31 protein-coding genes and 19 pseudogenes (2 of these 50 running past the window's edge) are annotated in these 57,671 nt (G+C 48.8%); 10 read left to right on the forward strand and 40 right to left on the reverse strand.

The annotated features are described in order from the left end of the window. The 20 genes and pseudogenes from spoVAD to D368_RS18215 all read right to left on the reverse strand — a co-directional run. Positions 1-516, reverse strand: a pseudogene (spoVAD, locus tag D368_RS18120) (stage V sporulation protein AD); it reaches 500 nt to the left of the window's first position. 11 nt (positions 517-527) lie between these two features. Beyond that, a pseudogene (gene spoVAC / locus D368_RS18125) lies at positions 528-880 on the reverse strand (stage V sporulation protein AC). 111 nt (positions 881-991) lie between these two features. Beyond that, positions 992-1,415 (reverse strand): annotated as a pseudogene (locus D368_RS18130) (stage V sporulation protein AB). Next, a complete protein-coding gene (locus D368_RS18135; protein ID WP_070082055.1) occupies positions 1,405-2,025 on the reverse strand; it encodes a stage V sporulation protein AA in 621 nt (206 codons plus the stop codon). The pseudogene D368_RS18130 and the gene D368_RS18135 overlap by 11 nt, the downstream one beginning before the upstream one ends. A 126-nt stretch (positions 2,026-2,151) precedes the next feature. Next, positions 2,152-2,918, reverse strand: a pseudogene (gene sigF, locus D368_RS18140) (RNA polymerase sporulation sigma factor SigF). Positions 2,919-2,929: 11 nt separating this feature from the next. Beyond that, positions 2,930-3,370 carry an anti-sigma F factor gene (spoIIAB, locus tag D368_RS18145; protein ID WP_003153347.1) on the reverse strand — a complete coding sequence of 147 codons (441 nt, stop codon included), beginning with the start codon at positions 3,368-3,370 and terminating at the stop codon, positions 2,930-2,932. Then, positions 3,367-3,720, reverse strand: coding sequence for an anti-sigma F factor antagonist (gene spoIIAA, locus D368_RS18150; RefSeq protein WP_007409411.1), 354 nt, complete (start codon positions 3,718-3,720; stop codon positions 3,367-3,369). Before spoIIAA ends, spoIIAB begins: the two co-directional genes overlap by 4 nt. Before the next feature lie 95 nt (positions 3,721-3,815). Continuing rightward, a pseudogene (locus D368_RS18155) lies at positions 3,816-4,984 on the reverse strand (D-alanyl-D-alanine carboxypeptidase family protein). Positions 4,985-5,119: 135 nt separating this feature from the next. Then, positions 5,120-5,938, reverse strand: coding sequence for a purine-nucleoside phosphorylase (locus D368_RS18160; RefSeq protein WP_003153340.1), 819 nt, complete (start codon positions 5,936-5,938; stop codon positions 5,120-5,122). 11 nt (positions 5,939-5,949) lie between these two features. Continuing rightward, positions 5,950-7,134: a phosphopentomutase gene (gene deoB, locus D368_RS18165; protein ID WP_071391665.1), complete on the reverse strand. Its 1,185-nt coding sequence runs from the start codon at positions 7,132-7,134 to the stop codon at positions 5,950-5,952. Between the two features lie 168 nt (positions 7,135-7,302). Then, complete coding sequence (xerD, locus tag D368_RS18170) at positions 7,303-8,193, reverse strand: site-specific tyrosine recombinase XerD (RefSeq protein ID WP_012117897.1); 891 nt, start codon at positions 8,191-8,193, stop codon at positions 7,303-7,305. Between the two features lie 7 nt (positions 8,194-8,200). Continuing rightward, positions 8,201-8,428 carry a YqzK family protein gene (locus D368_RS18175; protein WP_003153331.1) on the reverse strand — a complete coding sequence of 76 codons (228 nt, stop codon included), beginning with the start codon at positions 8,426-8,428 and terminating at the stop codon, positions 8,201-8,203. Between the two features lie 114 nt (positions 8,429-8,542). Beyond that, positions 8,543-8,992: a ferric iron uptake transcriptional regulator gene (gene fur, locus D368_RS18180; RefSeq protein WP_003153330.1), complete on the reverse strand. Its 450-nt coding sequence runs from the start codon at positions 8,990-8,992 to the stop codon at positions 8,543-8,545. Positions 8,993-9,104: 112 nt separating this feature from the next. Next, positions 9,105-9,749: a stage II sporulation protein M gene (spoIIM, locus tag D368_RS18185; RefSeq protein ID WP_007409404.1), complete on the reverse strand. Its 645-nt coding sequence runs from the start codon at positions 9,747-9,749 to the stop codon at positions 9,105-9,107. A gap of 158 nt (positions 9,750-9,907) precedes the next feature. Next, complete coding sequence (locus tag D368_RS20350) at positions 9,908-10,057, reverse strand: hypothetical protein (protein WP_486129296.1); 150 nt, start codon at positions 10,055-10,057, stop codon at positions 9,908-9,910. A 49-nt stretch (positions 10,058-10,106) separates the two neighbouring features. Further along, positions 10,107-10,397, reverse strand: coding sequence for a hypothetical protein (locus tag D368_RS18195; RefSeq protein ID WP_003153325.1), 291 nt, complete (start codon positions 10,395-10,397; stop codon positions 10,107-10,109). A gap of 112 nt (positions 10,398-10,509) precedes the next feature. After that, the gene (locus D368_RS18200; RefSeq protein ID WP_070082058.1) at positions 10,510-11,823 is read right to left on the reverse strand and encodes an NAD-dependent malic enzyme; all 1,314 of its coding nucleotides are present in this window, start codon (positions 11,821-11,823) and stop codon (positions 10,510-10,512) included. 12 nt (positions 11,824-11,835) lie between these two features. Next, positions 11,836-13,241: pseudogene (gene nhaC / locus D368_RS18205) on the reverse strand (Na+/H+ antiporter NhaC). 141 nt (positions 13,242-13,382) lie between these two features. Then, positions 13,383-14,810 carry an aspartate ammonia-lyase gene (aspA, locus tag D368_RS18210; RefSeq protein ID WP_003153322.1) on the reverse strand — a complete coding sequence of 476 codons (1,428 nt, stop codon included), beginning with the start codon at positions 14,808-14,810 and terminating at the stop codon, positions 13,383-13,385. A 37-nt stretch (positions 14,811-14,847) separates the two neighbouring features. Beyond that, positions 14,848-15,836, reverse strand: a pseudogene (locus D368_RS18215) (type I asparaginase). Positions 15,837-16,012: 176 nt separating this feature from the next. Between D368_RS18215 and D368_RS18220 the strand changes: the two are divergent. Beyond that, positions 16,013-16,365: pseudogene (locus tag D368_RS18220) on the forward strand (helix-turn-helix domain-containing protein). Between the two features lie 10 nt (positions 16,366-16,375). Here D368_RS18220 and D368_RS18225 read toward each other — a convergent pair. Beyond that, positions 16,376-17,539: a TIGR00375 family protein gene (locus D368_RS18225; protein WP_062623513.1), complete on the reverse strand. Its 1,164-nt coding sequence runs from the start codon at positions 17,537-17,539 to the stop codon at positions 16,376-16,378. Next, positions 17,539-18,093, reverse strand: coding sequence for an NUDIX hydrolase (locus D368_RS18230; RefSeq protein ID WP_003153317.1), 555 nt, complete (start codon positions 18,091-18,093; stop codon positions 17,539-17,541). The genes D368_RS18225 and D368_RS18230 overlap by 1 nt, the downstream gene beginning before the upstream one ends. Before the next feature lie 78 nt (positions 18,094-18,171). Here D368_RS18230 and mciZ point away from each other — a divergent pair, with 78 nt between their 5' ends. Further along, positions 18,172-18,294 carry a Z-ring formation inhibitor MciZ gene (gene mciZ / locus D368_RS18235; protein ID WP_003153315.1) on the forward strand — a complete coding sequence of 41 codons (123 nt, stop codon included), beginning with the start codon at positions 18,172-18,174 and terminating at the stop codon, positions 18,292-18,294. 62 nt (positions 18,295-18,356) lie between these two features. Further along, a complete protein-coding gene (locus D368_RS18240; protein ID WP_071391661.1) occupies positions 18,357-19,277 on the forward strand; it encodes an aldo/keto reductase in 921 nt (306 codons plus the stop codon). Between the two features lie 32 nt (positions 19,278-19,309). Here D368_RS18240 and D368_RS18245 read toward each other — a convergent pair. Continuing rightward, a pseudogene (locus tag D368_RS18245) lies at positions 19,310-19,533 on the reverse strand (YqkE family protein). Between the two features lie 122 nt (positions 19,534-19,655). Between D368_RS18245 and D368_RS18250 the strand changes: the two are divergent. After that, positions 19,656-20,569, forward strand: a pseudogene (locus D368_RS18250) (alpha/beta hydrolase). Between the two features lie 39 nt (positions 20,570-20,608). Here D368_RS18250 and D368_RS18255 read toward each other — a convergent pair. The 5 genes and pseudogenes from D368_RS18255 to D368_RS18275 form a co-directional block, all read right to left on the reverse strand. Further along, entirely contained in the window at positions 20,609-20,848 is a 240-nt protein-coding gene (locus D368_RS18255; RefSeq protein WP_003153307.1) for a DUF2552 family protein, read from the reverse strand. Further along, entirely contained in the window at positions 20,823-21,185 is a 363-nt protein-coding gene (locus D368_RS18260) for an iron-sulfur cluster biosynthesis family protein (RefSeq protein WP_014305346.1), read from the reverse strand. The genes D368_RS18255 and D368_RS18260 overlap by 26 nt, the downstream gene beginning before the upstream one ends. A 72-nt stretch (positions 21,186-21,257) precedes the next feature. Then, the gene (locus D368_RS18265; RefSeq protein WP_071391658.1) at positions 21,258-22,226 is read right to left on the reverse strand and encodes a bifunctional GNAT family N-acetyltransferase/GrpB family protein; all 969 of its coding nucleotides are present in this window, start codon (positions 22,224-22,226) and stop codon (positions 21,258-21,260) included. Further along, positions 22,223-22,566 (reverse strand): annotated as a pseudogene (locus tag D368_RS18270) (antibiotic biosynthesis monooxygenase family protein). The gene D368_RS18265 and the pseudogene D368_RS18270 overlap by 4 nt, the downstream one beginning before the upstream one ends. A gap of 12 nt (positions 22,567-22,578) precedes the next feature. Beyond that, on the reverse strand, positions 22,579-23,049 hold the full coding sequence (locus D368_RS18275; RefSeq protein WP_003153297.1) for a GNAT family N-acetyltransferase: 471 nt from the start codon (positions 23,047-23,049) through the stop codon (positions 22,579-22,581). A 216-nt stretch (positions 23,050-23,265) separates the two neighbouring features. Here D368_RS18275 and D368_RS18280 point away from each other — a divergent pair. From D368_RS18280 to D368_RS18300, 5 genes and pseudogenes are all read left to right on the forward strand, one after another. Further along, a pseudogene (locus D368_RS18280) lies at positions 23,266-24,491 on the forward strand (DNA polymerase IV). A 14-nt stretch (positions 24,492-24,505) separates the two neighbouring features. Then, complete coding sequence (locus D368_RS18285) at positions 24,506-24,850, forward strand: YolD-like family protein (protein ID WP_071391657.1); 345 nt, start codon at positions 24,506-24,508, stop codon at positions 24,848-24,850. Between the two features lie 99 nt (positions 24,851-24,949). Beyond that, positions 24,950-25,156: a YqzH family protein gene (locus tag D368_RS18290; protein ID WP_003153294.1), complete on the forward strand. Its 207-nt coding sequence runs from the start codon at positions 24,950-24,952 to the stop codon at positions 25,154-25,156. A gap of 73 nt (positions 25,157-25,229) precedes the next feature. Further along, positions 25,230-26,300, forward strand: coding sequence for an AI-2E family transporter (locus D368_RS18295; RefSeq protein ID WP_128575029.1), 1,071 nt, complete (start codon positions 25,230-25,232; stop codon positions 26,298-26,300). Between the two features lie 90 nt (positions 26,301-26,390). Then, positions 26,391-26,549 (forward strand): annotated as a pseudogene (locus tag D368_RS18300) (DUF4083 family protein); the annotation flags it as partial. A 9-nt stretch (positions 26,550-26,558) separates the two neighbouring features. On the opposite strand, the gene D368_RS18305 reads toward D368_RS18300, so the two are convergent. The 5 genes and pseudogenes from D368_RS18305 to D368_RS18325 all read right to left on the reverse strand — a co-directional run bounded on the left by D368_RS18305 (position 26,559) and on the right by D368_RS18325 (position 31,117). Then, positions 26,559-26,954 carry a VOC family protein gene (locus tag D368_RS18305; protein WP_128575032.1) on the reverse strand — a complete coding sequence of 132 codons (396 nt, stop codon included), beginning with the start codon at positions 26,952-26,954 and terminating at the stop codon, positions 26,559-26,561. Positions 26,955-26,978: 24 nt separating this feature from the next. Next, positions 26,979-27,936 (reverse strand): annotated as a pseudogene (coaA, locus tag D368_RS18310) (type I pantothenate kinase). A gap of 88 nt (positions 27,937-28,024) precedes the next feature. After that, a pseudogene (gene dsdA, locus D368_RS18315) lies at positions 28,025-29,359 on the reverse strand (D-serine ammonia-lyase); the annotation flags it as partial. A gap of 16 nt (positions 29,360-29,375) precedes the next feature. Continuing rightward, positions 29,376-30,151: pseudogene (locus D368_RS18320) on the reverse strand (SDR family NAD(P)-dependent oxidoreductase). 5 nt (positions 30,152-30,156) lie between these two features. Beyond that, positions 30,157-31,117: pseudogene (locus D368_RS18325) on the reverse strand (MBL fold metallo-hydrolase). A gap of 395 nt (positions 31,118-31,512) precedes the next feature. Between D368_RS18325 and proC the strand changes: the two are divergent. Continuing rightward, positions 31,513-32,355 (forward strand): pyrroline-5-carboxylate reductase, encoded by an 843-nt coding sequence (gene proC / locus D368_RS18330; protein ID WP_128575030.1) that lies wholly within the window; start codon positions 31,513-31,515, stop codon positions 32,353-32,355. Positions 32,356-32,389: 34 nt separating this feature from the next. Here proC and D368_RS18335 read toward each other — a convergent pair whose 3' ends face one another. From D368_RS18335 to D368_RS18365, 7 genes and pseudogenes are all read right to left on the reverse strand, one after another. Beyond that, positions 32,390-33,136: a polyketide synthase gene (locus tag D368_RS18335; protein ID WP_101562247.1), complete on the reverse strand. Its 747-nt coding sequence runs from the start codon at positions 33,134-33,136 to the stop codon at positions 32,390-32,392. 49 nt (positions 33,137-33,185) lie between these two features. Next, positions 33,186-34,433 (reverse strand): hydroxymethylglutaryl-CoA synthase family protein, encoded by a 1,248-nt coding sequence (locus D368_RS18340; RefSeq protein WP_069473474.1) that lies wholly within the window; start codon positions 34,431-34,433, stop codon positions 33,186-33,188. 56 nt (positions 34,434-34,489) lie between these two features. Then, positions 34,490-35,644, reverse strand: coding sequence for a cytochrome P450 (locus D368_RS18345; RefSeq protein ID WP_101562248.1), 1,155 nt, complete (start codon positions 35,642-35,644; stop codon positions 34,490-34,492). Between the two features lie 81 nt (positions 35,645-35,725). After that, entirely contained in the window at positions 35,726-41,941 is a 6,216-nt protein-coding gene (locus D368_RS18350; protein WP_128575031.1) for a beta-ketoacyl synthase N-terminal-like domain-containing protein, read from the reverse strand. Next, positions 41,938-48,093 (reverse strand): annotated as a pseudogene (locus D368_RS18355) (SDR family NAD(P)-dependent oxidoreductase). The gene D368_RS18350 and the pseudogene D368_RS18355 overlap by 4 nt, the downstream one beginning before the upstream one ends. 22 nt (positions 48,094-48,115) lie before the next feature. After that, a pseudogene (locus D368_RS18360) lies at positions 48,116-55,835 on the reverse strand (SDR family NAD(P)-dependent oxidoreductase). A gap of 44 nt (positions 55,836-55,879) precedes the next feature. After that, positions 55,880-57,671, reverse strand: partial view of a beta-ketoacyl synthase N-terminal-like domain-containing protein gene (locus tag D368_RS18365; protein WP_486129297.1) — the final stretch only. The gene runs 3,896 nt beyond the window's last position; 1,792 of the gene's 5,688 nt are visible here — the last part of the coding sequence; its start codon lies off the right edge, out of view — the gene reads right to left on this strand; its stop codon occupies positions 55,880-55,882.

The following is a 57,671-nucleotide window of genomic DNA, read 5'->3' on the forward strand; positions in this document are numbered from 1 at the left end:
TGATGACCGCCCCGCCCCCCGTGACCGTTGAAGTGGCGGTATCCGGTTTTTGCCCGCCATATTCCGTCGGATTGCGGAATTGCCGTTCTGCCGTCGCGTTATGGCTGCTCGTGGCTGCGATCGCCCGGTTCGCAAAACCGCCGTCAATGAGCGCGGATGCGACGGCAATCGTTTCCATTGATGTCGAACAGGCGCCGAACAGACAGAGGAACGGAATTTTCAGATGTCTGGCGACGTAGTTGGCGGTCACATTTTGATTTAAAAGATCCCCCGCGAGTAACAAATCAATATCGCTCTTTTTCAAATTCTGTTTTGCAAAGCTGAGTTGATGGCATCTTCCATTAACTGACGTTCCGCCATTTCCCAGTTTTTCTGATTGCAATGCATTTCATCGTATGTCTTATCAAACAGCGAACCGAGCGGGCCGTCTTTTTCTTTCGGTCCGGCTGCCGTCCCCGCCGCATTTACAAATAACGGGTTTTCAAACACCCAGGTTTGCTTTCCGGTTAATTTCATTTTTTCTCCTCCTACGAAAACAGTTTTTCACAAGCAAACCGTATCAGGCCTACGATATAGGCTGCCACGACGCCGAATACAATGACGTTTCCCGCCAATTTAAACATGTTTGTCGCTACTCCGAGCACGAGTCCTTCACTTCTGTGTTCCAGAGCCGCGCTTGTCATACTGTTTGCAAAACCCGTCACCGGCACGGCTGAACCCGCTCCGGCAAACTGCCCGAGTCTGTCATAAATGCCGAATCCGGTCAAAAGAGCGGAAATTAAAATAAGAGTGGCGGCCGTCGGGTTGCCCGCTGTTTTTTCATTAAAATTAAAAAGTGGATGTAAAAGTCTTGAAGAGCCTGCCCGATCAGACAGATCAAACCGCCGATCAGAAAGGCTTTGACGCAATTCCAAACATATGGCGGTTTCGGCTGATAGTCTTTCACTTTTGTTTTGTAATTTTCTTTTAAGTTTGTCACGTCGGTTCCTCCTTATGAATGATGGATAAAATACAGCCAATGAAATAAAGAGCCGGCTATTTTGCCGAACACAATGGCCATCAGCAATATGATGATTTTGCTGCCGAAGCCGATCCGTTTGGCAAGAATGGGAAGCACATTCAGCACTTCTGTAAGCGCTGCGGCCAGCATGCCGATAAACATGCCGGCCAAAAGCCCGACCGGAACGGCCAGCCATTCAGATAAAAAAATGATTCATATTTAAGGTTTCCCAGCCGCCGAACACAGCTCCTGAAATAACAGCTCCTTCGTAGGCCTGTACAAAGCGCATTGTTTTTGTCAGCTGCATAAGGCGGGGGACGATTCCCATAACGGTTAAAAAAGCCACAAAGCCCGCGCCCACGGTCAGCCCTCCGCCAAGCCCGACAAATATAACGAAAAGAATGCTAACGATCATGCAGATCTTTCATCGTCTCTTCATTTTCGTGCATTGCGACATAATGATCGAGATCAATCTGATAATTAAACATCTCGACTTCCAGCGGGCTTGGCTCTTCATTCAGGCGTTTTTTGAAGATGTGATTAAAAAAGACGATCATACCGAGACCGAGGCCGATGCTGTATGGAATCTGAAGCAGATACGGGTATTCATTCCGTTCGCCCGTTATGATTTCATATAAGGCGATATGAACTTCTCTCATACTGACATCTTCATGAAAATTCATAATGGCAAGACATGAACCGATAAAAAGCAGGAGCCAGACACCGACGAATAAAACGGCTGACAGCTGCTTTTTCTGGTAATGGATTTCCACTATCGTTTCAGCGCCGCCGACGGTCTGTACATCAAGCGCGGGAAAAGCGGTATGAATGGTTTTCAGCACTTTTATGATGTCCAGCACGACGATATTTTTGTCTTTTTTCGTGACCTTATACAGCGGCAGTGCCGACAGTTTTTTTTTCAGCTTTTGCTGTCCCGCAATCTGCGCGGCGTCGCCGACTGTGATGATATCTCCGGTATGAGCCTTCACGCGGTGGCGAAGTCTGAGAAATATTCGTCTTTCCATCTTGCATCACCATCTTTCGGGTGGTTATATATGTAGTATGCGGTTCACTTTTGTTCTCATTCATCAGCGGCAAAAGACCATAAATTACCACCGATGCACAAATAAAAAAAGCCGGCCCGTAAAAGGTCAGCTTTCCGTATGATCCATCTGCACTTTAATCTGCTTTAATATTTTTTTCTCCAGCCTCGATACCTGAACTTGGGAAATCCCGAGCCGTTCGGCTACTTCCGACTGTGTCTGATCTTTATAATATCTCAGATAGACAATGAGTTTTTCCCGTTCTTCCAAATCACTGATCGCTTCCTTGAGGGCGATTTTGTCAAACCACTTCTCTTCTGAATGATCGGCGATCTGATCAAGCAGGGTGATCGGGTCTCCGTCATTTTCATACACGGTCTCATGAATGGATGAAGGCGCCCGCACCGCTTCCTGCGCAAGCACCACATCCTCCGCATCAATTTCTAAATGATCCGCAATTTCCTGAACGGTCGGCACTCTTCCGTATGTTTTTGACAGTTCATCTTTCGCCCGGCGTATTTTATTGCCGAGCTCTTTTAAAGATCTTGATACTTTGACGGTTCCGTCATCGCGGATGAAGCGCTGGATTTCTCCGATAATCATCGGCACGGCATAAGTTGAAAAACGGACATCATAGGACAAATCGAATTTATCAACGGATTTTAATAATCCGATACAGCCGATCTGAAACAGATCGTCCGGCTCATAGCCTCTGTTTAAAAACCTTTGAACGACGGACCACACAAGACGCATGTTTTTTCTATGAGGAGGTCTCTTGCCTGCTGGTCGCCCTCTTGGCTCTTTTTGATTAATTCTTTGACTTCATGGTCCTTGAGCTGCGCGTTTTTGCTGTTTTTCTTAACCTCCACATCCATAACAAATCTCCTTAATTACAAAGCGCTTTGCTTTTTGATAGGTGTTTTGTTAAGCGTATCGTCGTTCCCATCTCCGGCGAAGAATCAATCGTGACATCATCCATGAAGTTTTCCATAATGGTAAAGCCCATACCGGAGCGCTCAAGCTCGGGTTTTGTCGTAAAGAGCGGCTGGCGAGCTTCCTCAAGATCCGTGATCCCGAGGCCTTCATCACGTATGGTCAGATAGACGACATGATCCTCCAGCGTAACGGAGATGTACACCTTTCCGTCGCAGTTTTCTTCATAGCCGTGGATGATTGCGTTTGTTACCGCTTCTGATACGACGGTCTTGATTTCCGTCAGCTCATCCATCGTCGGGTCGAGCTGCGCGATAAAAGAAGCAACTGTTACGCGCGCAAACGATTCGTTCTGACTGAGGGCTGAAAATTCAAGATGCATTTCGTTTTTCATGATGCCACCCCCAACGTTAAAAGCGCTTTTTGTTCCGATTGTTCGAACCTGATGATTTTAAACAGGCCGGACATGTCAAACAGGCGTCTCACCGCGGGCGAAATCGCGCACACGACCATTTCTCCACCGAGCTGTTTAATTTGTTTATAACGCCCTAAAATCACGCCGAGGCCGGAGCTGTCCATGAAGGTAAGATCTTCAAGGTTCAGCACAATGTGACGGATGCCGTCAGCCTCCAGCGATTCAGTAACCTTTTGTTTTAATGATTCTGCCGTATGATGGTCGAGTTCACCTGTTAATCGAATACAAAGCACGGATTCTTTGACATGAAAGTCAATTCCAAGGCTCATGCTCATTCCTCCTTGATATGATCGGATAATGAGTGTTTCGATTTTTGGGAAAGCAATTCCTTCACTATGACAAAACTAGTGCCCGTTCGCCACGATTATTTAAATTTTGTCCAATCTCCCATCGTCCGCTTCAGAAAAGTGAGAAAACCCGCTTTTTCCATGTCGTCTTTTGCCGTGACCGGGCTTTCAACGAGCACCTTTCCGTCTTTTTTCAGAACGAGGCTGCCGAGCACCTCTCCTTTTTTAACCGGAGCCGTTACATTGCCGTTGATTTTCACTTCTTTTTTACTTTGTCCATGTTCTCTCCCTTTTTGGCCAGAAGAGAGATCGGCTCAGATGTGGTCAGCTTGATCAGTTTCTGTTTTCCTTTTTTCACTTTTACCGTTCCGACGATTTGATTCCGTTTGTACAGCGGGTGTGTTTTGAACTGGCTGAAGGCGTAATCAAGCATTTTGGTCACTTGGGCATTTCTTTCTTTCGGGGTGCTGGCTCCGAAAACGACAGCGATGACCCTCATATTTCCTTTTTTTGCGGTGGCGGTTAAACAATACTTCGCTTCGCCTGTAAAGCCCGTCTTCACGCCGTCTACACCCGGATAAAATTTGATCAGCCGGTTTGTATTGACAAGCCAGAACTTTTTGTCTGTATTTTCTCTTAAATAATCCTCATACGTTCCCGTAAATTGAGTGATTTTATCGTACTTTAATAATTCCTTCGCCATTTTCGCCATGTCATAAGCAGAGCTGTAATGGTCTTTTTCAGGCAGTCCCGTCGGGTTTTTGAAGGAGGTATCTTTCAATCCCAATTCTTTTGCTTTTTTGTTCATCCGGCTGACGAAATCCTCTTCTGAACCGGCGATATACTCCGCCATTGCGACAGATGCGTCATTTCCGGAAGCTATCGCAATTCCTTTGAGCATTTCTTTTACCGTCATTTCTTCTCCGGGTTCAAGGAAAATCTGTGATCCGCCCATGGACGCGGCGTGTTCACTCGTCCTGACTTTATCGCTCATCTTTATTTTCCCTTTGTCAAGCGCTTCCATGATTAAAAGCATGGTCATGATTTTTGTCATGCTTGCCGGCGCCAGACGCTCCCGGCTGTTCTTGTTATAAAGAATGCTTCCCGTATCGCGTTCAATCAGCACGGCGCTTTTGGCTTCATGAGCGAGCTCCGATGTATGTTTTCCGTCCGGCTTTGCAAAAGCAGACGGTGCTGATGCTGTTAATAAAATGCCAATCAACAAAGTGGATATAAGACGTTTCATCTCCAAAGCCCTCCATTTCATAATCCTTTTTATTTTTCCAAATTCGGTGGTTTTATACGCCTCATCTGGAAAATGTTTCGTGTTGAGGGCACAAAAAAACAGCTGCTTCCGAAGAAACAGCTGACTTATGCTGACTTATTTTTGAGATCGTGCGACTACGGCTTTTACAAGCTTCAAAAAGCCGCCTTTTACTTTTTCCGTCATTTCCATTACTTCTTCATGGGATAACGGCTGGTCAAGAATACCTGCCGCCGCGTTGGAAATGCATGAGATGCCGAGCACGCGCATCCCTGCGTGGTTGGCGACGATGACTTCCGGCACGGTCGACATGCCGACAGCGTCAGACCCCATCGTTCTTAAAAACCGAACCTCAGCAGGTGTTTCGTAAGACGGCCCCGTAACAGCTGTATACACACCTTTTTGAACAGGAATGCCCAGCTCATCGGCCGTTTTTTCAGCCAAGCTTGACAGCTCTTTGTCATAGGCTTCTGACATGTCCGGGAATCTCGCTCCGAATTCAGCTTCGTTCGGCCCGATTAACGGGTTGGTGCCTGTAAAGTTGATATGGTCTGTAATAATCATCAGATCGCCGGCGCGGAATTCAGTGTTGATACCGCCGGCTGCATTCGTCACGACGAGAGATTCAACGCCGAGCGCTTTCATCACGCGGACGGGAAATGTGACCTGATCCATCGAGTAGCCTTCATAGTAATGAAAGCGGCCCTGCATCGCGATGACCTGCACGCCTTCAAGCGTTCCCATCACAAGCTGGCCGGCATGGCCTTCTACCGTTGAGACCGGAAAATCAGGGATCGTTTCATATGTAAGCTTGACGGCTCCTTCAATTTCATCGGCCAATACGCCGAGCCCTGATCCTAAAATCAGACCGATCTTTGGTGTTTCTTTCACGTGTTCTTTAATAAATGCAGCAGCACGTTCGATCTTTTGTTTCAAAAAAAGTCCCCCTACTGTAATCTTGATAAAAAGCTTTTTCCGTATTCCGGCTTTTCCGTTTTGAAATTATCCGCAATGGTTGCGCCGATATCGGCAAATGTTTCCGCAAGCGGCAGCTGTTCAGTGTGTTTGTGCTTTTTGCTGTAAACAAGAAGCGGCACATACTCCCGCGTGTGATCCGTGCCGTGATGGACAGGATCATTGCCGTGATCCGCAGTGATGATCAGCAGATCGTCTTCTTTCATTTTTTCAAACACTTCCGGAAGCCTCGCGTCGAATTCCTCAAGCGCTTTTCCGTACCCTTCCGGATCGCGGCGGTGTCCGTACAGCGCGTCAAAATCAACGAGGTTGGCAAAGCTCAGGCCCGTAAATTCTTCACCGAGCGTTTCAATCACTTTGTCCATGCCATCCATATTAGATACCGTGCGGCGGGAAGATGTAATGCCTTCTCCGTCATAAATATCAGAAATTTTGCCGATGGAAATGACGTCTAATCCGCTGTCTTTCATTCCGTTCATTACCGTGCGGCCGAACGGTTTGAGCGCATAATCATGACGGTTCGGCGTGCGTTTGAAGCTGCCCGGTTCTCCGACGAACGGTCTTGCGATAATCCGGCCGACCATGTACTTCGGATCAAGCGTCAGTTCTCTGGCCGTTTCACAGATGCTGTACAGCTCTTCCAGCGGAACGACATCTTCGTGAGCCGCAATCTGCAGCACGGAATCTGCTGATGTATAAACGATCAGCGCACCCGTTTCCATATGTTCTTTTCCGAGCTCGTCCAGAATCGCCGTGCCTGAAGCCGGCTTATTTCCGATGATTTTCCGTCCTGAACGCCGCTCAAGTTCCCGAAGAAGTTCATCCGGAAATCCTTCCGGGAACACTTTAAACGGTTTTTCAATGTAGAGGCCCATAATCTCCCAGTGCCCCGTCATCGTATCTTTCCCGTTTGACGCCTCCTGCATTTTTCCGTAGTACGCAAGAGGGTGCTCCGTTTTTTCCACGCCCTTAATGTCTCCGATCAGTCCGAGACCGAGCTGCGCCATATGGGGCATATGTAAGCCGTTCATGTGCTCTGCGATGTGTCCGAGCGTATTTGCGCCTATATCATTAAAATCGGCGGCGTCCGGCGCTTCACCGATTCCGACAGAATCCATTACGATCAAAAATACCCGGTTATATTTGTATTCAGACATCATAAAAGCCTCCTTTTCTTCCATCTGTCCATTGTAGCTTACAGAGGTCAGACAACTCAAGTATAAACCGTTTACATTCTTGTTGACAATGCCGATTCAAATAATTAGAACCTTCTCTGTATTCCGCCAATCCGGCAAAAAAAGCCGCGGCCCCTCCGGCAGCGGCTCCTAAGCGCGCGGATGATACTGTTTGTACACGTCCTTCAGCCTTGTTTTCGTCACATGCGTATAAATTTGCGTCGTGGAAATATCGGCATGTCCGAGCATCTCCTGCACGGCGCGCAGATCCGCGCCGTTTTCAAGCAGGTGCGTTGCAAAAGAGTGCCGGAGCGTGTGCGGTGTCAGCTCTTTTTTAATCCCCGCTTCAAGGGCGATTTTTTTCAGGTTTTTCCAGAATCCCTGACGGCTGATCTGCCTGCCGTGATGATTCAGAAAAAGCGCTTCGGTTACGTTTTTCTTTAATAATTTCCCTCTGGCTTTTTCAATGTATGCTTCTATCGCATGGGAAGCGGCTTCACCAATCGGCACAATCCGCTCTTTCCGCCCTTTTCCGAAGCAGCGGACGAATCCCATCGTCAAATGGACGTCGGATAATTTCAGCTCGATCATCTCGCTGACCCTGATGCCGGTTGCGTACAGCAGTTCAAGCATGGCTTTATCCCTGAGACCGAACGGGCTGTCAAGCTTAGGCGTGTCCAATAACCGCTCAACTTCGTGAAGCGCCAATACTTTCGGAAGCGTCCGCTCTGTTTTTTGTGTTTCAATATGTACCGAAGGATCTTTATCCGCGGCTTTTTCCCTTAACAGAAATTGATGAAAAGACCGGATCGACGCCAAATGCCTGGCAGACGTCTTGCCGGATTTCCCGGAGTCCTTTATATGCTTTAAATATTGAATAATATGAAGACGGGTCACATCATTCCATGAAGTGATCTGAAGGGTTTCAGTTAAGAAGAGAGAATAACTTTTCAGATCACGCTCATAGGACATCATCGTATTTTGGGACAGCCCTCTTTCAACCCTCACATAATGGATGAAATCCTTAATTTGATCCTTCACTCTTGATCTACTCCCCGTTTTGGTAAAAAAAGATCAATCGGCCGAACCAGCCGTCTTTCTCCTCATGTTCCGTTTTGGCCACTTTGACGGCGGAGCCTTCCGGTTTATCGTACCGATGATAGTTTTCATACTCTGAATTCACCCATATCATAGCATAATAGAACAGCGCGGTAAAACCTGTGAACAGAATAAACACTTTGATCGTATCCGCGGCTGTTTTCAGGAATCTGCCCATCTTTCGATCGACCCTTTCTTTGGCGGCTGTTAGTACACCTTATGCCAATTTCAAGGGCTTTTATACATAAAAACAGCAAAAAACCCTTTCCTGGCAGAAAAGGTTCATAGGCTTTTACTCTGTTTCATCCCCGCGGCAGCGGTGGCAGATTCCGTGAAAAGTCAATCTATGATCTTTAATTTTAAATTTCCAATCACGTTCAATCACTTCTTCAACGTCTTCAAGCAGATCTTCTTCAATTTCATCGACGGCTCCGCACTCCATGCACACCAAATGGTGATGAAAGTGAGCCGCGCCTTCTTTGCGAAGGTCGTAGCGGGATACGCCGTCCCCGAAGTTAATTTTATCAACGACTTTTAATTCTGTTAATAATTCTAATGTACGGTATACTGTAGCGAGACCAATTTCAGGAGATTTCTCTTTTACGAGGAGGTATACATCTTCTGCGCTTAAATGGTCTTCTTCGTTTTCAAGCAGCACTCTTACCGTTGCTTCCCGCTGTGGCGTAAGCTTGTAGCTTGACGAGTGCAGCTGCTTTTTAATTCGATCAATACGGTTTTCCATGTCTTTCCCTCCTACGCCGCATTCCATGACTCATTATAACAAAATACGCGCAGAGTTCCAACTATAATTATTATAAACTGATAAATAAAAGCATTATTTTGTGATAATTATTCTAAAATATGCGTGAAGACAGCTTTTCCATAAACAGCGGAGACACGTACGCTTCGAGCAGTGAAGCGATGACCGAGAAGAAAACGATGAGAATCAGTACGAAGGCGTAGCGTCCGAACCATTGGATCGGCGCGTCATGAAGGCTGCGTTTGACAAACAGCTGCCGGATCAGCTTCAGTGAAAAAGCGATGGAGCATGTCCCCATGATAAGATATGCCGGAATGAGAACGATGTTTTGCGGCAGAACCGAAATAAATGACAGGAAAAACCCGTTCATCCCCATTTGATTCACTAAAAAACCGACCGTGAAGCCGACGACGATTCCTTTTAAAAACACCATAATGAAAATAACCGGAAGACCGATCACAGAAATACCGAGGATCCACATCAGCCCCAAATATTTTACATCATGAAAGACGGCCTGCCAAAACATTTCTGAAGCGCCGGCATGTTTCCCGTCAGACAGCTGTCCGAAAAACTTGCTTAAATAGTAATACAAATCTTCTTTCTGCGTGATGGTCATGCTGTTGACGATGATCGCCCCGAAAATGACCCCCATCAAAAACAAGACGAACACAAATATATAAAGTGACAGATGATCCTTTACATGGCGAAAAAACAGTTCTTTGTACGATTGTTTTCTCATACCGCTTTCCTCCCGCTAATCTATTGACTTGATTTAGTAGATTGTATGAAAGAAAAGAGAAAACATGACAGAGAAATCATAGAAAGGCGCGAGATTCGGGCATAAAAAAAGAACCCCCGTCATCACTCCGGTGATCATAGGGGTTCCTTTTTTATGCTTTATTCTTTCAAGCCTGTCTTTTTGGTTTTCGTCACTCTTTCATGGGTGCTGAAAGACGGCGCCTTCCCCCTTGACAAGACTGCGTCACGCATCCCGTTTCTTCTGAGATGCTCCCGCATTTTTTCGTTTTGCTTTTCGCCATGTGCCAATCGCTCCTTTTTGCCTTTTCTTTATCATAACAAAAAAATCCCGATGTGTTCATGAATACGGCTCATGTTTCGACCGGTAAGCGCGCAGAGACGTTTTGGCAGATGAATAGCTCCCCATGGCGGCGTATCCGTAAAAAAATCCCATAAAAATCCCCGCATACACGTGTTCATGGTGACCGAAAACGATAGACACAACATTTCCGGCAGCAAGGGCAATCGTGGGAACGAATATGCCCGGAACCCGGCAGAACACTTTGATCAGCTGTGTAACGCATAAGACGACCGGCACGCCGATCACAGCATCCCAAATATTTGTATGGATCAGCGGAAAATAATCCACATTGACACCTCTTTATTCCGTCTTTTGCTATCTGTTAGCCTGCCTAAGAATTCCGCTTCCTATTCATGATAAAAAAACAGCACCGGCACATGTCCGGTACTGTAAGAGTTGTTTATTTTCCTGCCGCGGCCCGTTCTACGGCTGCTGATACGGCCTGATGCACGTCCGCATCCAAAGGCTGAGGCACGAGATCGCCGTGTTTTGTGCAAGAGGCGATGGCTTCTGCGGCCGCCACAAGCATTTCATGGTCGATTTTCTTGCTTTTGGCGTTCAGCGCGCCGCGGAAAATACCCGGGAAGCCGAGAACATTATTGACCGAACGGCCGTCGGCTGCATAAGCGGCCCCGGCTTGTAATGCCTCTTCCGGTTCAATCTCCGGCTTCGGATTAGATAAGGCCAGAATGACATGTCCTTTTCTGACATCCTCTTTTTTAATGAGACCCGGAACTCCGGTGGTGCTGATCACAATGTCACACGTGTCCATTAAATCTTTGATGCTTCCAAGCGGCTGACCTCCGTACTGAGCGAGGCGGTTCATTGCGTCTTCTGACTTGTCCGTTCCGCAGACCGCTTTGACTCCGTATGCCATAAACATGCGGCAGATGGCGACGCCTGCCGCGCCTAGACCGATCTGACCGACCTTCGCTTCTTTTAAATCAAGACCGGCGCTTTTACAAGCGGAAATGGCGGCGGCGAGCGTGACGACCGCCGTGCCGTGCTGGTCATCGTGCATAACCGGAATATCCAGTTCTTCTTTCAGGCGGTCTTCAATGTCAAAGCAGTGAGGCGAACCGATATCTTCAAGCAGAATTCCGCTGAACCCCGGAGAAATATGTTTTACCGTGCGAATGATTTCTTCCGGATCAGAGGTATCAAGCAAAATCGGAATTCCGCTGATACCCGCCAGCTGGTCAAAAAGCGCGGCTTTCCCTTCCATTACAGGCATTCCCGCGACAGAACCGATATTGCCGAGGCCGAGAATCGCCGTGCCGTCGGTGACAATGGCGACAGAATTGCTGATTGTCGTATAGATGGACGCTTTTTCAGGCTCGTTTTCAATCAGTCGGCACACATCGGCGACGCCCGGCGTATAAACACGGCCAAGCTCAGCCAATGTCCGGATCGGCATTTTGCTTTTCATTTGAATTTTGCCGCCTTCATGAGCAGAGAGCACTTCATCTGAGACTGTATGAAGCCGGATGCCTTCACCGAGAGCTTCAATGGCTTGAATGATTTCCTGCAGCTGCTCTTCATTTTCGGCCTGCACCGTGATGTTGCGCATTGTGTAGTTCGGGCCGACTTTAACGGTTTCAACTTCCCCAATATCTCCGCCCATTACTCCGATGGCGGTTGCCACTTTTCCGAGATTTCCGGGAACAGTCGGCGTTTCAATCATTAACGTCCGAATCATATGCTTTGTAATCATGAAATGAACCTCCTAACCCAATTTTTGAGATTGCAAGGATTTTTCTTTCGTGTACCAAATGAATTTCCCCGTGTATCCGTACAATATTGCCAGTCCGATAGATACAAAACTGAGCCACATGAACGGCAGATAAGAAAATGTGGATACGCCGAGAATACCGGCCATATAGATGCCGTTATCAGACCACGGCACCATCCCTGAAGTAAGCGTGCCGCCCACCTCTGCGTTCCGGGATAAAACTCTTCTGTCAAGTTTCAGTTTATCATAACTGTTCTCCATGATTTTCGGCGTCAGAATCAATGACACGTACATCGCACAGCCGAAAATGTTTCCTAAAAGGGCGACGATCAATGTCGAAAGCGTCACATTTCCCGGTGTGGTCAGCTTTTTCTCAAAAGTTGAGACAATCACTTTTAATACGCCGAGCTTCTCAAGAATTCCCCCAAAACCGAGACCGAACAGGATAACGACTAACGTATCCAGCATACCGGTAATGCCTCCGCGGTTTAACAGGCCGTTTAAAAATTCGACGTCCGTTTTAATGGAAAAACCATGATAAGCAGTCGCAATGGCATCGGCAAAATTCATTCCCTGAAAGACGGAAGCCCAGATTGCGCCAAGCAAAGCACCGATGACGATAACGGGCATAGACGGCTTTTTCAAAATCAGAAGGACAACGACGACAACAGCCGGAATGAGCATCCATATATGAATGTCAAACGTTTTCTGCAATGAAGATTTTAAAAATTCCACTTTGTCGAGATCAATATTTTTCCGCCGTATATAAATCCCGTTACGGTAAATAGAATGGCCGTAATAATATAGGACGGAATTGACAGATACATCATCGCTCTGACGTGTGACAGCACATCCACCTTAGAAAGCGTGGAGGCAAGCACCGTACTGTCAGACAGCGGTGAAAGCTTGTCTCCGAAGTAAGCGCCGGACAAAACGGCTCCCGCTACGATCGGAAGCGGTATACCCATTCCCTCTCCGATGGCAATCATGGCGATTCCCGCGGTTCCCACGGTTCCCCACGATGTTCCGGTCGCAACGGACATAACGGAACAGATAACCAGTGTAGCCAGAAGGAAAATATGAGGATTAATAAACTCTAAACCATAATAAATTAACGTCGGCACAACGCCGCCGGCAATCCATGTCCCGATGAGCGCACCGACCGAAACGAGAATCAACACCGCTTCAAGACCGTTTGATATCCCGGTGACAATGGCGGACTGCAAGTCTTTATATGAATATCCCAGCCTGACTCCGAGAATAATAGCGAAAAACCAAGATATTAATAGAGCTAGCTGGATCGGCAGGTCTAAAAACACTGTGAACGATAAGACAAGTGCTAAAAACCCGAATAATAAGATAATAATTTCCAATAAATTTGGCAATCTGACCTCTTTCACAAGAAAATCCCCCTAGAAGAAAAAAGCTAAAACGCTTTCATCAAATGATATAACAAATTATACTATACTGCCTCATCCCTTTGTATGGCAACCGCCTATTCACTGAAAAACGTGAAAAGGCGGTTGTTGTTGCTTTAAAATTTATTTTTCTAATAGATCTTTTCCGGCAATCCCCGGTTTTGTCATTTCATACGGATTCAAAATGATATCCAATTCTTCTTCTGTCAGTACATCATTTTGAAGGCAGAGATCTCTTACAGATTGCCCCGTCATGATGGCTTCACGGGCAATTCGCGCAGCCGCTTCATAGCCGAGGTGCGGATTGACCGCTGTAATGACGCCGACGCTTTTTTCCACGTATTGCTTCAGACGTTTTTCGTTGGCTTCAATTCCCGCCAGACAATGATCGGTAAATGAACGGAACCCGTTATTCATGATGCTGATGGATTGAAGCAGGTTAAATACGAGTACCGGCTCCATTACGTTAAGCTCCAGCTGGCCCGCTTCTGAAGCGAGGCAGATCGTATTGTCATTCCCGATGACCTGGAAGGCGATTTGGTTGATCAGCTCTGCCATTACAGGGTTGACTTTCCCTGGCATAATGGATGATCCCGGCTGACGGGCGGGCAGTGAAATTTCCGCAAGTCCCGCGCGCGGGCCTGAAGCCATTAAGCGCAGATCGTTGGCGATTTTAGACATGTTCATCATGCATACTTTCAACGCGGCTGAAACTTCCGTATACGCATCAGTGTTTTGTGTGGCGTCAACCAAATGGCCGGCACCGACAAGCGGCAGTCCGCTGATGTCAGCCAGGTGCTTTACAACCTGTTCTATGTAGCGCGGATCGGCGTTAAGCCCCGTCCCTACGGCCGTTGCCCCCATGTTGACTTCATACAGATGCTGGCGGGATTGTTTAATTCGCTTTATGTCACGCTCGAGCACGCGGCTGTATGCTTCAAATTCCTGTCCGAGACGGATCGGCACAGCGTCCTGAAGGTGTGTGCGCCCCATTTTAATGACAGAATCAAATTGTTTCGCTTTATCCTTAAAGACACTCAGCATATGCGCCATCGTATCAAGGAGCTTATCCAAAAGTTTTAAGGTGGAAATATGGATTGCCGTCGGGAACACGTCGTTCGTCGATTGTGACATGTTGACGTGTGTGTTCGGGCTGAGGTGAATGTATTCACCTTTTTTATGCCCCATGATTTCAAGCGCTCTGTTGCCGATTACTTCGTTGGCATTCATGTTCATGGACGTTCCGGCTCCCCCTTGGATCGGATCGACGATGAATTGGTCATGCCATTTCCCCTCAAGAATCTCGTCTGCGGCCTGGACAATCGCATTTCCGATTCCTTCATACAGCCGTTTTACATCCATATTGGCAAGCGCCGCCGCTTTTTTGACGATGGCGAGCGCATTAATCATTTCTTCGTGGATGCGGTATCCGGTAATCGGAAAGTTTTCTTTCGCGCGCAGCGTTTGTATTCCGTAATACACATCAGCTTCAATTTGTTTTTCTCCGAGGAAATCTTTTTCCTGACGATATTCTTTTTGCGCGTTTGTCATGCTAAAACCCTACTTTCTCTTTGTGGTAGTCATGTTTTTACAGTACAACGTCGTCTGCGATCGGTGTCTCCATAATGTTTTTGACTTCAGCCAAGTTGTGAGACTGGCCGAGCGCCCACATTAATTTCGGCACGATGGCTTCCGTGTTCATATTTCTGGAGCGGATAATGAGATCTTGATTGACTCTTCGGCCGACTTCATAGACGCTCATGTCCTCTCCTTCTTCAAGACATTGTGTCGTAATGACGACGACAATGCCGCTTTCAATCATTTCATTGACTTTGGCGAGAATGTCTCTTCCTTCAAACGGCACGCCGCCGCTGCCGTAGCTTTCAATGACGATCCCTTTGTACATGCCCTTTAATGCGTCAAACATTTCCGGTTTCAGCCCCGGGTGGAGCTTGAGCAGGCACACGTCCGTGCAAAGTGAGGTATTGACCGTAAAGGCATCGTCTTTTGACATGTGCACTTGTTTGTTGTATTCAATTCCGTTTTCGGTAATAAACGCGATATACGGATAGTTAATGCTCTCAAATGCATCATAGCTTTTCGTTCTTAATTTAATGGCGCGTGTGCCTTGAATGACTCTGCCGTCAAATACGACGTATACGCCGCCCACCCCTTCACATGCGAAGCGGATCGCGTCCGTGATATTTTTTTGGCATCGGTTTTTTGAAATGTAATCGGGATTTGCGAACCCGTAATGACGATCGGTTTATCAGCATGCTGAAGCATATAAGACAGTGCCGCTGATGTATAAGCCATTGTGTCTGTCCCGTGCGTAATGACGAACCCGTCATATGCGTCATATTTTTCTTTGACAGCATTTGCGATTTCGGCCCAGTATTCAGGCTGCATATTTGTGCTGTCGATGTTCATTAACGAATGGGTTTCCATCGTGTAATCGTTATCAAGTTTTGATACGTAGGTTAACAATTCGTCTGCTTTCACCCCGGGTGCAAGCCCGTTTTCTCCTTCGACTGAGGCGATTGTTCCTCCGGTTGTTAACAGCAATAATTTTTTCATACCCTGCACCTCTTCATCCATTTCTCAAGATGTGTTAAGCATTCGCTTTTCGCATACTTTTAATCAAATTATAGACAGACGATTGAAATTAATCAAGTGATTATTATTCAATTCGCGTACACTTTTGCATATCGATATGATATAATTTGCTCAAGTGAAAAGGAGCGGTTTTGAATATGAATTTAGATCGTTTAACTGAACTGAGAAAAAGAAAAATTGGTCTCTTCAATATACGGCTGACCGTCTCGGCATCGCCAAAAGCACGTACGCCGGGTATGAATCAGGATACCGGCGTCCGTCATTCGAGGCGCTGGGCACGCTTGCCGATCTGTTTGACACGACGTGCGACGATTTACTGGGGCGCACTGAAAAAAAGGCGGAGCCGTTTACCCAGACCATCGAATTAACAAACGCCGCACAAGGCCGCGGCACACTGACCGTTGACGGACAGCCGCTGAATCAGGATGAAATCATCGAATTGATTGCGTTTGTCCGCACGAAAAAGAAGGTGCAGGAGGAGCTCCGCTAAAATCCGGCTTTTACGGCTTGATTCTGCCGTACGTCCCTCCGCCCCCGGCCTCAAGGACGAGCTGCCCGGTGCGCGCTTTATGAATGACAGCCGCTATTTTAGGCTGGACGACACGCGCCAATTCCTCTTCTTGCGCCTGATGAAGAATCGCCATCTCCGTCCCGAAAGCCCGCTTCAGTTTGTCTAACGTTTTCGGCCCGACCCCCGGAATGAACTGCAGCGGGATTTGATGAATATACGGCGGCCGCGGCACGCGGCTTTTTTTCGGGCCGCTCAGTTCCTCCAGCCGTTCACTGACCCCTTTTGTCATTGTTTTCCCCCCGCACTCCGGACAGGCGGAAGCTCCTTTTTCAACCGGGCTGCCGCAGCGGTCGCAAGCCGTCCGGTAATACTTCCCGAGCTTCGGGTTCAGCCCGTAATTCGCCGTGATTTTTCTTCCGTCCTTCCCTTTTAAAGCCAGCGAAAATTCCGTGAAATTCGCTTCTTTAAGAAGCATTTCATTATATTCTCTGCCGATTTTTCCTAAGGAATGCGCATCAGAATTTGTTAAAAATGTATACGGATCAAGTTCCATTACCCGCGAAGCCATGTCGGTGTCGCAGCTTAACCCGAGTTCCGCCGCGTCAATGAGCGCCGGGTCGAAAACTTCTGTCAAAGAAGATATGACCCCTTTTCCGTACAGGCTTTTATGCGGGGTGAACATATGGGCGGGAATAAACAGCCCGCCCAATTGCTTTGTTTTCCTTTGAAGATTCAAACCGGTTTCATAAATACGCTGGGAACTGAGATGGATATTTTTAAGCCTTTTTGCGAGCCACTCAGAAAACATCTTCATTTCGGCAAGAGACGGCATAAAGACGAGAACGTGAATCGGCCCGCGGCATGTGTGATCATAGATTTCAAGCTCACTGCCCAATAGAAGCGTCGTATTCCGATACCGGATGCCGCCTTCTTTCAGCTCACGGTATCTGCCTTCATCAATTCCGCGCTCAATTTCTTCTATGACTTCCGGAGAATGGCAGTCGATGATGCCCAATAGTTCAATTCCCTTCCCCTCACTGGCCTCTTCTAAAATCCGGTGCAGCGTCAACGTTTTGGCCCCGGTGATTTTGACCGGTTTTCCCGTATAGGTGCGGCCGATATGAATATGCAGATCGGCATAGATGGTTTTCATCATTTTTCCTTCAGCGCTTCTTTCAGCTGGAGATACTGAATCGCGTACGCCGTTTTTGCGTCATACACCCTGCGGGATTCAATCAGCTTCACGGCCTCTTCAAGCGTGACCTGCATGACTTCGACAAATTCATCCTCATCCAGTTCGCGCTTTTCTTCCAGCGGCGAAAGCCCTTCCGCAAGAAAGAGATGCACGATTTCATCAGCAAACCCGGGTGATGTATAAAAAGCGGTGATTTTCGTCAAGGTTTCCGCCGTATATCCCGTTTCTTCCTCGAGCTCTCTTAACGCCGTATGTTCCGGCTCTTCCCCCTTTTCAAGCTTACCGGCCGGAATTTCAACGATTGTCCGTTCCAGCGGCTTTCTGAACTGGTTCACCAAAATGATTTTTCCTTCTTCGGTCACCGCGAGTACGGCCACTGCTCCCGGATGTTTGACGATTTCCCGCTTGCTTGTTTTTCCGTTCGGGAGCTCTACATCCTCTAAGTAAAGATCTATGACTTTCCCGTCATACAGCTTTTTTTTCGCAAGTGTTTTTTCTTCTAAATGTTTCATCATGTCATCTCCCGTTCTGTCTCTCTATTATGCCTCATATATTTTATCATACATGCATGAGAGGGAGGTGCTTTTCGATTGAAGGTGTACCGGAAGGATAAAAGTATCGTATTGGTCGGAAAGGCGTGGGAAGTGCGGGCTAAACTGAAAGAATACGGACGGACATTCCGCTATGTCGGAGATTGGATCACCGGGCCTTAACAGTTGAAAACTTCGCGCCTTTATATTACGGTCAATAAAAGACTATAAAAAGGAGCGAAACGATGAGAAAACGCACACTGGGACATTCTGATTTAGAAATAAGCGAAATCGGGCTCGGCTGTATGTCGCTGGGCACGGATAAAGCTGAAGCGCTGTCTATTTTGGATGAAGCGATCGAGCTTGGAATCAATTATTTAGATACCGCTGATCTTTATGATTTCGGCAGAAATGAGGAAATTGTCGGGGAGGCCGTCAAAAACCGCAGGCACGACATCATTTTAGCCACGAAAGCCGGAAACCGCTGGAATGATGATAAAGACGGCTGGCATTGGGACGCCTCCAAAGGATACATAAAAGAAGCGGTCAAAAACAGTCTGCGCCGGCTGAAAACGGACTATATCGACCTTTATCAGCTGCATGGCGGCACGATGGAAGACCATATTGACGAAACGATCGAAGCGTTTGAGGACTTAAAACAGGAAGGTGTCATCCGGTATTACGGCATTTCCTCGATTCGTCCGAATGTCATTAAAGAATATGTGAAAAAATCAAATATCACCAGCGTTATGATGCAATACAGCCTGCTGGACCGGCGTCCCGAGGAGTGGCTTCCCCTTTTAGAGGAGAACGGGATCAGCGTTGTCGCCAGAGGGCCTGTCGCTAAAGGGCTTCTTACGAAAAAACCGCTTGATCAAGCAGCCGCAAGCGTAAAAGAGAACGGCTATTTAACATATTCTTTTGCGGAACTGGAAGAAACCAAAAAAGCGATCAGCGCTGCCGCACCTGACTTGAGCATGACGGAGCTTTCCCTTCAATACTTACTGTCACAGCCGGCCGTCGCTTCTGTCATCACCGGAGCCAGCTCACTTGAGCAGCTGAGAGAAAACTGTTCGGCTGCAGAGGCCCGGCGTTTAAGCAGCCAGGAAATCAAAGCCCTGCAATACCATACAAAACGGGACGTATACGAAGCCCATCGTTCTTAAACAATAAAACCGGCACCTTGTCAGATGCCGGTTTATTTATATTTGTGCCAATCGAGACTGCTTTCATTCAGCAGCTCTTCAAAGCTTTTATGTTTTTCTTTTTCTTTTCGTTTTCTGATTTGTTCCGCTTTTTGCTGCGCCTGTTTTTTCTCGTCTTCTTCCTTCAGCTCACTTTTCATTTGCAAAAGCCTGGCCTTCAGATCTTCCCCCAGATCGTCTTTTAAGCTGTGTTTTCTTTAGGCAGCTGCTTTTTCATCATTACGCCCCCCGTATCTGAATATGGTGAAGCAAGTGTACCACGGAGCGCCGGCGGCCGGCAACGTTCACGGGCCTGAAAAGCCGGAGGAAGAATTTTCCATATGAAAGGAGGGTGCCTGTGTGAAAAAATGGCTGGCGGTGTTCGGTTCGGCTTGCGCAGTCTTTTTGGCTGCCGGATTCGCTTTTACGAATCTGATTATGTTTATGAAGAAAAAGACGGATGAAGATATCATGAAAAAGAAACGGCCGACGGGCATGATAGATTTGATTCCTTTCAGGCCATGGAAAAAGAAGAGGCCGTCATCCTGTCACGCCACGGGTATGAGATCAAAGGCTTTTACGTCGCCCCGCATCATACGGCAAACACCATGATTATTTGTCACGGCGTTACCGTAAATTCGTTCAATTCATTGAAATACATGGATTTATTTTTAGATTTAGGCTGGAATGTGCTCGTATATGACCACCGCGGGCACGGAAAAAGCGGCGGCAGAACGACGAGCTACGGCTATTTTGAAAAAGATGATTTGGAAGAAGCCGTGAATTGGGTGAGACACAAAACGAGAGACGGCGGTCAAATCGGCATCCACGGGGAATCGATGGGAGCGGTGACGGCCTTATTATACGCGGGCGGGCATCAGGATGAAAACGGCGCTGATTTTTATATTGCGGACTGTCCGTTCGCAAGCTTTCGCGATCAGCTCGCCTACAGGCTGAAGCGGGAGTTCCGGCTGCCTCCGTGGCCGCTTCTGCCTTTGGCTGATTTCTTTTTGCGGATGAGAGAAGGATACCGTATCCGTGATGTATCGCCTTTATCGGTTATCAGCCGAATCCGGCAGCCCGTGCTGTTTATTCACAGTAAGGAAGATGATTATATACCTCCCGCTTCTTCCGAATTGCTGCACCGCAGAAAACGCGGCCCGAAGATGCTCTATCTGGCCGAATCGGGCGGGCATGCCATGTCGTACACCAAAAATCCGGAGAGCTACCGCAAAGCCGTTCAAACCTTTTTAGATACCATGACGCAAACGTAAAAAAGCGAAAGAACGTATGCTGGTTCTTTCGCTTTCCCGTCATAAAACGTCGGTAATCCCGTCCATATTTTCTCCGATCCAGTCAATGGCGAGGTCGATTGTCGTAAACTCCTGCGCTTTGAAGGTCATCTCATCCTGAAGCAGCCAGACATCCTTCTGAACGGATTCAGCGCCTCCGATGGACCAGTGCAGCAGACTGTACGGGTGGTTGTTGTTCAGAAAGGATACCCACGTTTTATGCTGTGCCGTCTGTTTAATGGCTTTCAGCTTTTGATTCACTTTCCGTTTCTCCCTGCTTTACTAATATGCTCATTCTCGGGCTCAGCATCTCTGCCGGGCTTTTTAAGACGAGCGTTTTTGCCTTTTCATTGTAATCGATTGTCATTTCCTCGTCAAAAAACACTTTTTGTGAGGTCTGGATGTAAAGCGGAAGTCCGTTGGTTTCAATGGCCTCGCATTGTCCCGTTAATTCGTCCGCCAGCCAGATGGTCGGCACGCCGCTCACCGCGCACCCGCAGCCTTCTGCGTCATAGCGGAGCTGCGCTTTTTTCCCCGGGTTGGCGTCCATCGCCTGCTGAAGTGTGTGTTTCGCCGCATCCGTCACATGTATTTGCATAGATGATCCTCCGTTTTTCATTTTCGCCATTGTAGCATACCGGAGCCGCTGTATGCATTGTTTCTGCTTTCTTTACAGAAGCCCGCTCTCCCAGTCCTTTGCCTCTTGTTCAGCCGCCTTGATCCAGTCATTTTTCCCTTCACTATACTTTGCCGTATCGTACGGGTATGCCTTAGCGAGCCGCCGTTTCAGTTCCATGTATTGAGCCGCTTTTTCAGGCTTTGCAGTGAGGTAATCCCGGAACAGCAGATGACGCTTCACATCCGGATGGCCTGTTTCGTATATGTGGATGTGGTGTGTGCGCTTGCTGCCGCCTTTTTGAAAGAAACGCCGGCCCTCTATCCCGTTTTCTCCTTTCGCCTCATAGCCGAGTGCTTCCAGCTGCGGACTGAATCGGTCAGCGTCCGAAATATCTTTGACCTCCGCCAGTATATCAATGACGGGTTTTGCGGCCATTCCCGGGATGGAGGTGCTGCCGATATGGCTGACAGAATGAAGAGCGGGGCCGAAGATTCGGATCAAGTCCGCCTTCTCTCTTTCAAACATCTCTTTCCATTCCGGCTTGTACGGAACAACTTCCGCTTTCCTCTTCGGATAAAGATGAAAAAACGAGAGGGTCAGCCCTTCCGGCGTCTCTGTCTGTCCGGCTTCTATGAACCCGGTTTTTAAATAGAGAGAGACTGCCGGAACGTTTTGACTGGCGGTAGCCGCCTCTATTTTTTGGGCGTCCCGGTTTTGATCTATCACAAATTGAATAAGCGCCTGTCCGATTCCTTTCCGAAAGCCGGACGGGTGCACCGTCAGCCTGCATATGACAAGGTCATATCCCTTTTTTTCATACGAAATGACGCCTGCAAGCCGATCTTTTTCCTTGAAACCGGCAAACGTCTCCCGTGACCGCTGTATGTCATCGGGTGTTTCATGCAGGGCTGGAATGCCGAAAAAGCCGATCAGCTCGGCTTCTTTTTGATAAGAGCAGCGTTGAACCGCCGCAATTTCCCGCGCCGTCTGTTCTTGTGTATGCCGTAAAAATGTAATCAATCTTCCGCCCCTTTTGACGCAAACATCCGCTGTGACTCCGTCTTCGTAATGCGGACCGCGTACGCTTCATACCAGGCGCTTTTTCCTTTTGTTTTGCCGCCCGGTGGTCAGTATGGTCTTTCCACCTTTTAATCGCCTCCAGGCTGTCCCAGTAGGAAACCGTGATGCCGCAGCCGTTTTCCTCCCGAACGCTTTCCGCGCCTAAAAAGCCCGGCTGTCCGCCTGCCAAATTCATCATGCGCTCTGCCGTATGCTCATATTCCTCATCATATTTTCCCTTTATTGATGAAAAAATGACCGCATAATAGGGCGGTTTGGGCGTGTCAGCTAAAAAACCCATATTCATCCCCCTCTACATATATTTCACAAACAGAATCCGGTCTTCTCCCGGACCGTCATAATTCGCAAAAACAGGGATTCCGTTTACGGTTTTGGTTCCTTTTTCAACTTCAAAGCCTAATTTTGTATGATAAGCGATTGATACTTTATTGACAGGCGCCGTCACGCAATTGACTTTTGTGCAGCCCCTTTTTTTCACCGTCTCCATAAATCGATCGTAGAGCTGTTTTCCAATTTGCATTTTTCTGAAATCCGGATGCACACCGGAAAAATGAATGTAGGCTGTCTCAGGGTCTGATTGTGACTGAAAACCGATTAAAAAACCGGTCATTCCCTCCGGCCCGTACGTGATAAAGCTCGTGTCCTGAAAATGTTCAAAAAACAAGCGCGGCAGTTTGTCTTTCATCTGCCTGCCGCCCCACCATTCATTCAAAACAGACGTAACCATTTCATAGTCTTCAGAGGTAATTGTTCGAATATCCATTATCGATTGACTCTCCTTTTCGTCCGGCAAAATGAATGTCAGCTCTTCTCATTGGAATATAAAAAATTATATGTGGGTTGTTTGCAATTGTAAATGATTTCTTTTCAAGCAAACGAATCAGCACGTCTTCCAGCCGGGGAATGATTTACCAGTATAAACGTGATCATTGTTCGGGTACAATGAAAAAACAGAACAAACGTTCCCGGAGGTTTTTTTATGGCTGATATTCTTCTTGTTGATATGCAATCGTTTTATGCGTCTGTAGAAAAAGCGGAAGCGCCTCATCTCAAAAGCCGGCCCGTGATTGTCTCGGGAGATCCCGAAAGACGCAGCGGCGTCGTGCTTGCGGCTTGTCCGCTCGCCAAACGATACGGCGTAAAAAATGCCGAACGGCTGTGGGAAGCGCAGGCCAAATGTCCCGACGCCGTTATTGTCCGTCCGCGGATGCAGCGGTATATTGATGTATCCGTCATGATTACCGAACTGTTTGAACGATATACCGATCTTGTAGAACCCTACTCCATCGATGAGCAGTTTCTCGACGTGACCGGAAGCAGGCGGCTGTTCGGTGATCCTTTTACAATTGCCGAAAGCATTCAGCAAGCGATTATGCGTGAATTCGGAATTTATGCCCGTGTCGGCATCGGACCGAATAAGGCGCTCGCGAAAATGGCTTGCGACCATTTTGCCAAAAAAACGCATCCGGCATCTACAGATTGGATATGTCAAATATCAGGGAGGATCTGTGGCCGCTGCCGGTCGGAAAATTATTCGGCATCGGAAAACGGATGGAGCATCATTTAAGACGGATGGGCATCAGCACAATCGGCGGGCTTGCCGGGCACCCCGCCGAACTGCTGAAAAAACGCTGGGGCATTAACGGCGAATTGCTTCAGCGGACAGCCCGCGGCATCGATCCCTCTCCGGTCACCGTCAACACGCACAGCCGGCAAAAAGCGATCGGCCATAACATGACCCTCCCGAGAGACTACAGCCGCTTTGAGGATATCAAAGTCGTGCTGCTGGAGTTAAGCGAAGAAGTGGCCCGCCGCGCCCGTTTCAAACAATACATCGGCCATACGGTTTCGGTCAGCATCAGAGGCGCTGATTTTGAATTCCCTTCAGGTTTTCACAGACAGAGAAAGCTGGTGTCTCCGACTAATTTCGGAATGGATATTTTTAAAGCGGCGGTCAAGCTCTTCAAAGAGCATTGGAACGGTGAGCCCGTCCGCAGCGCCGGCGTCTCCCTTTCCCAGCTGGAGCCCTGTGATTATGTTCAGCTGAGCCTGTTTGATGCTCAGGAAAAAAAGATCAGTCTCGGCAAAGTATTGGATGATATTCATGAGCGGTACGGTCCTGCGTCGCTCCTCCATGCCGCTTCACTGACAGAGGCCGGCCAAGCCTTTCACCGGGCTGAAAAAATCGGCGGGCATTACAAATAATTGAGGTGATATACATGAATCCGAACAAATTAACACCCGGGTATAATGTCATGTGGGAATCAAGCCGGATGATGCTGCCCGAACATCGGGAGCAGCTGCTTGCAAAAAAACGAAAAGAACGGGAATTCCGGCCTCCGGAACTGAGCGAAGAGCAACTGAACGACATGAACCGCATCATTGCGGCGTCGATTGAAGAAGACAGAGCCATCTCGGTCACCTATGCTTCAGCACACGGCCCCCGCCGCTTTTGGGGATGGGTAAAACAAGTGAGGCATGACGAAAAACGTTTAAAAATCATAAACGATGAAGATGCGTTAACGCTGCCGTTTCATCTTATTCTCTCGGCTGAACTGGAATAAAAGCCTAAATCGTCCTGACAGAAAATATGATAGAAGAGTGGGAGGATCACATGATATTTAGTAGAATAAAGATGAATGACAAGAATAGGAGAATATATGATGGATCAATTTATAGAAAAAATGCTGGGACAAGCCCTCCGCCAGTATGGACGGAATGTGTCGACAGATCCGCTGAGCCCCTATGAAAAACAGAGTTTAAAAAAAGCTTTAGAAGAAAGAAGGAATGAAGAACCCGATGAGGATCTCCATGCCCATGTAGAAGATATTATCTACGATTACGTCACCAATCAGGGGCAGTTTTCCTGACACGGACGTTTATGCACCGGGCGATAAGGGAAACGTCCGAGAGTAAACCCTTAAAGATTGCGTGGTGGAGGATATGCCTGTCGGGCCTTATTTCAAGATCGGTTATGCCGTTCTTCTGTTATTTCTCATCATTTATCTCGGAACATTAATAGACTTTTTGTTCCAGCCTGTTGTGATTACGGTTAAAACCTTGTTTCCGCCCATTGTATTATCGGGCGTCCTTTACTATTTGTGCCGCCCGCTCGTTAGAGTGCTGCATGCGAAATTAAAGCTGCCCGAAGGAATGGCGATTTTAGCGATTTATGCGGGAACAGCCGGCCTTCTTGTCCTCTTCCTTTATACGGCGGGCCCTGCCGTTCAAAAACAGTTTACAGCCTTCACAGAACATATTCCGGAGCTTTCCGCAAAAGCTGAAAATTGGATCGGCCATCTTCAGGACAGCAAATGGTTTTCCCGGCTTCAGCATGGGGATTCCTTTAAAAAATTAGCGGACAAAGCCGCAAATTATTCCGGTTCAATCGCTGATTCTCTCAGCAGCCTGGCCGGTACGGCTGCCAATGCCGCCATCACCGCAGCCATTATTCCGTTTGCGCTGTATTACATGTTAAAAGAAGGAAATAAAGCCCCCCGGCGACTGCTGCGGCTTCTTCCGGAAAAACATCAAAAAGAAGGAAAACAAATCCTTCGGGACATGGATGAAGCTCTCAGTTCATACATACAAGGACAGCTGCTCGTCAGTTTCTGTGTCGGCGTTCTCGTCACAATCGGCTATTTTATCATCGGGCTCGATTATCCGCTCGTTCTGGGCGCGTTCGCCATGGTGACAAACCTGATTCCGTTTATCGGGCCTTGGATCGGCACATTTCCCGGAGTCATTGTCGGATTGTTCGATTCACCGACCGAGGCGGTGCTGGTGATTACGGTCGTCGTCATTGTCCAGCAGCTTGAAAGCCAGCTGATTTCCCCGCAAATTATGGGACGGAAGCTGGACATTCACCCGCTGACCATTATTTTTCTTCTGCTTGCCGCCGGCAAATTCTCAGGAATTGCCGGGATGCTGCTGGCCATCCCGGGATATGCGGCCGCAAAAGTGGTCATAAGCCACATGCAGAAACTATTCATTCTCAGAAAAACACAAAGCTAAGAGAGAAATGATTCATCCCCATGTCTTCACATCGGTCAAAATGAAAAAACGGCGGGCTGAAGAAGCCCGCCGCACACGGAGGTAAAAAAGATGAACATCGGTGATGTCATTTTTCAATTGATCTCATTTATTGCAGCCGCATTTTTCCTGTTTGCCGTGATATACGTATTCAGAAGCTTGAAGCAGCGCCGCATACAATTGGACAGAATCGAAAAGAAACTCGACGCGCTGCGCGAAGAAAAAACGAAAAGTTATAGTTCATTCAGAATCAGAGGCAGGCGCAGCCAGCTCCACCTTTATCCGATCCGGGTCCTCCGTGTATACGGCGTAATGCGTGCTTCCGCCTGCATATGGATGGCGGTCCCTGTAAAGCACGGGGCATCCTCTGGCAAGCAGCTTTTCCGTCATCCCGTCAACCTGCTCTCTTGATGCAGCATGAAAAGCCAGATGGTTCAGCCCGACCCGGCATCTGTGGTACTCCGGTGTTAAAAAACGCTCCTCTGTCTGTACAAGCACAACATAAAATCCTGCGTTTTTCCAGCTGATGCCGGAGTCCCAATTTTGAAACTCCCTATAACCGAGCTCACCTAAAAACCATCCCCAAAACCGGGCGGAGGCTTTCAAGTCAGATACATACAATTCAATATGATGCATCATAATATTCGCTTCCTCCTCATATCACACCCGCCTTACCAGCACCTCTTCAACTTTATGGCCGTCACCTTTTCTCAAAATCAAATCCGATCTGAATTTTGTCGGCAGGATATTTTCATACAGATTCGGACGGTTGACGCTCTCCCAAATGGAGGCGGCCATGGTATCCGCTTCTGCATCAGACAAATCCTTAAATTTATGAAAATAAGAAGCCGGATCCTGAAAAGCGGTTTCTCTTAAGAGGCGGAAACGCTCCAAATACCACGTGAAAATCCGGCTTTCTTCGGCATCCACATAGATCGAAAAATCAAAGAAATCCGATACAAAAATCCGCGGATCTTCCCTGTCGTCCTCTAAGGTTGGCGACTGCAGGACATTGATTCCTTCGATAATAACGATATCCGCACCTTCGACAACCTCGACGGCGCCCTCTTCCCTGTCATAGGTAAGATGGGAGTATACGGGCGCCTCCACTCTCTCTTTCCCTGACTTTATATCGTTCAGAAACTCAAGCAGCGCTTTCACATCGTAACTTTCCGGAAATCCCTTTCTGGACAGAAGGTTTTCCTTTTAATTCCGCCGTCGGATACAAGAAACCGTCGGTTGTCACCAGGCTCACCTTCGGCCTGTCCGGCAGACGGGAAAGAAGCTTTTGCAAAATTCTCGCCGTCGTGCTTTTGCCGACGGCGACGCTGCCCGCGATTCCGATGATAAACGGGATTTTCGCTGAATGCGGATGTTTCAGAAACACGTTGACATGCTGATTCCGTCTTGCGGCAGACGTGACATGAAGATGGAGCAGGCGCACAAGCGGAATATAAATCGTTTCTACTTCTTCCACCGACAGGTAGTCATTCAGCCCCTCTACGGCCTTGGCTTCTTCCTCTGAAACGGCAATGGAAAGATGGCCGCCGAATCCGGCCCACGACTCGCGGCTGTGCTGCGTATACAATGTATGTAAGTTCAATTCTTTACTTTTCACAATTCACACCAATCTCTCTGTATGGCTTTCCGATTAAAAACAAACGCTTACAAAGATTGTAACGGAAAACCGCCTCACTGTCTGCCCATTTTTTCACAAATGAGGAACCGATCCGGCTGTACTCTTCCATTTCCTCCTTGGGAACCATGCTTCCGCCGGTGCTCCACACAAGGTGCACGGCATTTTCCATCTCAAGCCCCCGCTCTTTTATATAACGGTTTCCGGCTTCGGTCTGAACGAACTTGACGGCTCCGGCCATACCGGCAAGTGCAGAGGGTTCAAGGCTCTTATTCTCGGCCGCTCTTAATTGATAAAGCAGCGAAAAAAGCGTGCCGTCATCAGCGGTATAACAGCCGCTGAGTATAGGCTCCATCAGAGGGCCGGCCAGTCCGGACGGCCTTCCTACCGCAAGTCCGTCGGCGGCTGTTTGATTATCAAGGCCGATATCCTGCACGCTGATTCCGTCATGCAAGCCGGAAAACAGTCCTAACAGCATACACGGTGAATGCGTCGGCTCACCGAAAAAAATATGGACATGCCCGCCATAGATCAGCTTTAGCGCAAGCGCGACGCCGCCCGGGCCTCCTCCGACCCCGCACGGCAAATAAACGAAAAGCGGTTCATCTGCACCAGGCTTTATGTTCATTTGATCGAGCTGATTTTTCACACGGCATCCCGCAACGGCATACCCCAAAAACAGATCCCGGGAATGCTCATCATCAATAAAATAACAATAAGGGTCCTGCTTCGCCTGCATGCGCCCCTCTTTGACAGCCAGACTGTAGTCTGCTTCATATTCGATGACGCGAACCCCCTTTTCCCGGAGCAGCTCCTTTTTCCACTGCTTTGCGTCACTGGACATATGAACGGTCACACAAAAGCCGAGCTTCGCGCCGATTATGCCGATACTCAGACCTAAATTGCCCGTAGAACCGACGGCTATAGAGTATTTTGAGAAAAAAGCGGTAAACCGTTCTTCAGTCAATATGCTGTAATCATCGTCTGTTGAGAGCATTCCCGCTTTTACCGCGAGGTCTTCGGCATGCTTCAGCACTTCGTAAATCCCGCCGCGCGCTTTAATGGAACCGGAAATCGGAAGTTCGTCGTCGCATTTCAAAAGCAGACGCCCGGGGAAAGCCTGAGCGGCGCTTTGTTCCAGACGCTTTTTCATTTCATTGATGAAGACAAGCGGAGACTCAATGAGGCCTCCCGCCGCTTCCGTCTCCGGAAAAGCCGACGCGATATAAGGCGCAAACCGGCGCAGCCTTTCTTCCGCTTCGGCAATCTCCTTTTTCCATTCAGCGCCATTCTTTACTGGATCATCGGTTTTATGCGGGTTGATCCAAAATACTTCACGCGCCTCCGCCATTTGCCTGACTAAAGGCTCTGCCATCAATGCCTTGTGTATATCCCGGTCGGACATTCCTTTCTCCCCCTTGTTACTTTTTCTTTAATGCGCGGCCGGCCAGTTTTTCTGTAAACGAAGGGAAAAGCTGATACAGCTTCGTCCCGAGACTCATCCATCGCGGAAGATTCATTTCCCGTTTATCCGTCAGAATTACGGATGTAATACGCTCTGCCACATGGTCGGCATCAAGCATCCACCTGCCGACGCTTTTCACATAACCGCCCTCTTTATCTGCAATTGTAAAGAAGTCTGTTTTGATCGGACCGGGATTAACCGTTGTCACAGCTACACCCGTACCGGCCAGTTCAAGCCGCAGCGCATTGGAATACCCTAAAACGGCGTGTTTCGTAGCGGAATAAAGGCTTGATTTCGGCGTCGCCAGTTTGCCGGCCTGTGAAGCGATATTGATAATATGGCCGCTTTTGGCGTGAAGCATCACCGGAAGACAGGCTTTCGTACAGGCAATTAATCCGAATACATTGACTTCAAACATCGCCTTCATATCATCCAAAGATGCATCAGCGGCCGTTTCAAAAATGCCGAAGCCGGCGTTGTTGATTAATACATCAACATGACCGATCAAACGCCTTACGTTTTCAGCCTCTTCTGCATGCCGGACGTCAAACGGAATGACATCACACTGTCCGCCGCGCGCGGTAATCGTTTTTTCACTTCCTGCAAGCGGTCCTCCCGCCTGGCGGATAAAAAAACATGAGCCCCTTCTGCCGCGCAGGAATATGCAAGCCGTTCTCCGAGTCCGCCGGATGCTCCGGTGATCCAAATCCGCTTATCCGTTAATCTGCCCATTTCCTTCACCCCTTCACAGCTTTAAACATCAGAGTATTTCCCGACTGAAAGGATTCGGCCTTCCCTTTTGCAGCCAGTACGTCAAGATGGCCGATCGTTTCTGACATCGTTAAAAACAATTCATTTTCATACACAGCCGGAAACAGCCGCCGGCATACCTGGAAAGCCGTCAGCGTTTCCTCTGACAACAGGCGCAGCACATATTCCGACCGGTTTCTCTGTTTCTCAAGCCGCCTGTCAAAAGCAGGCTTTACGTCTGTCAGCAGATCGCCGTGTCCCGGATATAAAAAGGACGGGTTTACGTCATACAGCCGCTTCATTGAGTTCAAGTAGTCGAGCATCGGGGCCGCGCGCACGCCCCCTTTTCCGGAGCTTCCAGAATCGGATTGGTGGAGCTGTTGGACAAAAGCAGATCGCCGCTGAACATTTCACCGCTTTTTTCATGGTAGAGCGCAATGTGAGAAGCGGCATGACCCGGGATTTCGAGCACCGTCCAGCCGTTAAGCCCGTCAATTTTTCCGCCTTCTCCCACTGTTTTCGTTAACGGACGGTTTGCTGAAAATAAGTATGACAGCTTAACTGTTTTATGTATGTCTTCGGGCGTCAGGGGAACGCCCATTTCAGTCATAAGCGACAGAAAAAAAGTCCTCCTGCCGGGCGATATACGACTGATCCTGAGTAATGTACCTGTCATTCAGCGGATGCCCGATCACTTCCGTATCCTCGGAAAAAAAGGTGCAGCAGGCCTGAATGATCTGCGTGATGATGAGTGAGCACCACCTGTTCTATATCCGCCGCAGAAACGCCGTGTTCCTTAAGCTGAAATGAGAGCGATTCAGCCGCTTCCTTTGTATTCGGTCCGCAATCAATAAGGGTTAAGGCTTCATCTTTTATTAAATAAACGATAACGTCGCCGACTGCAAACGGAGTCGGCACACGTATCGGAATGATCTTTCTCGCTGCCATGTTTACGCTCCTTCGTTCTTTTCATTCCTGAATAATCATATTTTAGCGTTTTCTTTTCACTGTGTCATTATTGCCGCATATCGGAAAAAAAGATTGACATCCCGCTCTTTCGCATAGCATAATGAACAACAAACTAGAAAACACGGAACGCGATGACGAGGAACTAGTATATAAACAACGGCAGCAGAGAGCAATGTCCCCGGCTGAAAGACATTGCGGCCCTCTTGTTTACAGAACCTGCCCTCAGAGCGGTTAGGAAAACCTAAACGTATCCCCTCGTTACGGGATTTGAGCTGAGCACGGCTGATTCGTGCTAATGTAAGGTGGTACCGCGAAACCTTTTCGTCCTTTTTGACGGGAAGGTTTTTTTGTGTTTTAGAAGAAGGAGGATTTATATGAAGAAAATCGGTTTTATCGGGGCCGGATCAATGGCGGAAGCAATGGTGAACGGACTGCTGCAAAGCGGAATGACAGCCCCCGGACATATATATATGACAAACCGGTCAAATGACAGCCGGCTTGAAGAGCTCAAAAAAACGTACGGAGTGAAACCGTGCCGGGATAAAGAAGAGTTTTTCAGCAATACCGACATTATTGTTCTCGCCTTTAAACCGAAAGATGCGGCAGAAAGCATTGAGAACATTCGCGAATACGTGAAAGATCAGCTTGTGATTTCTGTCATTGCGGGGCTGACGATTCACACGATTCAGCAATATTTCGGCAGAAAGCTCACCATCATCCGGGCGATGCCGAATACATCCGCGGCCATTCAGCAATCGGCGACCGGTTTTTCCGCAAGCTCCGGGGCAAGTGAAGCTGAAATCCGGACGGCAAAAGAGCTTCTGGAAACAATCGGAGAAGCGACGCTCTTTGAAGAAAAACACCTTGATGCCGTCACAGCCATTGCCGGAAGCGGTCCCGCCTATGTGTACCGGTATGTCGAAGCGATGGAAAAGGCCGCCCTTCAAGCCGGCCTGCCGGAAGAAACGGCAAAAGAGCTGATTTTACAAACCATGGCCGGGGCGACGGAAATGCTCAGAACAAGCAGCAAACGGCCTGAACGCCTGCGTAAGGAAATCACAAGCCCGGGCGGCACGACTGAAGCAGGCCTTCGCGCATTAGACGAGCGCCGCTTTGAAGAAGCCATCATGCACTGCATCGCAGAAACCGCAGCCCGGAGCGCCGAAATTAAAGAACAATTCGCAGGCTGCGTTCTGCAAAAGACGGACCAGTCATAAAGCATGGGGGCATCCCATGCTTTTTTCATTCTGTTTAACTGCCGTATAAGCGGCTGATTCTCTCTTTTACTTCAGGAAGATGGAATGTGGCTTCGTGCATGTTTACCTCTTCCTCAACCGCTTTTGTCAGCTCTCTTTTGATCCGTGCGGTGACATTGGTTTTCAGCGCAACCAGTGAGGCTCTCGGTTTATCCGCCAGCAGCCGGGCCAATTCGCGGCCTCTTTGAACGACGTCTTTTTTCGGAAGCACTTCAAACGGAACACCCCGTTTTTCCAGAGCGGCGCCGCTGAAATTCGCGGCCGTAAACAGCATTTCTTCCCCGAGGACAATTCCCAGTTTTTCAGGCACAATATACGTCGCGCCCATTCCCGGTGTAAATCCGTACTTCATATAATTACAAGAATAAAAACTCTCTCTGCTTAAAATGACGAAATCCGAGCTCAGACCGATCGTAAAGCCGGCTCCGATCGCATGCCCCTGCATGACGGAAATCACAGGGATCCTGCAATCCAATAAAAGACTGTGAAGCTTTAAATCTGTAAATTGAAGCTTTCCGCTCTGAATGGTCAAAAGCCCCTCCTGCGTTCCTCCCGTGCAGAAATAATTTCCGTAACCCGTCAGAAGAACGGTTTTATAGGACGGATGGGCATTGATGTCTTGGAATACCCGGTGCAGCTCTCTTACAAACTCTTCTGACAGCCCGTTTTTCCCGGCCGTATCCTGCATTGTGACCTGCACAATGCCCGGTTCTGTTTCCTGTACATCAATCATTGGATTCATGTTTATTCTCCGTTTCTTTAAAAATACTCAAGCCTTTCCGGCTCTTATACTAGGTCGTCCATTCATACTTTCTGTGAAACTCTTTTATTTCAGTCAGCACTAATCGCGTTTTTCCTTGATGCGCATTCGGGATGTCTGCTGCGGGCGCGGCATTTCTTGTGCCGAATTTTACGATGCCGCTGTCTTGGAGCAGCCGGTCATAATCAGCCATCGATAAACGGACGCGTTCATCCAAATGCCGGCTGATCTGAAATTGATTCTGCCGCACACGGCTTTGCGGCATAACGACACCGCTGTAAAATTCAGAGCAGCAGCCCGAACCGTATGAAAAACAGCCGACGCGTTTCGGCGTTTCAAAAGAGCCGTTATCAATCGTGCTGGCAAGAGATAAAAATACGGTGGCCCCCATGATGTTGCCGACGCGCTGACAGTATTGAATCCCAGGCAGCACGCGTTGCTGAAAATCCGCTTCAATGTCTTGCGGCTTAGCCTTTGCCAATTTTCTCATCATCGTCCGATGCGCTCCTTTTACCATTCCGCCAAACGGAGTATGAAAAGAAAGGTATTGAAATGTATTCTTATAATCCGCCCCGCTCACACGCTTTCGGTATTCCTGAAATGAATTTTCACAGCAATCCAAATAAGACATGAGCGACAGATCAGCATCCCCCGCTTCACTATCCGGAATCGGGCGGCAGGTATCCATGACTTCATACCCGTAATACCCGCTTGCGCCTTGATCAAGCAAAAAGACATGAGGGGTGCTGCTGACTAAAAGTGCGACAGCTCCCGCCCCCGCACTCGGTTCGGCATAGGACCATTCCTCCGTTAACGCGTCACCGCCTTCAGCCACTAAAAAGCGGGAAATATCCGTTCCGATGATGAGCGCTTTCGCTCCCGGCGATGTTTGCGACAAGATGAAATTCACGCCCATTTGAAACCCGGCCGTTAAAGAATAGCAAGCCTGTTTCACCTCAAATAACCGGCAATTCCGCTTCAGCTGCAAATAATCATGGACATATGTACTGATGGATTTGCCAAAATCAATCCCGGATTCCGTACAGGTGATCACCATTTCAATCTGATTCCGTTCCTCTTCTGACAGAGAATCGATAATCGGTTTTGCGGCATTTACGGCGAACGTAATCGGATCTTCAAACGGAAGCGCCACCACTTTTTCTTTCATCAGCAGGTTCTCAAACCTTTTTTTATCCAGGTTCCGATGTTCCGCAAGCTCCATGACGTCTACATACGCGGTTCCGCCAAACACGTTCATTGCTTCGATTCCTACATTCATTTCTCCAAGCCCCCAGAGTAAAGAGGCTTCCCGTGAAGCCTCTTTTATTTTTTCGTTCAAAACTCAACAAGCAGCCGGTCAACGCCGTGAAATACAGGGCTCGGAACCAGATTCGGCTCTTGATCCTCAGTAAAACGCCATGCGGGCACCTGTTCAAAAAAGTGGGAAAGCGCGATTTTCGCTTCAAGCCGGGCCAGCGGCGCTCCTAAGCAATAATGGCTGCCCTGACCGAATGACAGATGCTGATTCGGCTTTCGTCCCAAGTCAATCTGATCGGCCTTATCAAACTTCTTTTCATCTCTGTTCGCCGATCCAATCCACGCATATACTTTTTCTCCGGCCGGAATCGTTTTTCCGCCAATCTCGCTCTCAACCGCGGTGTAGCGGGTTACCCGCTGAATGGAAGGTCTGAGGCGGATGACTTCCTCAATAAAGTCAGGAAGGAGCGCCTTATTTTCAAGCAGCCGGGGCAGAATATGCGGAAACTCCTTGAGACTGAGAAATGAATTTCCGATCACATTTTCCGTCGTTACGTGCCCCGCGACGATCAACAAGCCGCAAAAACCGATTAATTGCTTGTCTGACAGCGGCTCTCCGTCTAAATCAGCTGCAATTAAATGGCTGATTAAATCATTTTGCGGCTGTTTTCTCCGCTGTAAAATAAACTGCATGAAGTATCCGATCATCTGCTTTTGCACTTCATTCATTTTCTTTTCATCTTTTACATTCTGGCTTTGGTCGACCCAGCTTTTAAAGATATCCCTGTCTTTCGGAGGAAATCCTAAAAGCTCTGCGATCACGATAATCGGAAGCGGAAATGCGTAATCTTCAATAATGTCTATCCTGCCTTTTGAACGGACGGCCTGAAGCAGGTCATCAGCGATCGCGGCTATACGCGGTGCAAGAGACTCAACCGATTTCGGCATGAACGGCTGATTGACCAATTTTCTGAAGACGGTGTGTTCAGGCGGGTCCATTTTCAAAAGGCTGTCTTTGTTAATATGCCGGATCATTTTTTCCTGCTTGTCCGCACTTAAGTATTTATGATCGGAAGAAAAATGACTGTAGTCAGAAATCACCCGCTTCACTTCATCATAGGTGAAGATTTCCCAGCAATCTTCCTTTTCATTGTAATGAACGGGAGAGGTTTCTCTCATCGTTTGGTACCACTTGTACGGCTGCTGCTGTCTGATTTTTGTTAAACTGGTCATTTTCATTCCTCCAAGATGTGTCCAAGATTTGAAATGACCCGCCAAAGCTTACGAGTAAACCCGGCGGGCGGATATGTGAATTTACGGTCTTGTTTTGGCGGGCTGCTTCAGCATCTCACCATGCACGTTCAGTATCTTTTCCTGCAGCTGCAGAAAGCTGTGTTCTGTCATTCCGTCTGCCGAATATAAAACGCCGCAAAATTCAGAAATCGTTTCGGCTGCGCTGTCTTCAGCCAATAACGTCATATGGTTGGATACCGCCACATCCATGATGGCGATGTTTGTCATATGCTCTTCCCACTGGCTCCAGTAGTTGACGAAATCAGCGGATAAAATATCGGCCCTGATCGTAAAATACGGATCAAGCTCACCCAAGAAAATACCGTTTTTATTTCGGAAATAATAGCATGTCACCCCGTTCGGATCCGGAAGCGGCAGGAGTTCGTAATCAGTGATTTCGTAAGCGTCCTGAACGTTTATATTCTGCCTGATCAGATTTTTCACCAACGCGTCCGTCTTCGTTAACCCCCGCTGTTTGGCTTTTGCTATCAATTGCTCTAAAAATATGTCTTCATGAAGATCGGCATCTAGTTCATCACGGTGAATCAAGGTTTCAGAAATGCGTTCCGGATGTTGATAGATTGGTGCAAATAAAGCCATGTTCACCGTCTGCAGCATCATATTTTTATCAAATAATTCATCAGGAATGTTTATTTCCCGCGCACCCGCCGAGTCAAAGGAGTCGAGCATGACGATTGACTCAACGGTTTCTCCAGCCAGCTGCAATTGCCGGGTGACTTCATAAGCGAGCATGCCCCCTAATGAATAGCCGCCTACATCGTAAGGACCCCGGGGCTGCACGGTACGTATGAGCTTAACGTAATATTCCGCCATGTTTTTAATGCCGCGGATCGGTTCCCGGTCTGTCATCCATCCTCTTGCCTGAATTCCGTAAAAAGGACGCCCGGTCCGTTCGGCAACAGGCTGGTACAGCTCCACTGCCCCCAGCGCGGAATGAAACCAGAAAATCGGTCTTCCCTTTCCTCCCGGGTTAAGACAGATCAGTTCGGGCGGTTCTTGATCATCTGTCTCTTCTGACATATCGTTTTGTTTCGTATGTTCCCCATGTACTTCCTCAGTGTCTTTTTGGACAGAACCGGTCAGATACCCGGCTAATTTTGCGATTGTCGGATATTCATAGACCAGATTTGCTGTAATAGACGCTTGATAGGTTTTATTAATGGACTGAACCCATTCCACACCGATAATAGAATCCAGCCCCATGTCAATGAATGCCTCATGCTCATCAATATCTTCCGGCTTCAGAAACAGGATGTCCGCAAGGCTTTCTTTGAGCTCTTTGCGCAAAGTGCCGTCAGAGATGCCGGCAAGGGGAGTTTCTGCTTCCGGGATTTGCGGACGTACCGCTGTTTCCTCCGCTTCAGCATACTCGGGTTTCGTTATTTGCCCCGCTATATATTCCGCAAGCTCCTCAAGCGTCGGGTGTTCATACACCTTATTGGCAGTAATCTCAGTGTGGTACGTTTTATTTACTGTTTGTATCCATTCAACCCCGATAATGGAGTCAAGCCCCATGTCGATGAAAGGCTCATCAGCATCAATATCTTCCGGTGACAAAAATAAAATATCTGCCAGGCTTATCCTCAATTCTTCAAGCAATGTTCTATTGTCTTCGGAAACGGCGTTTTCCGGCTGCTGGACAGAAACAGTACAATCCAAAGGCTGTAAGACGATCGGTTTTTGCAATGTCTCCGATTCAAACGCTGTCATTTCGATCTCAGTTAAAGGACTCAGAGAAATCAGACCTTCATGTTCAGGCTGCGGCGAAGACGGGGGAACGGTTTGCGTTTCAGACTTTTTCATGGCTTGGCCTGGTAAAGAACTGTTTACATCAGCCGCCCAATACCTTTCTTTTAAAAACGGGTAGGCAGGCAGCGGCGTTTTATAATATTGCCCTCCGTCAAAAAGCCGTGTGAAAGGAAGATCATATCCTCTGCAAAAAAGGTCAGCGATATGTGCCAGGCTTTCTCTGTACTGCGCGGGCGAAGCCGCCGAGAGGCACTGTTCAATGCACTCCATTCCGAATGTTTTCATTCCGGCTTCGTCTGCCGGCTTCTGATCCTTCAAATTGGAAACAAACACACCCGGAAGCTCTCTTTTTACAAGCCACTCCGATAATACCCGCTTCAGTTCGTCCGCACTGCTTACGATACAGGCAAACCGGTGATGCAGATGCTTTCTGCCGAGCAGGAGCGTATAACTTATATTTCCCAGATCGCTGTCTTTGTTCTTGCTGAGTGAATCCAGCAGGCGTTCTGCCTGAATTTCCAGCTGACGCTCCGTCCGCGCAGATAAAGGAATGAGGCAGGCCGGTTTTGCCGGTGACCGGCGCACGGTTTGCGGCGCCTCTTCAATCACAAGATGGGCATTTGTTCCGCTGAATCCGAATGAACTGATGGCGGCTCTGCGCGGTGCATCCGGATTCCGTTCCCACGGTATCAGCTTTTCATTCACAAAAAACGGGCTGTCCGCAAATTGAATATGCTGATTGGCTTGATGAAAATGCAGGGAAGCCGGAATCTGCCGATGCTTCAGCGACAGCAGGATTTTAAACAGTCCGGCCATCCCCGCGGCCGCAGCGGCATGTCCGAGATTGGTTTTCACAGAGCCGATGGCGCAATATCCTTTTTTATCCGTATAGCGGCGGAAAGCGCGCGTTAAGGCGCTGAATTCGATCGGGTCTCCCAGTGCAGTGCCCGTTCCGTGAGCTTCCACCATTTGAATGGTTTCCGGATCAATGTGAAAAGTATCATAGACATGCCGTTCCAATCGTTCTTGAGAAAGCGCGCTTGGAGCGGTTATTCCGTTTGTAGCGCCGTCCTGATTCATTGCAGAGCCTTTTATGACGCCGTACACATGATCTCCGTCACTAACGGCGTCGCTAAGACGTTTCAGCACCACGGCTCCCACGCCTTCACCCGGCACGAAGCCGTCCGCGCTTTGATCAAACGTATGGCAGCGCCCGGTCGGTGACAGCATATTCGCCTTATTTGACGACTGATAAAAAGCGGGAGTGGATTGAATGAAAACCCCGCCCGCCACCGCCATTTCGGTTTCTTTCGTCCAGAGTCCCTGACATGCCAAATGAATGGCTGTCAGCGAACTGGAACATGCTGTATCAACAGTGATCGCCGGCCCTTGTAAATTAAGGTGATAGGCGATCCTTGCCGGAGTGACGGAATTGTGATTGCCCCAAAAAGCCTGCGCGGGCCCCTGCTGTTTAAAAATGGCCTGGTAATCTCCGCCGCAGGAGCCGGCATACACGCCGCATTCCCGGCCTCTTACCGAGTCTCCCGCATATCCCGCATCTTCAAGCGCTTTCCATGATTCTTCCAAAAACAGCCTCTGCTGAGGGTCCATATAGGTCGCTTCACGTCCCGATATATGAAAGAAAACGGGATCAAAACATTCAATGTCCTCTATAAAACTGCCATACTGGCATTGGCTGTCAGAGACATCCCATCTGTCTGCTTTTTTAATCAGATCCCGTCCGGCGGCTAAGTTTTCCCAAAACTCATGGACATTCTCCGATTCAGCAAACCGCCCGCTCATCCCGATAATCGCGATCGGTTCTTTTTCAGGTAACACAGCTGCTGATTTTACCGTATCGGCCGGATCCTTTTGTTCGGGGCGGTACGTCATTTGATACGGCTCAGAAACGCTGATGACGATTTTCCCGATATTTCCGCGGTCATCCAGACAGTGATACGCTTCTTTTATGTCTTCAAAAGAAAAGATTTTTGAGATGACAGGCTGAATGACTCCCTCTTCCGCCAGCCGCTGCAGTTCCAATTGATAGTCCTTGACCTGATCCGGATTTTGAAGGGACAGCTTCCGCAAATCCACGCTGTGAAACGATTGATTGTTATGAAGGACGGACAAGTCGACTGATTTAGCGGATTTCAGCGCAGTCATGGCAATTTCGATATATCTTCCGCCCGGCGCCAGGCAATTCATTCCTTTTTGCATGGCATCACCGGCCAGGGTATTAATGACAACATCCACCCCACGGCCGCCGGTCATTCGCATGATTTCCGTTTCAAAATCTTCTTCTAAATAGCAAATGGTATTGTGGATCCCGAGCGAATGCAGATACTCAATTTTTTTCTGTGATCCGGCCGTGGCATATATTTCCGCGCCGATATGCCGGGCCATTTGCACCGCGATCAGCCCCGTTCCTCCCGTCGCGGTCTGAATTAATATTTTTTCGCCTTTTTTAAGTCCGGCTTTCCGGAAGGCGTCTATCATTGTCACCGCCACGGTGGGAAGAGCGCATGCTTCTTCAAAGGTCAGCCGGGCCGGTTTATGATAGACTTGATGTTCTTTACATGTGATGAGATTCGCCTGAGATCCAAATTCCTCTCCCATGCCGACAATCACTTCATCACCTGGAATGACGGATGTTACATGCCTCCCTGTCTTGATCACGACGCCGCTTGCTTCAAATCCCGGAGTGAACGGATAAGGCGGCATCGTCGGATACAGCCCTCTGACACAAAGCAAGTCTCCGAAGTTTAAAGAAAAGGCGCGGACGGCTATTTGAACTTCGTCATCTTTTGTCTCGGGCACTTCACTGCGGGCAATCGTCAGATCTTCAATGCCGCCCGGACGGTCAATCACAACCCGGAACATTCCCGAGTCATCGGACTTTGCGAAAGAAAGCGGCATACGTTCTTGTTTCGGTTTCTGATAACCGTTTTCCTTTCTTTCCGTCTGCAAAGGTTTTTCAGCAGGCCGTTCTTCCTGAAGCGCCGGGCGGATTTTCGCTCTTTCAGTCTCCAGAGATGAGGCTATGGCGGTTTCATATTCTGCCGAGATATAACCGGTCAGCAGTTTCACATGGTAGTAATCAAATAAAATCGTTGTCTGCAGTGTAAGATTCAATCGCTTATTAATCTCGTTAATCACATTGACGGCCAAAATGGAATCAATGCCGTATTCAGAGAAATTCAGTTCTTCCTGAATATCCTCTTCTTTCATTTTTAATACATCGGCAATACTTGTTTTGATGACAGAGCGGACACGGGAAGCGACCGATTCCCCATCAGCCTTAACAACTTGATGCTCCTCTGGCGCGCGGCTGCGGGAAACAGGCTGTGCGGGCTTTCGGAAAACTTCGGCCGGGGCGGCGTATGGCTTTCTGCCGTCTCTGATTCCTTGCATCCGGACGAGTCCGTCACTCTCAGCTGCGATAATCTGCTGACCTAAATCATGAGCCGTTTCAGCAGGGAAACAAACCGCTCTGTATCCTTCCGAATGCAGCACACACTCCCACGATTTTGGATATAGGCCGGGACTTCCCGGAATCCGAAGCTCAGCATCCTCATAGGACCACCAGCCGTCAAGCAGCCCGAAGGTTAAATGGGTAAAAACAGAACGATCGCTGATTTCGTTTATCAAAATCATCCCGTTGTATTTCAGGAGCGCTTTCAGACGGCGCAGTGTCAAACCGATATTTTTTGTGGCGTGAAGCACATTGGCGGCGATGACAATATCGTAAACACCCGTTTTGATATTTTGTGATTCGCAAGGCTCCTCTGCATTAAACAAGGCTGTTGTCAAATACGGCACATCAGGTCCGTATTCCTGTTCGGCATGCATTAAAAAAGCTTTAGAAACATCCGTATAACAATATTCCGCAATCTGTTTTGCAAATGGTTTCAGTTTTGTAAACAGCATGGCGCTCGTTCCGCCCGTCCCGGCCCCTACTTCTATCAGCCTGATACGGGCATCGGGTTGTTCTGTAAGATAGGCTTTCAGGTAAGCAGCCGCGGAATCTGCTAACACTTCATTAAAATAATCCGCAACGGGATTATGCTTATAAACACCTTCAACGAGCCGCATTGATGAATCGGGAAATACGATATCCGTAGCCGGACGTTCTCCTTTTAAAATTGAAGGCATCGCTTTTATCGTCGCCTCGGCCAATTCAGCTTGCGCAAGCTCCCCCTTGGGAAGCAGGCGTTTATGGGCATTCCACTCATTCCAGACTGTGCGGCCGTCCGGGCGCTGATCCGCGAGAAGAGTGATCGTGTATCCGTCATACGCGATATATCCGTTTTCTTTTAATAGATTCAGGCTTTCTTCCAGCCATTTGCCGTATGTCCCGATCACCCCGGCGCTCCGCATGGATGCTGCAGGTGTGGTGACAGGCTCGCTGAAAAACCCGATTGACTGTAATTGATAAAAGAGCAGTTTGCAAAGAAGGCTGTTCATATGCGCAACTCCATTTCTCGTTTTAAAGTCTCAAGCCGTTCATTCCGATCCGGATTTTGCCGCTTGACGCTTTCCATAAATGAAGGCTTCGGGCCGGATACAACCGATATTGCATCTTGATCCGTCAGTGCCGCTAAGCCGTGCGGAGCAGCTTTGATGAATGCCGCTTGGCTGAACGGTTCTGATAGTAAGACTTCCAGCGCCTCCATTGCTTCATCGGGTTCAATAGAACCGATCCCTGACGCCTCCATCCGTTTTCTGTAAGACGGGTCTGATACAACGCCCAGACTGCCCCAATATCCCCAATTCATGACTTTCACTTCACAATCAAGCAAGGAAGCGATATGGCGGGCAAAGGCGTCTTGAAATGTACACCCTGCCGCATAGTTGCTTTGCCCGGCATTTTTCGTGAAAGAATTAACGGATGAGAAAAACAGCACAAAATCAAGCGGCTCTCCCTTAAAAGCTTCGATCATTCGGACGCTCGTATTCACCTTAACTGAAAAAGCGTTTCTGAAAGAAGCTTCATCCATATTCGCCATACTTTTGTCGGCAAGCGTTATCGCGGAATGGATGACTCCCGTTATATTGCCGTATTGCTCTCTTACGGAACGGACGGCCGCTTTAAGCGCTGCGGCATCTTGAGCATCAGCCTGTATATAATGCGGCGCGGGGCCTGATAGCGCCAGCCTGTCTATTTTGCTCTGAATCTCCTGATCCTTCGGCCGCCTGCCGATCCATATCATCCGTGCCTTGTAACGGGTGATCATGTATTTGCTCCATGCTTCTCCGATGCCGCCCGCTCCGCCGATGACAGCATAAACGCCGCCTTCTCTGTACGACATACGCGGAGCGGAACTTGTCAGCACCCGGACTGTTTTTTGCTTATGCCAAGCTCCGTTACGGTACGCGGCAGCATTTCCGTCCGGATCTGGAGGAAGGCGCCAGATGTTTTTCATCTCAGACGAATCACTGCCTTCTTCTGCATCAATCAGCCTGATGTCCCAGTTCGGATATTCTTTTGCCAATGAGCCGATCAAACCGTGTACGCCTGCATGCTCAGGCTGCGGCAAATCACCCGGATACACGGACTGTGTCTGCCGGGTGACCGCTGTAAAGCTGATGTTTCGGTTTCCATACCCGAGTGACAGCAGCGCTTTGATGAAACGGAAACATTGAATCACCCCATTCTCCTGCTCATCAAGCATTTCCTGACTGACGGATGCGGGTGCGAAACGATCCGGCGCAATCCATAAGAAATGGCGGATATCTTGATACCCGGCTGTCAATTCACGTAATGTTTGCTCGCTTGAATGATCCGGCGTCTCCGCCAGATGGGCGCGGGGCCACATTTTTTGCCGCGGCCTTTATGGTATTTCCCGGCTTTCCGATGATCAGCAATTGTTCCTGATCAACCGCTCGATTTTCTTCCAGGGAAAAGAAAGTTTTGTCCCAAACAGGGGCAAGCATCGCCGTCTGAACTTCCTGCCGTTTGCTTTCGGTTTGGTTTGTCTGCCGGACAGCCCGGCAGGAGAACCCTGTCAATCTCATACAAACAGCGCCGTTTTCATCACATAAATCAATATCCAGCGTCAGTGCTCCGTTATCTGACCGATCGCTCTGTTTGCGGACAAGCGCCCACATCGTTTTCTGAGTCGGCTGAAATATTTCTGCCTGCCGCAGGGAAAACGGCAGCATCGGAGTGTCTCCGGCAGTATCTGAACCGGCCCCCAGTGACGCCTGAAACGCGGCATCCAGAAGGCTCGGATGGATGACAAACTGATCGGCGGTACTGTCGGCCGTTTCCGGCAGCGACAGCCGGGCTGCAGCCCCCCTCTCTCCGATCATCAGCTGATCAATGCCTTGATGGCTCGGCCCGTATATCATACCCGCATGCCGGAAAGCCTGATAAACCTCATCAGACGTCATAACCGATTGGCTGCAGCCGGACAGCCAGCCCTCTAAATGAACAGACGGAACCGCTGCTATCTCTCCTGATACCGCGGTGCCTTTACTGTATAAAATCCGTTCTCCCCCAGGTTCTTCCGATAGACTGTAAATCGTAAATTCAATGTCTTCATTTTCCTTAAGAATAAGGCTGATATGGACTTCTACATCCGTCCCCTTATGAACGACAGGCCTCATCCATATGAGATCTTTCAAATACATTCCTTTACGTCCGTCCGGCACAGCGTATGCGGCACGCTCAACGGCCGCTCTGGCCATTTCGATCACGGCGGCTCCCGGGAGCACCTTCTGTCCATTGACTGTGTGATCAGTGAAAAAGAATTCCCGTCCGGTAAAAACAGAGGTGAATTTCAGCTCCCAAAGATCGGATGTGTTTTCATGAAGGAGCGGATGGATCACCATTTTGCCGTCATCCCTTTTTGAAACCGCCTCGGCTTCATCTTGAATCCAGCATCTGACCTTTGCAAACGGATAGGCGGGAAGACTGATTCTCCGGGGTTTTTGTCCCGAATATAACAAGTTCCAGTCCACATCGACTCCCTGCACCCACATGTTCAGCAAATGACCGTACTTTCTCTTTTTCAGCCATTTGACCATGGCTTCCTGCAAATCTTCATCAGATTCAAACACAGCCACTGTCTCATGATTTCGCTTCGCCCGCCCCCTGTAAAGCTGCGGTGCGTTTTCATTTTCCAAGTACGATCTGAGCTTGTCCTCCAGCTCCTTAAGGGTGTCCGCAATAAGAGCCAGCCGCTCATCCATCGCTTCCCGCCCCGCTTGTAAAGTGTACGCGACATCAAATAAGTCCGGCTTATCCATATGCTTCTTTTGAAGAAAAGCAAGAAGGCGCTCCGCATATTCTGTCAGACGCTCCTCATTTTTTGCAGACAGCAGAATGACCGCCGGCTCTTGGCCGCTGATTGCTTGTTTGACAGGAGCCTCATATTCTTCAATAATGATATGCGCGTTAGAACCGCCCGCACCAAAGCTGCTGATCCCCGCCCTGAGCGGCTGTTCTTCTCCGTCTGCTGAAATCCGTTTCCAATCTGTTAATTCACGGCAGACGGAAAACGGTCCTTCATCAAATTGGATATTCGGATTTAAAACATCAGCATGCAAAGATGGGGCGATTTGTCTGTGCTTCATCTGCAGCAGCACTTTTGTGACAGCGGCGATGCCTGCTGCCGATTCCCCATGTCCGATATTTGATTTGACAGACCCGATGAGACATGTTTCAGAAACATCACCGAATGCATCGGTTAAAGCCCGGATTTCAATCGGATCGCCTAATTTTGTCCCCGTCCCGTGCGCTTCCACATAGCTGATCCGGCCCGGAGATACCCCCGCTTCCTGTAAAGCTTGAGAAATGACTTCGCTTTGCGCCTTGGGGTTCGGTACGGTGTAACCGCTCGCTCTCCCGCCGTGATTAATGGCAGCTCCTTTAATGACGCCGTAAATCCGATCTCCGTCTTGTACGGCGTCTTCTAAACGTTTAAGAAGCAGCACCCCGACCCCTTCTGCCGGAATGTAGCCGTCACCCCCGGCGCCGAAACTCCCGCAGTGTCCTTTAGATGAGATGAACTGCCCCTGGCTCAGCATGAAGTACTTGTTAGGATGAACGGTGAGATTCACTCCGCCGGCAAGCGCCGCGCGAATCCGATGATCCCGCAGATCCCGGCACGCCATGTACAATGAAGTCAGCGAACCCGAACACATCGTATCGACCGAAATGCTCGGCCCTTGAAAGTCACAAAAATAGGAGACACGGTTAGCAATGGATGAAATCCCGCCGGGGAGCCCGATATGCCGTCCTTTCACTCCCGCTTCAGCCGCGAATAGCGGGTATTCCTGATACATGACACCGGCATACACGCCTACCTGACGGCCCAGTTCAGGTGATGTCCTCGTATATCCCGCATCCTCCATGGCCATCCACGCATGCATTAAAAACAGCCGCTCCTGGGGATCAAGGTGTTCCGCTTCCCGGGGGGAAATCTTAAAAAACTCAGGATCAAACTCGGCGATCCCGTCAATGAATCCGCCCCATTTGCTGTAGATCGCTCCCGGCGCCGTCCGGTCCTCGGAAAAGTAATGTTCCCATTTCCAGCGGTCTTTCGGAATTTCGGTAATACAATCCTTTCCTTGTTTGAGATTATCCCAAAACGCATCGATATCATCGGCCTGCGGATACTTGCCGGAAATCCCGACAACGGCAATATCCAGCGGTTTTCCTTTCGTTTTCTGACGGCTTTGATTCCCGGACGGGGCAAAAGACGCATTTTCAAGCCGATTTGGCTGAAGCACTTCTTTCACAGACGCATTTTTCAATTCCGCCAGCTGTTCCCCGGTATGACTGAGGACTGCGGCATCAAATGAGAGAAACCCGTCTTTTTTATGTTTGATTGTATTCACCACATAGACGGTATCAGACATGACAGGTCCGTAAAGCGTCAGCCTCTCAATCATGAGCGGGACGTGAATCCGCTTTTTCAGCTGCAATTCTTCTTCACCGAGCGACATATAACATGAATTCAATATAAGCGGGTCAAATGCAAAGTGATGCAGATCGCCTTTTTCTTTTTTCCTGATAAGTCCAGCTGCAATAAAAAGGAACTCTCACTCATTTTGTATCCCGCCGTTACCGTTTTCAGCATCGGGCCTATCGTGAAGTCGGCAACCGAATCGTACAGACGGGAAATGACATCCGGCCCCACCTTTTGTGCATGCGACTTCATTTGTTCAACGTCATATGATTTTTTTATGGGTGCCTCTGTATATCTGCTTATTTCTCCTTCGGCACATGTCTTTCGGCTTTCTTTACCGGAGACAGTGCAGCTTGCGGTAAAGCGTTCGGCACTCTTTTCTGCCGCAAATGAAATGTCAATCTGTGCGGCCTCTCCCGGCTCCAGCGTGACGGGCCCGCCCGTAAAGCGGATATCTTTCAGCTCGGCGGGATACGTGCCGGGATGAGACGCTCCGGATGCTTCAAGCACCAGACACGGATACACTACACCCATCAGTGCCGGTTTGCCGAAAACCAGATGATCCTGAAGGAATGCTTCATGTTCATAGAAAGTAAATGTCTGACTGCCCGATTGTGTTTCAGAGACCGGTGCTGCATCCGCGACAAGGCCGGAAGATTCATCTGTTCCTTTTGTTTTTATGTCTTCAAGCAGTTCGGATATGCTGCTGCACTCAAATAAAAGAGTCGGATTCAGACGCAGATCAAACGCCCCTTCGATGTCTTTAATAATGGCCAGAAGCTGTGACGATTCAAGACCTAATTCAAAAAACACGGTGTGCGCATCATTTCTTGTGACAGGACGGCGTACGTATGTCGAGAAAATACGGTATAAGGTTTCCTCCATCTGCTGAACGCCTGGTGTCAGCTGCCGGTCTGTCCGCACCTTTTTGGCTGTCAGGCCGAGCAGTGAAGCAATATGCGCACCGCTGAGGTTGTAAAAGTCAATATCCATTTTCACCATTTCAGAAGGCGTGCCGGACTTTTTCGAAATCACCGCGTAACAGCGCTCCGTAACGGTCTCAGCGGCAATAAACGAATCATAATAAATCGGTAAAAACAACTCGGCGCCTGCAGCTGTCTGCAATACGCCGGAGGCCATGGCGGCACCGTCCATCAACGCGGGATGAAAGAGCGTGCCGGGGAGATTTTCCCGGCATGAATCAGACTGCCGAATATCAAGGAAACATTCCTCTTCATAAGCATAGATCTCTCCCTCCGGCTTCATCAGCCCGTCATGCGACAGTCCGCGGCTTCTCGCGTCTTCGTAAACCGTATGCAAGAGGACTGATGGAAGTGCGGCTTGTTGTTTTTTCTCCCCTGCGTCAAGACGCCTGTCTGATGAGAAGACTCCTTCATGCATCTCCGCGGATAAGAAAACCGTCCCGGAATCCGCCCCGCAAATCGAGGCAGTCCAGAACTCCTTTTCTTTACTGAATATGACACTCACATCAAGCGGCTCTGACCGCTTCACTGATAAAGGATGATAAATGGTCACCCGTTTCAGACAGAAGGAACGGAATGAAAGATCAAGGCTTTGCTTTGCCAGCTGATACAGCATATCAATATAGGCCAGACCGGGCATGACAGATTCTCCGTGAACAAGATGGTTTTTCATAATGGGATGCTCTGCCGTCAGGCGCAGATTCACTGTTTTTTTCATGGTTAGTCCCCTTTTAAAAACGTCACGTTGTCACCTGCCAAAACGAGTCTGCAGGTGCAGTGCTTGTCTCTGCTTTTTTCTCATATTTCTTTAAAAGATCCGCAATGTCTGTTTTTGCATTACTTGTTTTTTCCGGTTCACTTTCCGTGCTGTTCCAGCCGCCCAAAAGCGGGTAGTGTTTTTTTCTGAATTCCGGCGGCTGGGGCGCCCGGTGATATTCCCGCTGCCTTTCACCTCTGTATTCTTCAACGAGGATATGAGCATTTGTCCCGCCGTCAGGAAATGAACTCTGAGCTGCGACGCGGGGTTTCTTCTCTGAATGCCAATCAACGGGTTCACGATTAAAATGAATACGCGACGCTTCAAAGTCATAATGTTCAAATGGGTCACGCGCTGATAAGAAAGGCGGAATCCGCTTATGATAGACGCTCAGCACACATCGGATGAAGCCCGCAAGACCTGAAGACAGAAGCAAATGCCCTACATTCGGTTTCACCGATCCGATCCGGCAGGGCAGAAGCGTTTTCCGGTTCAGCTGATAGACGTCTGAGAGCGCCTTGATTTCCGCCGAATCAACGATTGGGGAACCGCCTCCGTTTACTTCTATATATCCAATGTCTTCGGGCGACTTTTCCGCCATGTCAAGCGCAGTTTGAATAACGTCTCTCTGCGCCCTTATATTCGGTGAACCGGGCCCGAGCGTCCGGCCGTCATTGTTTACCGAGACGGCTTTTATGACGCCGTAAATACGGTCTCCGTCCCGCACCGCATCGCTCAATCGCTTGATAAAAACCGCCCCCGCTCCTTCTCCGAGCACTTCTCCCGCTGATTCACGGTCGAATATGTGAAACACGCCGTTCTCATTTAAAATATGGCGCGCTCCGAATAACCGGTGCGCGGACGGAGATAAGAGCAGACTCACCGAACCGACTAAGGCCGCGTCAATCCTTCCGGCCAAAAGGGCGTCTTTTGCAAAGGACAGCCCGATCAGCCCTGAGGAACATGCTGTATCCACGACAAGGCTCGGCCCTGTGACATTCAAAAATCGTGAAATGTTGGCCGCCAAATAGTTTTGCCCCGCTCCCAAAATCGGGTTAGGCGCCTGCAGGATATGTTCCATACCGGCTGAAGGCTGCGCCCTGCCGCCGATGTACACGCCGACTTTCCGGCCCGACAAATCCTTTTGTCCGTACCCGGCATCATAAACGGAATGAACCGCTTCTTCTAATATGATCCGCGCCTGCGGGTCCATAATTGCCGCGTCTTTTTTCAGAGATGCCGAAAAAAGCCCGCATCAAACATGTCGATATCATCAATCCACCCCGCATAATCCTTTGCATGTGCTGTTGCATGCCAGCGCGATGCGGGGACAGGCCGGATGGCGGTGTTCCCTTTCATCAGCAGCTCCCAAAAAGCATCCGTTCCGCCCGCCCTCGGAAAACGGCAGGACATGCCGACGACGGCAATATCGTCTTCGGTATCCGCTTTCGGCTTCATGGATGTTCTCTCTTCAGCGGCGGCGGTTACATCAGGCTGGACGTCCATGTCTTGAACGAAACCATTTTCTTTTGTCACAAAATCGGTTTCATGATGCGCTGCGAAATAGTCAACCATTTCTGTAATCGTTTGATATTGAAGCATTAAGGACGGTGTTAACTTTATGCTGATCCGTTTTTGCAATGATTGAACCAATTCCGCAAAGAGTATTGAGTCAATCCCGTATTCATCAAACGGCATATCATCTTTTATCTGCTCATCCGTCATTTTCAGTTCTTCGCTGAAAACGGTGCGCACCCATTGACGAATCATATCCTTCACCTTTTGGTCACCGGCAGTGCTTTTTTTCATGGGCGCTTCAGTTTTCTTCACCTTCAGAAGATCACCAAAATCAGCCTCACTGTCTTCGGGAACACAAGGAATTCCGCAGCTTTGTCCGTTTAATATGATGTAATCTAAAAACTTCAGTCCGTCTTCGGCAGACAGCCTGGAAAGTCCTGATTTTTGATAAGCAGGTGTTTCCGGCAGGCCTTCAGCCATGCCGGTTTCTTTCCAGACGGGCCATTGAACGGCTTTAACAAACACGTTTCCTTTACCTGCCTGATGATTTGCAAAAGAGTCCATAAATGAATTAGCCATCGCGTAGTCACTTTGCCCCGCAGCAAGCGAAGGGATCAGACCTGAAACGGATGAGAACAAAATAAAAAACGACAGCGGCTCATTCTGAACGGCTTCATAGAGACCGCAAAGCCCAGTTACTTTCGGCGTGCAAACGCTTTCGATCTCAGTTTCGGTTTTGTTATAAAAGGCGGGGTGTTCTCCCATTGCACCCGCGCAATGAAAAACGCCGGTAATCGGTCCCATCGTGCCGCGAATGCTGTCCGTCATGTTCCGGAGCCCCTTTTGATCCGTAAGAGAAACGCTGTAATAACGGATCTCCGCGCCCCGCTCGGCTAACCTCTGCATCCGCTCGGCTTTTTCCGGGAGAATGCCGTCCTTTTTCATGTCTGCCCACTCCGAGGAATCGGGAAGCGGCTCCCGCCCCATGATGACCAGTTTTCTGCACCCGCGTGAAACGGCATGCTCCGCCGCAATTGCGCCGATCCCGCGCGATCCGCCCGTTATTAACAGCACATCATCAGACGAATAGGAAAGCTCAGGCACCGCCGAAACATGCATACCCTGCTTCAGAAACGGCACATAACGGCGATTCAGCCTGTAGCAGCATTCACTGCCGCTTTTGGCCCGCGGCTGTAAAAATTCAGTTTCAATCTGTCTGCTTAATTCTTTTGTATGCTCAATCGCACAATCGCTATCTATCGTAAAAGAATGAATGTTGGTATACTCAGCACCCAGCATCCGGTACAGCCCCGCCGTTTTCGCCCCCTGCATCAGAGGTTTACTTTCCTTGAAAGGCTGGAGACGGTGTGTCACTTGGCTGAACACAGCGCCGCTATGACGGAATGATTCCAGAGCCTGCTGTAAAAAGGCAAGCTTTCCGTGTTCTATCTCTTCCCGCCGTTCATATTCCGCATCATATGCGGTTATGTCGATGACCCCGAGTATCTGTTTGTTTTTTAGAGACTCCCGCACTCTGCCGTAAAGGTTTCGCCCCGATGCGGCGGCGTAATAATCGGCGCCGTCTTTTGCCTGATGGATGATGCAGATCGTTTCAATATGGCCGTTTCCTTTAAATAGAGCATCGGCCAATCGGCTCGTCTTATCAGTTGCAAGTATCATTACTGTTCCTGATAATGCTTCAGACTCCGCCGGATCTTGCTGCTTCCAGTCTTTTTGAAGAATGATCTTTTGGTTTTCCGCCGGTTCGTCTGTCTGTTTCCGGATATCCGCAGGCACAGGCACCCAATACCGCTCCTTCGCGAACGGATATACAGGAAGGCTGACCCGTTTCGGCTTCTCTCCTTCGTATAACAGGCTCCAGTCAACGGCGGCTCCTTTTGCCCACTCAGTGAGCAATCTGGAATATTGCTTGTTTTTCAAAAGTTCGGCCATTCCCCTTGATGAAATATCATCTTGAGCACGTCCGCGGAAACACCCTTCAATTTCCGTTTTCCGTTCAAGCACATCCTTCAGTTTCGCTTGCAGGCCGCAAACGGATGTAACGATCAATGCCAGCCGTTCAGGCATCGCTTCTCTGCCAGCTTGAAGCGTGTAGGCCAGGTCTTTAAGGTTGACTTCTTTTTCCCGTAAAAAGCGGGCATACCGTTTGACATATTCCAATAGCCGTTCTTCATTTTTTGCCGAAAGCAGAAACAGAACCGGCTCGTCTTCCCGTATATTCACCGATTTCTTTTCAGCCTGCGGCGGCAGATATTCTTCTATGACAAAATGGGCATTGCTCCCGCTGGCGCCAAAAGAACTTAAACCCGCTCTTCTCGGCTGGTCAGGATATGACGGCCGTTCCCATTCTTCCAGCCGGTCCGCCACATAAAACGGCGTATCCGGAAATGGAATATGGGGATTCAGCGTGTCCGCGTGCAATGACGGAAAGATTTCTCCATGCTTCAGCTGCAAAAGCACCTTTGTTAATCCGGCGATTCCGGCGGCTCCTTCTAAATGGCCGATATTTGATTTGGCAGAGCCGATGGCGCAAAACCGCTTCTTGTTTGTCCATTTGCGGAAAGCGCGGCTCAGCCCTTCAATTTCAATCGGATCACCCAGAGACGTACCCGTTCCGTGAGCTTCAATATAACTCAATGTCTCCGGATCAATGCCGGCACTCTGAAAGGAATCTGTAATGACTTCCGCCTGTGATGCCGGATCAGGCACGGTCAAACCGGATGTTTTTCCGACATGGTTTAAAGCGGAGCCTTTTATGACGCCATATATCGGACAGCCCATCTTTTCCGCTTCTTGAACAGTTGTCAGCAACACCGCGCCGACGCCTTCTCCCGGCACATAGCCGTCACCGCCGTCGGCGAAGCTTTTGCAGACGCCTTCTGAAGACAGAAAACCGGCATTCGCCAAAAACGCATATTTATGCGGATGTGTGACCGCATTAACACCTCCGGCAATGGCGAATTCGCACTCCCCCCTTTTAATGCTTTCACATGCCAAATGTATGGATGTGAGCGAAGAAGAGCACATCGTATCAACAGCCATTGACGGCCCTGTAAAGTTCAGGCAGTGAGACACGATATTCGGAACGGAGGCAGGCGTCACACCCATAGACAGCGGTGTGCCCCGCTGTGTGATTTCAGCGCCGAACAGCTCATAATGGCTCCAAAACACACCTGCGAATACCCCGACGCGTTTTCTATTTTGTGAAGATGGCCCGCGCGCCGTTCTGTCCTGATAAAAACCGGCATCTTCACAAGCTTCCCAAGCCGTCTCTAAAAACAGCCGCGCCTGCGGGTCCATCATTTCAGCCTGGCGCGGAGTCAGATTGAAAACAGCGGATCAAAGCTGTCTATGCGATCTAAAAATCCTCCGTAACGGTAGAACTGATCTGCTTCATATGAGAAAGGATAACCTTTCCATCTGTCTTTCGGCATTGTTGTGATGCAGTCTTTACCTGAGCGCAGATTTTGGTAAAATTCATCGATGCTTCCCGCCTGCGGATATCTTCCCGCCAATCCGATTACCGCAATATCGTGCTCTTCTGTATGTCTCTCTTGTTTTCGGCTTCTTCTCTTGACAGCTGCATGGGATAATGAAGAGCGGTTCTTGTCTGCCATCGGAACCAATCGGGCCATGCTTTCAGTTACAGCAGGCTCCTTCCCGTATAAAATAACGGATTGCAGCTTGCCGAGACGCAGCATATATTCTAGTGAAGCCATCCCTTCCCCGGCCGGAAGCGGGCTGGTGCCGGTTTCATCATTCATGATCTCTTTCATCAAACTGTCAACCTGCATGCCCCCATCTTCCCAAAGCGGCCAGTTGATCGTCATAGAAGCCCCGGTCCGTTCGCCTTTTTCCGCTTTGCAATCGCGATATTTCATATATTCATCCATAAAAGCGTTCGCTGCGGCATAATCTGTCTGGCCCGCATTTCCGGTCAACGCCGAGAATGAGGAAAATGCGGCGAAAAATTCAAGCGGTTCATGCCGTGAAGCTTCGTCCGCATGAATCAGGCCGCTGATTTTCGGCAGGAACACCTGCTTCAAGTCAGAACTGTTTTTTTGGATGATAAATTGGTCTTTTAAAACACCGGCGCAATGAAAAATGCCCGTCAGCCGGCCGAAAGTTTCTGTAATCTGAGCAAATGCCCGCTCTGTTTCGGATTTGCTGCCGATGTCCGCTTGAACGTAAAGAACTTCTGCTCCCAATGCTTTCAGTCTGCTGATCTTCTCAGACTGTTCCGGCGAACGGCCGATGAGTGCGAGCTTCACCTTTTCTTTTTCTGCAAGGTGACGGGCTAGCAGAAATCCAAGACCGCCGAGGCCTCCTGTAATGACATATACGCCGTTTTGTTTCCAAGGAGACTGTGTCTGTCCGTCCGGTTTCTCAATACGTTCGAACACTCTGATCTGCCGCATATTGTCTTTATACCGAATGTCTGTGCAGCCTGCATGAGAGCAGTCTGCTTCTGTTCTAATGATTGCGGCCGTCTCACTTGGCAATCTCTCATTCTTGTCACAAAAGGTGATCACCTGAGTGCGAAGAGCCGGATTTTCCAGATGGGCCGTTTTCAGCATAGCCCCGAGAGCGGAAGAAAATGCCGCTCCATTCTCAACGGCGCATACAAGCTGAATCAATGTATGTTCTTTCGGATGGTCTGTCAGTTCCCGTTTGAGCATACGAAATATGCGCTCGGCATCTGCTTCAAACTGCTCATCTGCAACCTCATGCTCCCTTTTCAGTTCTATCACTTCCGCTTCCGGGCAATATGTGCCGAGTTCACCGATGAGACGGAGTCCTGCATCGGCAGCGATAATGAGATGACGGGTGTGTTTTTGCCCGTTCTGCACCGCCGTTTCCAGCGGATGATCTTTCCAGGCGGGTTCAAAAAACAGAACCTCATCAGGAGTGTCAGCGTCTGATGTATGCCGTTCTTCGGCCGAATCTTTCAGCACACAGCCCGCTTCATTGATAAGGTAATCCGCAAGGCGGCGGACAGATGAATATTCAAAAAGCAGTGTCGGATAAAACTGCTGCTGAAAAGTCTGCTCTAATATCTTTACAAGCTTCAGCAAATGCGCCGAGTCAAGCCCCATATCATAAAAGCCTTTCCGCACATCAATAGCCTGTGCCGGACGATTGATCAGCCTGGCGATTTCCGACTTTATGTAAGTCACCATGTTTTGTTCCGGCGTTTGCTGTTCAGACACGTCTTCTGCGGCCACAGGACTTTCGGGCTCTCCACGGCCGCTTCTGTTCTGCTGAGGCGGCTTCTCTTTGTCTATCAGATGGGTAATCATATTCGCTTGTCTGACCCTTTTTACTGTCAGTTTCTCACATTCGGCCAATACGTTCCCTGCCCTGTCGTAAATCGTGAAGTCGGCCGAATAAAAATCAGGTTCGCTATCTGATGCGCCGCTTTCAGTGCGGCTGTTTTTCGCAGAATAAGTGTAAATCGTTTTCGGAAACGGCTGATATATGCAAAAACGATTAATCATAAAAGGAATATAAGGTGTGTCATTCTGCTTTTGGGCCGACAATGCAAAGGAAGAGCCGGCAAGGGTGGACGCATCTAAAAAAGCCGGATGCGCCTTAAATTTCTCCCGGAATCCTTCAGCCAAATCACTCAGAGTGAGCTCCATTAATTCTTCTTTATCCTGAAGCTGATAAACAGCCCCTTCATTTTTCATAAACTCGCCATGCTCAATATGGCTTCTTCTTGCAATTCCGTAAATGTCATGCATGTCCCATTTTCGGCTTGCGTTTTTCATGAATGCTTCAATATTCAGTTCTTTTGCCCGGGGCGTGTCTTTTTGCAAATAAAGCTGACATTCCATATTCTCATCCCGTTTTCCGCCAAGCGGTGTGCCGTTTTTTGCTTTTTCACTTGTAATCTCAACTTTCCAGCTGTCACGCGCCGGCGTAAAGGTGACATACAGGTGTTTATCAAACTCTTCAGATGTTACAACAGGCTGCTTAAAAATAATCTGTCTTAATTCTATAGGCCTTTCACCGAGATACCCGGCGGCGAGCCGATACAGCATATCTATTAAAGTCACGCCCGGGAGGACGCGGATTTGATGAACGCGATGATCCCGGACGATATAATTCGTATGGCTGATTTTCTGCAGGAACGTTTTGACTTGATCGGTGGCAACTGCCAATCTATCACACCTCGCTTATTTCAAACATTGCTTCTGTGCCCGCCTCATTTTCTTCCGCTTCGGACAACTGTGCTTTTTTCAGGCCAATACCGCTGTTTTCGGTATACTGTCTGGCCGCCTTTCGGTTCCATGGTCGCTTTTCGTTCTTTCGGAATTCCTTCGTTGCTGACAATGATATGGGCGTTATTCCCGCCCAAACCGAACGCGCTGACCCCGGCCCTGAGTATCTCTTTTTTTCCGTCCCACCGCTTCAGCTCAAGCACAGGATAAAGCGGCGAATCATGAAATTGAAAGCGGGGGTTCGGTTTATGGCAATGCAAAGTCGGCGGCAGTTCTTCATTGGCAATCGCCAGCAAAACTTTGATGATTCCCGCCGCTCCCGCCGCACTCAGCAAGTGGCCGATATTGCTTTTGACGCTCCCTACACCGCAAAATTGTTTTTCATCGGAATAAGCAGACAAGACATTGGTTAATCCTTTTAATTCAATCGGGTCGCCGATCAAAGTACCGGTTCCGTGCGTCTCTACGTATGTCATGGTGTCCGGCTCGATTTCCGCTGATTGAACCGCCTGCTCAATCAAGTCCTGCTGCGCCCGGGGATTCGGCGTCGTCACCCCCATTGTGCTGCCGTCATTATTTATCGCAGAGCCGTCAATAACGCCGTATATTTTATCTTCGTCTTCTATCGCTTTTTCGAGCGGCTTCAGCATCAGCACACCGCAGCCCTCTCCGATTCCTGTTCCGTCCGCATCGGCATCGAAAGATTTTGAACGGCCATTTGGCGATAAGATTCTCGCCGCGCTCATTGTGAGAAAAGGTTTTTCATCAAGCAAAATGTCAACCCCGCCCGCAAAGGCCGCCTCCGCTTCTCCATTTTGAATAGCCTGCACGGCCAAATGAATTGCCGTAAGCGAACTGGAGCAGGCCGTATCTACGACCAGGTTGGGCCCTGTAAAGTTATAAATGTGCGCCATATGTGCGGTAATAAAATTTTGCCCCGCGCCAATAATCGCGTCTTTCTGCAAATATTGAAATTTCTGATGAAACGCACCTGCCCTTGCACCGGCAAAAACGCCGATACGGCGGTCCCAGAGATCCTCTTTTTGATAACCCGCATCGGCCAAAGCTTCCGCGCTCACTTCGAGCCACTGCCTTTGCAGCGGGTCTATCATCGGTGCCAGCGTTTCTGAAATATTAAAATACTCCGGGTCAAATTGATCAATATCGTGAATAAAACCGCCCCATTTACTGATGCTTTTTCCTTCTTGATATTCACCCGGCTGATAGTGTTCTCCGGCGTTCCATCTGTCCGGCGGAACTTCAGTGACGGCATCCATTCCGCTGCGGAGATTCTTCCAAAATTCTTTTATATCCCCCGCTTTCGGAAAATGACAGGCCATGCCGATGATCGCAACCTTTCCCCGTTTCCCGGGCCTATCTGCCGTTTTTTTGCTCTGTTTCGTCGTCTTCTGCAAAGGGACCTTCTCCGCGGGAACCGCTGCATCTGCCGAAAAAGCTTCCGGACAATGTGCGGCTAAATAATCCGCGAGCTGTTCTATGGTAGGGTGTTCCAGAAGGACAGTCGGATCAATTGAAACGGACGGCAGTTTTTGATCGATCTTTGTCAGCACTTGCGCCAGAAAGATAGAATCCATTCCGTATTCCTGAAAAGGCACATCGATATCCATATGCGTTTCATCGATACTCAGCTCTTTTGCCAAAAGCGTCTTCAGCCAAGATTGAATATCAATCCGGTTATGGACCCGTTTTTTTGTTTCAGGAGGTTTGGAAGCTGTTCTCATTCCTTTATGGGCGGCTGGCTTGGCGTTTGCCAGC

Source organism: Paenibacillus lentimorbus NRRL B-30488, assembly GCF_000411595.1.
Classification (GTDB): Bacteria; Bacillota; Bacilli; order Bacillales; family Bacillaceae; genus Bacillus; species Bacillus velezensis.

Coding starts and splice junctions, on each gene's coding strand:
- D368_RS18135 (WP_070082055.1), bottom strand. CDS start 2,025: ATGGAAAGACGAATATTTCTCAGACTTCGCCACCGCGTGAAGGCTCAT.
- spoIIAB (WP_003153347.1), bottom strand. CDS start 3,370: ATGAAAAACGAAATGCATCTTGAATTTTCAGCCCTCAGTCAGAACGAA.
- spoIIAA (WP_007409411.1), bottom strand. CDS start 3,720: ATGAGCCTTGGAATTGACTTTCATGTCAAAGAATCCGTGCTTTGTATT.
- deoB (WP_071391665.1), bottom strand. CDS start 7,134: ATGTCTGAATACAAATATAACCGGGTATTTTTGATCGTAATGGATTCT.
- D368_RS18175 (WP_003153331.1), bottom strand. CDS start 8,428: ATGGGCAGATTCCTGAAAACAGCCGCGGATACGATCAAAGTGTTTATT.
- fur (WP_003153330.1), bottom strand. CDS start 8,992: ATGGAAAACCGTATTGATCGAATTAAAAAGCAGCTGCACTCGTCAAGC.
- spoIIM (WP_007409404.1), bottom strand. CDS start 9,749: ATGAGAAAACAATCGTACAAAGAACTGTTTTTTCGCCATGTAAAGGAT.
- D368_RS18200 (WP_070082058.1), bottom strand. CDS start 11,823: ATGATTACAAAGCATATGATTCGGACGTTAATGATTGAAACGCCGACT.
- aspA (WP_003153322.1), bottom strand. CDS start 14,810: ATGACAAACGCGCAAAAAGAATATCGTCAGGAAAAAGATTTCCTCGGA.
- D368_RS18225 (WP_062623513.1), bottom strand. CDS start 17,539: ATGAAAACCATCTATGCCGATCTGCATATTCATATCGGCCGCACCTAT.
- D368_RS18230 (WP_003153317.1), bottom strand. CDS start 18,093: ATGAAACATTTAGAAGAAAAAACACTTGCGAAAAAAAAGCTGTATGAC.
- D368_RS18240 (WP_071391661.1), top strand. CDS start 18,357: ATGAGAAAACGCACACTGGGACATTCTGATTTAGAAATAAGCGAAATC.
- D368_RS18260 (WP_014305346.1), bottom strand. CDS start 21,185: ATGCAAATACATGTGACGGATGCGGCGAAACACACACTTCAGCAGGCG.
- D368_RS18275 (WP_003153297.1), bottom strand. CDS start 23,049: ATGGATATTCGAACAATTACCTCTGAAGACTATGAAATGGTTACGTCT.
- D368_RS18285 (WP_071391657.1), top strand. CDS start 24,506: ATGAATCCGAACAAATTAACACCCGGGTATAATGTCATGTGGGAATCA.
- D368_RS18290 (WP_003153294.1), top strand. CDS start 24,950: ATGGATCAATTTATAGAAAAAATGCTGGGACAAGCCCTCCGCCAGTAT.
- D368_RS18295 (WP_128575029.1), top strand. CDS start 25,230: ATGCCTGTCGGGCCTTATTTCAAGATCGGTTATGCCGTTCTTCTGTTA.
- D368_RS18305 (WP_128575032.1), bottom strand. CDS start 26,954: ATGCATCATATTGAATTGTATGTATCTGACTTGAAAGCCTCCGCCCGG.
- proC (WP_128575030.1), top strand. CDS start 31,513: ATGAAGAAAATCGGTTTTATCGGGGCCGGATCAATGGCGGAAGCAATG.
- D368_RS18335 (WP_101562247.1), bottom strand. CDS start 33,136: ATGAATCCAATGATTGATGTACAGGAAACAGAACCGGGCATTGTGCAG.
- D368_RS18340 (WP_069473474.1), bottom strand. CDS start 34,433: ATGAATGTAGGAATCGAAGCAATGAACGTGTTTGGCGGAACCGCGTAT.
- D368_RS18345 (WP_101562248.1), bottom strand. CDS start 35,644: ATGACCAGTTTAACAAAAATCAGACAGCAGCAGCCGTACAAGTGGTAC.
- D368_RS18350 (WP_128575031.1), bottom strand. CDS start 41,941: ATGAACAGCCTTCTTTGCAAACTGCTCTTTTATCAATTACAGTCAATC.